General features: G+C 62.6%; 39 protein-coding genes, 1 tRNA gene and 1 pseudogene. 21 read left to right on the top strand and 20 right to left on the bottom strand.

Going from position 1 to position 43830, the window contains the following annotated elements; genetic code table 11:
• Positions 1-77 precede the first annotated feature (77 nt).
• The 4 genes and pseudogenes from QN358_RS11835 to QN358_RS11820 all read right to left on the bottom strand — a co-directional run.
• Positions 78-1039 (bottom strand): annotated as a pseudogene (locus tag QN358_RS11835) (IS3 family transposase); the annotation flags it as partial.
• Positions 1040-1440: 401 nt separating this feature from the next.
• Positions 1441-2409: a glycosyltransferase family 2 protein gene (locus tag QN358_RS11830; protein WP_323512474.1), complete on the bottom strand. Its 969-nt coding sequence runs from the start codon at positions 2407-2409 to the stop codon at positions 1441-1443.
• Entirely contained in the window at positions 2399-3511 is a 1113-nt protein-coding gene (locus tag QN358_RS11825; RefSeq protein WP_323512473.1) for a glycosyltransferase family 1 protein, read from the bottom strand. The genes QN358_RS11830 and QN358_RS11825 overlap by 11 nt, the downstream gene beginning before the upstream one ends.
• A complete protein-coding gene (locus QN358_RS11820) occupies positions 3508-4620 on the bottom strand; it encodes a glycosyltransferase (protein ID WP_323512472.1) in 1113 nt (370 codons plus the stop codon). The genes QN358_RS11825 and QN358_RS11820 overlap by 4 nt, the downstream gene beginning before the upstream one ends.
• A gap of 224 nt (positions 4621-4844) precedes the next feature.
• Here QN358_RS11820 and QN358_RS11815 point away from each other — a divergent pair, with 224 nt between their 5' ends.
• From QN358_RS11815 to QN358_RS11800, 4 genes are all read left to right on the top strand, one after another.
• Complete coding sequence (locus tag QN358_RS11815; RefSeq protein WP_323512471.1) at positions 4845-6236, top strand: right-handed parallel beta-helix repeat-containing protein; 1392 nt, start codon at positions 4845-4847, stop codon at positions 6234-6236.
• Positions 6237-6430: 194 nt separating this feature from the next.
• The gene (locus QN358_RS11810; protein ID WP_323512470.1) at positions 6431-7678 is read left to right on the top strand and encodes a glycosyltransferase; all 1248 of its coding nucleotides are present in this window, start codon (positions 6431-6433) and stop codon (positions 7676-7678) included.
• A 344-nt stretch (positions 7679-8022) separates the two neighbouring features.
• The gene (locus QN358_RS11805; protein WP_323512469.1) at positions 8023-9336 is read left to right on the top strand and encodes a UDP-glucose/GDP-mannose dehydrogenase family protein; all 1314 of its coding nucleotides are present in this window, start codon (positions 8023-8025) and stop codon (positions 9334-9336) included.
• Positions 9337-9383: 47 nt separating this feature from the next.
• Positions 9384-10865 carry a malate:quinone oxidoreductase gene (locus tag QN358_RS11800; RefSeq protein ID WP_323512468.1) on the top strand — a complete coding sequence of 494 codons (1482 nt, stop codon included), beginning with the start codon at positions 9384-9386 and terminating at the stop codon, positions 10863-10865.
• Between the two features lie 30 nt (positions 10866-10895).
• Here QN358_RS11800 and QN358_RS11795 read toward each other — a convergent pair whose 3' ends face one another.
• Together QN358_RS11795 and QN358_RS11790 are read right to left on the bottom strand one after the other, a co-directional pair.
• The gene (locus QN358_RS11795) at positions 10896-11309 is read right to left on the bottom strand and encodes a hypothetical protein (RefSeq protein WP_136642337.1); all 414 of its coding nucleotides are present in this window, start codon (positions 11307-11309) and stop codon (positions 10896-10898) included.
• A gap of 191 nt (positions 11310-11500) precedes the next feature.
• Positions 11501-11932 (bottom strand): hypothetical protein, encoded by a 432-nt coding sequence (locus QN358_RS11790; RefSeq protein WP_323512467.1) that lies wholly within the window; start codon positions 11930-11932, stop codon positions 11501-11503.
• Between the two features lie 197 nt (positions 11933-12129).
• On the opposite strand from QN358_RS11790, the gene rfbB reads away from it, so the two are divergent.
• Both rfbB and QN358_RS11780 read left to right on the top strand, forming a co-directional pair.
• Complete coding sequence (gene rfbB / locus QN358_RS11785; protein WP_323512466.1) at positions 12130-13128, top strand: dTDP-glucose 4,6-dehydratase; 999 nt, start codon at positions 12130-12132, stop codon at positions 13126-13128.
• Positions 13125-14519: a sugar nucleotide-binding protein gene (locus QN358_RS11780; protein WP_170225118.1), complete on the top strand. Its 1395-nt coding sequence runs from the start codon at positions 13125-13127 to the stop codon at positions 14517-14519. The genes rfbB and QN358_RS11780 overlap by 4 nt, the downstream gene beginning before the upstream one ends.
• Before the next feature lie 14 nt (positions 14520-14533).
• Here QN358_RS11780 and QN358_RS11775 read toward each other — a convergent pair whose 3' ends face one another.
• Both QN358_RS11775 and QN358_RS11770 read right to left on the bottom strand, forming a co-directional pair.
• Entirely contained in the window at positions 14534-14857 is a 324-nt protein-coding gene (locus QN358_RS11775) for a hypothetical protein (protein ID WP_323512465.1), read from the bottom strand.
• A 3-nt stretch (positions 14858-14860) separates the two neighbouring features.
• Positions 14861-15094, bottom strand: coding sequence for a hypothetical protein (locus tag QN358_RS11770; RefSeq protein WP_323512464.1), 234 nt, complete (start codon positions 15092-15094; stop codon positions 14861-14863).
• A gap of 145 nt (positions 15095-15239) precedes the next feature.
• On the opposite strand from QN358_RS11770, the gene rfbA reads away from it, so the two are divergent.
• A complete protein-coding gene (gene rfbA, locus QN358_RS11765; protein ID WP_136642333.1) occupies positions 15240-16109 on the top strand; it encodes a glucose-1-phosphate thymidylyltransferase RfbA in 870 nt (289 codons plus the stop codon).
• A gap of 9 nt (positions 16110-16118) precedes the next feature.
• On the top strand, positions 16119-17177 hold the full coding sequence (locus QN358_RS11760) for a MauE/DoxX family redox-associated membrane protein (RefSeq protein WP_323512463.1): 1059 nt from the start codon (positions 16119-16121) through the stop codon (positions 17175-17177).
• 85 nt (positions 17178-17262) lie between these two features.
• On the opposite strand, the gene QN358_RS11755 is transcribed toward QN358_RS11760, so the two are convergent.
• Entirely contained in the window at positions 17263-17880 is a 618-nt protein-coding gene (locus QN358_RS11755; protein ID WP_323512462.1) for a hypothetical protein, read from the bottom strand.
• Between the two features lie 236 nt (positions 17881-18116).
• Between QN358_RS11755 and QN358_RS11750 the strand changes: the two genes are divergently transcribed.
• From QN358_RS11750 to QN358_RS11735, 4 genes are all read left to right on the top strand, one after another.
• Positions 18117-18767, top strand: coding sequence for a helix-turn-helix transcriptional regulator (locus QN358_RS11750; protein WP_323512460.1), 651 nt, complete (start codon positions 18117-18119; stop codon positions 18765-18767).
• 124 nt (positions 18768-18891) lie between these two features.
• Positions 18892-19056, top strand: a complete 165-nt coding sequence (locus QN358_RS11745) for a hypothetical protein (RefSeq protein WP_323512459.1) — start codon at positions 18892-18894, stop codon at positions 19054-19056.
• A 40-nt stretch (positions 19057-19096) separates the two neighbouring features.
• Positions 19097-22213, top strand: a complete 3117-nt coding sequence (locus tag QN358_RS11740; protein WP_323512458.1) for a helix-turn-helix transcriptional regulator — start codon at positions 19097-19099, stop codon at positions 22211-22213.
• Positions 22214-22346: 133 nt separating this feature from the next.
• Positions 22347-22496: a hypothetical protein gene (locus tag QN358_RS11735; RefSeq protein ID WP_323512457.1), complete on the top strand. Its 150-nt coding sequence runs from the start codon at positions 22347-22349 to the stop codon at positions 22494-22496.
• 39 nt (positions 22497-22535) lie between these two features.
• Here the strand turns inward: QN358_RS11735 and QN358_RS11730 are convergent, their stop codons facing one another.
• Positions 22536-23768, bottom strand: coding sequence for a hypothetical protein (locus tag QN358_RS11730; protein WP_323512456.1), 1233 nt, complete (start codon positions 23766-23768; stop codon positions 22536-22538).
• A 46-nt stretch (positions 23769-23814) separates the two neighbouring features.
• Complete coding sequence (locus QN358_RS11725) at positions 23815-25125, bottom strand: alpha/beta hydrolase (RefSeq protein ID WP_323512455.1); 1311 nt, start codon at positions 25123-25125, stop codon at positions 23815-23817.
• A 152-nt stretch (positions 25126-25277) separates the two neighbouring features.
• Between QN358_RS11725 and QN358_RS11720 the strand changes: the two genes are divergently transcribed.
• The 6 genes from QN358_RS11720 (at position 25278) to QN358_RS11695 (ending at position 32467) form a co-directional block, all read left to right on the top strand.
• Entirely contained in the window at positions 25278-25934 is a 657-nt protein-coding gene (locus tag QN358_RS11720) for a hypothetical protein (RefSeq protein ID WP_323512454.1), read from the top strand.
• Positions 25935-25988: 54 nt separating this feature from the next.
• Positions 25989-26774 (top strand): YcnI family protein, encoded by a 786-nt coding sequence (locus QN358_RS11715; RefSeq protein WP_323512453.1) that lies wholly within the window; start codon positions 25989-25991, stop codon positions 26772-26774.
• Entirely contained in the window at positions 26767-27396 is a 630-nt protein-coding gene (locus QN358_RS11710) for a copper resistance CopC family protein (protein WP_201799291.1), read from the top strand. The genes QN358_RS11715 and QN358_RS11710 overlap by 8 nt, the downstream gene beginning before the upstream one ends.
• Before the next feature lie 220 nt (positions 27397-27616).
• Positions 27617-28747, top strand: a complete 1131-nt coding sequence (locus tag QN358_RS11705; RefSeq protein WP_323512452.1) for an Rv2578c family radical SAM protein — start codon at positions 27617-27619, stop codon at positions 28745-28747.
• Between the two features lie 18 nt (positions 28748-28765).
• Positions 28766-29380 carry a thymidine kinase gene (locus QN358_RS11700; RefSeq protein ID WP_323512451.1) on the top strand — a complete coding sequence of 205 codons (615 nt, stop codon included), beginning with the start codon at positions 28766-28768 and terminating at the stop codon, positions 29378-29380.
• A 120-nt stretch (positions 29381-29500) separates the two neighbouring features.
• Positions 29501-32467 carry a hypothetical protein gene (locus QN358_RS11695; RefSeq protein ID WP_323512450.1) on the top strand — a complete coding sequence of 989 codons (2967 nt, stop codon included), beginning with the start codon at positions 29501-29503 and terminating at the stop codon, positions 32465-32467.
• A gap of 108 nt (positions 32468-32575) precedes the next feature.
• Here QN358_RS11695 and QN358_RS11690 read toward each other — a convergent pair whose 3' ends face one another.
• The 5 genes from QN358_RS11690 to QN358_RS11670 all read right to left on the bottom strand — a co-directional run bounded on the left by QN358_RS11690 (position 32576) and on the right by QN358_RS11670 (position 37951).
• Positions 32576-33886: an ADP-dependent glucokinase/phosphofructokinase gene (locus QN358_RS11690; RefSeq protein WP_323512449.1), complete on the bottom strand. Its 1311-nt coding sequence runs from the start codon at positions 33884-33886 to the stop codon at positions 32576-32578.
• Between the two features lie 5 nt (positions 33887-33891).
• Entirely contained in the window at positions 33892-34749 is an 858-nt protein-coding gene (locus tag QN358_RS11685; protein ID WP_136642319.1) for a ketose-bisphosphate aldolase, read from the bottom strand.
• A 49-nt stretch (positions 34750-34798) separates the two neighbouring features.
• Entirely contained in the window at positions 34799-35653 is an 855-nt protein-coding gene (locus tag QN358_RS11680; RefSeq protein ID WP_323512448.1) for a carbohydrate ABC transporter permease, read from the bottom strand.
• Position 35654: 1 nt separating this feature from the next.
• The gene (locus QN358_RS11675) at positions 35655-36575 is read right to left on the bottom strand and encodes a sugar ABC transporter permease (RefSeq protein ID WP_323512447.1); all 921 of its coding nucleotides are present in this window, start codon (positions 36573-36575) and stop codon (positions 35655-35657) included.
• 89 nt (positions 36576-36664) lie between these two features.
• Positions 36665-37951, bottom strand: a complete 1287-nt coding sequence (locus QN358_RS11670) for a sugar ABC transporter substrate-binding protein (protein ID WP_323512446.1) — start codon at positions 37949-37951, stop codon at positions 36665-36667.
• 231 nt (positions 37952-38182) lie between these two features.
• Between QN358_RS11670 and QN358_RS11665 the strand changes: the two genes are divergently transcribed.
• Entirely contained in the window at positions 38183-39013 is an 831-nt protein-coding gene (locus QN358_RS11665; RefSeq protein ID WP_136642315.1) for a DeoR/GlpR family DNA-binding transcription regulator, read from the top strand.
• A gap of 5 nt (positions 39014-39018) precedes the next feature.
• Here the strand turns inward: QN358_RS11665 and QN358_RS11660 are convergent, their stop codons facing one another.
• The 4 genes from QN358_RS11660 to QN358_RS11645 form a co-directional block, all read right to left on the bottom strand.
• Complete coding sequence (locus QN358_RS11660; protein ID WP_323512445.1) at positions 39019-39222, bottom strand: hypothetical protein; 204 nt, start codon at positions 39220-39222, stop codon at positions 39019-39021.
• A 118-nt stretch (positions 39223-39340) separates the two neighbouring features.
• Positions 39341-39414, bottom strand: a tRNA-Pro gene (locus QN358_RS11655).
• Positions 39415-39478: 64 nt separating this feature from the next.
• Positions 39479-40393, bottom strand: a complete 915-nt coding sequence (locus tag QN358_RS11650; RefSeq protein ID WP_323512475.1) for a metallophosphoesterase — start codon at positions 40391-40393, stop codon at positions 39479-39481.
• 64 nt (positions 40394-40457) lie between these two features.
• Positions 40458-42890, bottom strand: coding sequence for a transglycosylase domain-containing protein (locus tag QN358_RS11645; protein ID WP_323512444.1), 2433 nt, complete (start codon positions 42888-42890; stop codon positions 40458-40460).
• Positions 42891-43032: 142 nt separating this feature from the next.
• Between QN358_RS11645 and QN358_RS11640 the strand changes: the two genes are divergently transcribed.
• Together QN358_RS11640 and QN358_RS11635 are read left to right on the top strand one after the other, a co-directional pair.
• Positions 43033-43260, top strand: a complete 228-nt coding sequence (locus QN358_RS11640; RefSeq protein WP_136642312.1) for a DUF4177 domain-containing protein — start codon at positions 43033-43035, stop codon at positions 43258-43260.
• Entirely contained in the window at positions 43257-43778 is a 522-nt protein-coding gene (locus tag QN358_RS11635) for a RidA family protein (protein WP_323512443.1), read from the top strand. Before QN358_RS11640 ends, QN358_RS11635 begins: the two co-directional genes overlap by 4 nt.
• Positions 43779-43830: the final 52 nt, after the last annotated feature.

Below are 43830 nucleotides of genomic sequence, written 5' to 3'. Positions count from 1 at the left end.
TTAGGCACAACAACATCCTTCCAGCCCGCCCTCCGGGCAAGCCAACTCAGATGTCACCTATCCGTGCAGCAGACCCCCATCATCGAATTGTCGTAGCAATCACCGATCGTTCCGAACGATGGCATCAGCCCTGAGGTGCGAATCTTGTTCGTGAAAGCCCAGGATGTGAACTGCACACCATGATCAGCGTGAACGATGCCTCCCGCGTCCGGCTGCCGGTTCTTGATCGCCATATCCAGAGCGTTGACGACGAGATTGGTGTCCTGTGCGTTGTCAATCGACCAGCCAACGATCTTCCTCGAGAAGGTATCCATCACCGCGCAGCAGTAGATTTTGCCTTCTCTCGTTGGATGCTTTGTGATGTCCGTGACCCACAGCTCGTTCGGCGACAGCCGATGAAACTTCCGGTGCACGAGATCGTCGGCAGTCGCAACACCGTGGAGCCGTTTTACCTTCGCAGGGCCCGGTAATCCGGCGATCTGAGCGTTGGACATCAATACAGCGACCAGGCGTTCGCTGACCTGGATGTGCATGCCCAGCGTTAGCTCGGCGTGCACCCTTCGGGAGCCATATGTTTGCCGTGAGGCCGTGTGGACCTCGCGGATCAGACCGGTAAGCCACTGCCGTCGCATCTGAGTCGGCGACAGTGATCGGTGGCGATATCGGTAGTAGCCGGGGCTACTGACCCCGAGAAGTCGACAACAGACCTTGGCCCGGTAGCCGGCCGCGACAAGCGCGTCGATTACCGGGTGAATCCTTTTGGGTGCGGCCGATCCTCCCCGAGAAACTTCGATGCTGCTTTGAGAATTTCGATCTCGGTTTCGAGCTGACGGATCCGTTTTTTCGCTTTCGTCAGCTCGATACTTTCCGGGGTCGTGACGCCGGGCCGTTCGCCTCGATCGATCTGGTCCTGACGAACCCATTTATGGATCGCAGCAGCGCTGACGCCGAGCTCGTTCGCTGCGGTGGTGACGGGTTTGCCGGCCCGAACGAGCGCAACAGCACGCATTCTGAACTCGACAGGGAATGGTCGTGGCATGGACGAAGCCTCTCAGAGAAGGCCCGATCCTCACACCATTTCAGGTAACCAAACCATGGGGCAGGTCAAGGTGACAACCAAACCCTGGGCAGACCCGATCGCGGCAAGAAACAAGTGTTGCGACGACCGCTTGAATTCACCGAATTCATTTAAGAAATGCGGCCGACACGTCTAACCGCGACAGCCGGCTCGTGAGCGATGAGCATCGCCGGCGCGACGAACCGCGGCATGCCCCTGCCAAGCTTGAGCAACTGTGACGCTATATAGAACTGGTTTTGAGATATTTGTAGCCGTCCGCGAAGGGCTAAAAACGTGTACGGTTTTGGAAATCTCATTATCGCGTCGCGGGTACGACATAGATACTGGGCCACGGCTCAGTTTTGGGAAATCCGACTTTGAGGTTAAGTTCGAGGCGTTTTCTGAAGAGCTGCGGAAAATATCCGGTACCGCTCGATCTGGGCTTGGTGTTTTGTGCCGTCGGATGGGCGAAGGATTCGAAGCAGGTTATAGGCAGCGGCGCGACCTCTGAATCCGGCAATGACGGTCCAACGCCAAGCAGATTTAGACACTTCGTTTCGCGCGAGGTCCCTGCAGTACAGGTCAAACAGATTGACCACCCAAGTCGGATTTGCCCGGCCTTGAACTTCGTGTGAGCTGCTTCCGATCTCATGGATCGCTTGCGCTGAAGGATCGAGAACGACTTTATAGCCGGCCCGCCGCACTCTTAGGCACAGTTCTATGTCTTCGGCGTACATGAACCAGCGCTCGCTGAGCCCGTCAAGGCTGTTCCAAATGTGTCGTCTTACTAACAAGCAACCACCTGAAACCCAATCTAAATCTCGAGAACGAGAGAGACGCGAACTGCGAAACAAGTAGTGACCCTCGAGCGCCGGGCACCATTTTCCCAAACGCGAGATCCCCGAGGCATGAAGACCCATCTTGATAATGGTCGGGAAAAAACCTGCCGCGATAGTTGAAAATTCCCCAGTAGAGTCGGTTACGAGGGGGGCGATTATGCCGATCGCACTATTGCTTGACATACTCTCGACGAGTGACTTCAGAGCCGACGCGTTGATCACAGCATCGGGATTTAGTAAGAGAAGATATTCGCCTGTCGCTCGTGCCGCCCCGAGATTGACCGCCTTTGCGAATCCGGCATTCTCCTCATTACGGATGACGACGGCGTCGGGCCGAGCCGAGAGCACCGTTTCTACACTCAAATCACTGGATTTATTATCAACAACTATCACTTCTACCAGGGGCGCTGGCGGTAGGTCTACCAAGGACTGTTTGACAATATGGGCACTGTTGTAAGTGACCATGATGACGCTCACTCGCCCGACCACCGCGGGTTGAAATTCAGCCGTCATGCTTCACGCCCCTCGATTTGGGCAATTGGTTGGTGCCGATGTGCTCTCTCATACGAGTTACCGTCGCATTCCAGTTGTAGTGCGTTCTGGCGTAGGACATGCGGGAACTACGCTGGTCCTCGTCCTCATGCGGTTCGAGGTTCTTGAGGGCTTCAGCCAGAGCATCCGGGGCCGTTGGATCGACAAATCTGGCATGGCTCCCTAGTATCTCTCGCATCACTGGAATATCGCTTGCAACCACCGGACTCCCAAAGGCCATGGCCTCGAGTGGCGGTAGACCAAACCCTTCGTCAAGGCTCATGAATAGAAAGGAGGAAGCGTTTGAATAAAGCCAGACGAGCTCTCCCGCAGAAACGTAGCCGAGAAGTCTGATCCACCCGTCCGCAATTGCGGTCTTCATCTCAGCGGAGATTTGAGTTTTTTTGCCTTGGAACGATCCGGCAATTACGAGTGGGTGTTCGGGGCTGATGCGCCCGGAACGGATCGCGGCCAGACAAGTAGTTTCTAAATTTTTTCGGGCGTTTAGGCGCCCGACGGTGAGAAAAAACGAGTTTGACTTCAAATTTGAACCCGGCAGATTTTCGGGTTCGGTGTGTAGTAGGGCGCCCCCGATCGCGAGCCCGATTGCAACTGGAGTTCTGGCTCGTCCATTCATTTCGGCGATTCTTCTTGCCTCATTGCGAGACGAAGTGAAAATATGCGCCGCGCGAGGCGCCGTGAGCGGCATCAGACTGAAGTATGCTCGTTCTTTTCGTGTGAACCATTCCGGATTTGTCTGAAAAAGCACGTCATGCAGGAAGATGGCCGAGTGTCCCCACAAGGGCGAAAAGTTGTGAGTGATGCTGATATCGGCCTTTACTCTCCGAGCGAGAATCGGGATCTCGAAGATGGCGCTCAAACCCTGAGGACGGAGCCGCGCCGGTAACACAGTGACCGCCGAGCCAAGGGCTGAGCGCGCGGAGTCGGCTTGGTCTCGCGGAATTGAGAGGAAAAGCTTGTCCTCTGGAAATAGGTCAATCCATCCCCGAACGATTTCGTGGAGCACGAGCTGGTTCGAGACCGGCCCGGTGACCCACCAAAATCCATCAAATAGTATCTTCATGACCGCCCCCTCATTATGGAGAGCAAAGAAGAAGCATAGGCACTACACACCTTTTGCCAAGAGTAAACCGACGCCGCCCGTTCGAAAGAGATAGCCCTGATCCGCTCTTGTAGTGCGCGGTCCCGCATGACAGATCCGAGTCCCCTTACAATGTCAGCAGCATTTGGCTGGACAAACTCCGCGCCGTCTTTTAATACCTCTCGGTTGTACACGGTGTCCCTGGCGACCACGGGGGCCCCGCACGCCATCGCTTGCACCAACGCTGGATTTGTACCTCCGACGCTATGTCCGTGAAAGTACGCACCGGCATGTTGCCACAACGAGTAGAGCCGGGCATCATTGCTCACATGACCGAGCCAGCGAACCGACGGGTGTCTGCTGGCAAGGCTCGCAGCGGATTCGTCAATGGGTCCGCCGTACCCGGAGGATCCGACAATAACGATGTCAAAATTGCTTGCCAGTGTCTCTGCAGCCGCGAGGAATTCTAAGACCGTATTCTCTGGTACGAAACGAGCGACCAGCAAGATGTATTGGCCTTCGGTCAGCCCTTCCTCAATAGGCAAGCGGGGCGGAATGTCACCGCCGTAGGGAATGAAATCTCCCTCGGTTCCGAACTCCGACTTCCATCGGCGGGCGATTTCATGAGCGTCGTAGACCATTCGAACGCCAAACCGAGCCGTCAGTTTTGCACCCAATTTGAACATGAATTTTGCAATTCGACCCCACTTAGCGCGATCCCATTCGATACCGTCAACATTTACTAGCGTAGGGATTCCTCTCAGGCGCAGTAGGGGCAACCAAAATCCGTTTGCCACGTTCATCACGAGCGCGACGTCGGGCTTTCTCCACATGGCGTGTAGGCAGGCTGTCAGCCCGTATGAAAGAGTGCTCATCGACTTGGTTTCGAGACCCCGAGTGAGAACCGTTGTTACACGAGTATCAAGGTCAGCGTCATCGTCCCTGGTTGCGCCGTCCCGACCATAAACTGTGACGTCCCACCCTTCATCGGCAAGGTAGGGAGCTAGTTTTCTCACCGCAGTCTCAAAGCCACCGTAGTAGCTCGGATATCCGCGCGTGCCTATTATGGCTACTGACTTAGAACCTGTCACAGACGTGCCCCCCGATTATCAATGCCTCGCACATCACGGAGCATAGCAATTTGACGTAGCGAGATTGTTTCGGATTCAAGCTGGACACGTCGCTGTCACTATTTTCGTTCAAGCTCACCCCACGAAGATGCGCATTCAGCGGCTTTCGCGCGACCAAATTTGTTACACGGAGCTGCCGTGAGAAACTGCAGCAGCCGATATCCACTTTTTCGAATTGGGTCTAGATGGTCAAGCAGAGCAGCACTCAAGATGAACCCGCGTTTCGAAGGCGCGCCTTTCTTGCGTTTGCGGCCAGCGCATCGGGTGCTATGGCTGCGATAGGTGCAGCATCCGCGACCGTATTCAGCCGCGGGATAGAGGACCCCCGAGTTGTTCTCGACGGCCCCCGCACAAATGCACGCTATTTTGACGGGATATACGCCGCTCGTGAGTCGGGGCTGTATCTCGACGGCGTCAACGACGATCTCGCCCGCCTGAACCAGCTGATAGTGTCCGTTCACCAATCCGGCGGTGGCAGTATCGTCTTTCCCTCCGCAAAGGTGCGGCTTTCCGGCCGAGTAGAAATGCTGAGCAACGTCTCGCTCGTCGGTGCTGGCTCAGAATTCACAAAGTTCATGTACGACGACGGTGGCTCGTTTCAACTCCTTTACGCGCCTTTGTGCAGTCAAATCAAAATACGTGGAATTCAATTCGACGGGGGCAAAAACAACTCGCTTCCGACAGTGTCGATTGCGCTCGACGGGTGTCGAGATGTGGTGATCGAGGGGTGCCGGTTCGTCAACACAAAGCAGAGCATATTCTTTGTCGACTCTACGCAGGGCAGCAATCACATTTTAATCAAGGACAATGTTTGGGAGGACGTGGTGGACCAAGCTGTAAGGCTAGATGCCCGCGGAGACGCCGACAGCGTCACTGTCTCGGGCAATCTTGTGAAGTCCGTGTCTCCAGGTGTTGGAGGCACTGCGATCGCGGCATTCAGGCTACGTGGCACTAATCACTCAGTCATTCGGAACACTGTGCTCGGCTCATTCGACACCGGGGTGATGGTTGCTGGCTCGGGGACGTCCAGTGTTCTCATAGCTGAAAATAATCTTCACACTACGAAGGTCGGGATTTTTGTTGGTTCGAGCGTACGTAATGTACGAATAGTGGGAAATGATGTTGCGTCAGACGAAGATTTTGGCATACATCTTTTTGACGGCCAAGGTCAGCCTGAGGCTGCCCACAGCGTGTATGGCAACGTAATACACGATTGCGGCAAGAGCGGCATATCCGTCGAGGGAATACGCGGGTTTTCAATCACCGGGAATACCGTGACCAACTGCGCATCTACAGCTCAGCCGAGTTCGACCTTCGATAATTGGCGCGCTGGACTTGCTGTAGTGAGTACTTCGAACGGTCCGTGCGAAAACTATGCCATAACGGGGAACGTGATCCGAGACAACAGAGCTGTGCCGTTGATGCTCGATGCAATTCGTATTCAATCGGCGGGAAAAGGAGCAACAGTTGTGGGCAACTCGGTGAGTGGCGCGATTGCGAATAGCTATAACGTGTCCACCGGGCTCTCTGCGCCCTACTATATTCAAACAGACAAGGGCATCCTGTCGTCCAACTGATTAAACTGAATCCAGCTTCTTTTCAGTCGGGCGTTCGGGTTCACGAGAGCGAAGCCATTTGTTATCTTTCGACACAGAAGAATTCGATGCGACGATGACGTTCAAATCTTGAGCACGCGCGGATGGATGCCGCAGAATGCGGTGAGGGGCTTCTCTTGATCGCATCACCCCAGAACTAGAAGGTGGGCGCGAAATTGATCGACAGACTCTCCGCAGGTGAGTCCGGCATGCAGCGTTTGATCACCTCGATTTCGATCTGTGTCCCATACCAGGGTATTGACCACGCCGGAGGCGAATACTATCGGCAGCATCTCACTGCGCTGGCGACAATGTATGACTTGGTTTCTGTATCTCCCGGGACTCGCCAGAACATTGAGAGTAGTGAGCTCGTCGACCCGTCTAATGTCCAAGTGCGTTTATTGAACCGAAGCGGCTTGCTGGCGCATCGCCGCTTCAAAATCCTACGGGGAATCTACCTGTACCTCGCTGGGCCGAGTGCGGGACTCGTGAATATGCACGCCTTTAGACGAGATAAAGACATCGCACGGTCTCTGAAAAATAGCAGCGTCATCGAGTTTCAATGGACCGAGATGGCGTCCGTTGTGAAATACGTTAAAAAGGTCGCGCCGGATGTGCCTCGAATCTTGGTCGCACACGACGTTGTATCTCAGAAGTACGAGCGACGCTTGGCGGCTGAATCTGGAAGAAATAGGCGCCTTATCAAAGCAATCCGACTGTCCCGAATTCGCAGGGGTGAAGTTAAGCTAATCCGACAAATGGATCGAATAATTTCATTTAGCGAAAAGGACGCAGCGTTGCTCGAAACGCTCGCACCTGCTGTTCAGATCGTAGTCGTGCGGCCCCCTCTTGGATCAGTGAATCTGGGCCGCGATAGGCGAGACCGTGGTGCAGACACGAGGCGGGTGCTATTCACGGGGGCTATGGGACGCGAAGAGAATCACGATGGCGTCATGTGGTTCTTAGACGAGGTCTGGCCAATTGTCAGATCTGCTGTTCCGGCGGCGGAGTTTGTGATTGCCGGCGGAAGCCCCCGAGCCCAGTTGATCGAATATGCGAGCAGGCTTGAGCATGTCTTGGTGACCGGCTTTGTTGAGAGTTTGGCGCCGTACTACGACTCGGCCGACGTGTTCGTCTCGCCGCTGCGTTCAGGGGCAGGGGTGAAATTTAAGACGGGAACGGCCATGCTTCATGGGCTTCCTGTGGTCGCTACGGCTATAGGGGCTGAAGGCATCGGGGAAGAGAGCTGGTATGTGGCGGTAGCGGACGATCCGAGGTCATTTGCTGAGGCGTTGATTCTTGCACTATCTGACGAAACCTCGCGTCGAACGGCAAGTCGCGTTGGGGGTGCAGGAGCAAGTGCCCTTTTCAGCACCGAATCTTTCGCGAGCCGGCTGATTGATTCATTTCGATTCGAAGATTAGATGTCCCTAAACGTCGAATGACACCGCTATAAGGGTTTGGAATCGAAGGCGACTCAGGAACTGGCTCGAGCCGCGGTGGTTCATTTTCAGAGAGCGGCGAAAGCGTCGGCGCAACGCCCCTCGGAGCGGCATCTGTGCTTAGGTGATTATCGACTTACAGGCTGTTCATCTGATGAAGCTGTCTGGTCGCATTCCGCCCGTTGACTATCACCCGGAATCAGTGTCGCGCTAGATACCGATTAGGGAATATCCCATATATTGCGTTTCGCTGTAAGAAAATACCTATTTATTGGGTTTGTAAAAGCGTGACCGCAGCAATTAATAAAGATAGGCAAACAACTTAGATGAAGATTTCTGTGATCGGGTGCGGCTATTTGGGCGCAGTGCACGCAGCCGCGATGGCCGAGCTGGGGCATGACGTGGTGGGCGTCGACGTCGACAAGAACAAGGTCGAACAGCTCGCTGCCGGTACGGCACCATTTTTCGAGCCCGGGCTTCCCGAGATTCTGAGCCGGGGCATTGCGTCGGGCAAGCTGCGTTTCACCACCGACATGGCAGAGGTGAAGGGCGCGAAGATTCATTTCGTCGCCGTGGGCACCCCGCAACGCAAGGGTTCGAACGCTGCCGACCTGACGTACGTCGACGCCGCCATCGAGTCGTTGATTCCGTACCTCAGCGAGGGTGATCTGGTTGCCGGCAAGTCGACGGTTCCGGTTGGTACTGCAGGCAGGTTGGCTGCCCGGGTTTCGACGGCAGTGCCAGGAGCGATGCTGGCGTGGAACCCCGAGTTTCTGCGTGAAGGTTTCGCCGTTCAAGACACGATCAGCCCCGACCGCCTTGTATACGGGCTGCCGCAGGGCGAGCGCACCGCGGCGGCAAAGGCTGCCCTTGATGAGGTGTACGCGGTCGCACTCGCGCGTGAGACGCCGTTGGTGGTCACCGACTATGCAACGGCCGAGCTGGTGAAGGTCTCGGCGAATGCGTTTCTCGCGACAAAGATCTCGTTCATCAACGCCATGGCAGAGATTGCCGAGACCACCGGCGCTGATGTTACGCAGCTCGCCGATGCCATTGGGCTCGACGCCCGCATCGGTCGACGGTTTCTGAACGCTGGAGTCGGTTTCGGCGGGGGCTGCCTGCCGAAAGACATTCGCGCATTCACAGCTCGGGCCGAAGAGTTGGGGCGCGGCGAGTCGGTTGCATTTCTGAAAGAGGTCGACGCCATCAACCTGCGTCGCCGGCAGAAGGCCGTCGACCTGGTCGTGAGCCATTTCGATGGCAACGTCTTCAACAAGCGCGTGGCGGTGCTCGGGCTTGCGTTCAAGCCCGACTCCGACGACATTCGTGATTCTCCGGCACTGGATGTCGCAGCCCAGCTCAAAGGGCTTGGAGCGCAGGTCATCGCGACCGACCCTGAGGCCATCGCGAATGCCCGCCGCGCGCATCCACAGCTCGAATTCACCGACGACATCGAAGCCGCGCTCACCGGAGCGGACGCCGTGATCGTCGTCACCGAGTGGAAGGCCTTCAGGGAGCTCGACCCCGTGCGGGTCGCAGAGCTCGTGAACAGAAGCTACATCGTGGACGGACGCAACTGTCTCGATCCGGCTGCCTGGCGAGCGGCCGGTTGGGTCTATCAGGGAATGGGCAGGCCGTAATCGGCGGGAATGTCGGTAGAGCTGGTTGAGAGTCATAAACTTGTTGTGTGACTAATACCGCGAAACCTGTTGACGTTGTGCTCATCGGTGGAGGCATCATGAGTGCCACGTTGGGCGCACTCATCAAGCTTCTACAACCCGACTGGTCGATCGAGGTGTACGAGCAGCTCGGTGCCGTCGCCCTCGAGAGCTCCAACCCGTGGAACAACGCGGGTACCGGGCACGCCGCCCTGTGCGAGCTCAACTACATGCCTGAGGCGGCCGATGGCTCGGTGGAGCCGAGCAAGGCCATCGCCATCAACGAGCAGTTTCAGGTGAGCCGGCAGTTGTGGTCTTTTCTCATCAAGCAGGGTCTGCTTCAGGAACCCGAATCGTTCATCAACTCGACACCTCACATGACGTTTGTGAAGGGTGAGAAGAACGTCGAATACCTGCGCCGTCGCTACGAAGCGCTGGTCAACGAACCGCTGTTCGCGGGCATCGAGTTCAGTGACGATCCCCGCACGATCTACGGGTGGGCGCCGCTGCTGATGCGAGAGCGTGAAAAAGGCGAGAAGGTCGCCGCCACGCGTGTGCCCGCGGGAACAGACGTCGACTTCGGTTCGCTCACGAAGCAGCTCTTCTCGTACATCACAGGCAACGGCGGTCACCTGTTCACCGGCCGCTCGGTGACCAACCTCACGAAGAAGCGCGACGGCTCGTGGGATGTGAGCTTCAAACACCTGGTTGGCGGTACCCCCGCACAGGTGAACGCCAAGTTCGTCTTTGTCGGCGCCGGTGGCGGGGCCCTTCACCTTCTACAGAAGTCGGGCATTCCCGAGATCAGAGGGTTCGGCGGGTTTCCTATCAGCGGCGAGTTTCTGCGCACCGACAACCCGGCTGTTGTGCGCGAGCACCAGGCCAAGGTGTACGGCAAGGCCGCGGTCGGCGCGCCGCCCATGTCTGTGCCGCACCTCGACAAGCGCGTGGTCGACGGCGAAGGCTCACTGTTGTTCGGGCCGTACGCGGGCTTCAGCCCGAAATTCTTGAAGTCGGGTTCGTGGCTCGACCTGCCGCGCTCCATTCGCCCGCACAACCTCGGGCCGATGCTCGCAGTGGCGCGCGACAACCTCGACCTGATGAAATACCTCATCGGTGAGGTGTTCGCGAGCCGGGCGAAGAAGATGAAGGCTCTGCAGGAGTTCATGCCCACGGCTGACCCCAAAGACTGGTACCTCATCACCGCCGGCCAGCGCGTGCAGGTGATGAAGAAAGACAAGAAGAAGGGCGGGGTACTGCAGTTCGGCACCGAGGTCATCACCTCAGCTGATGGCTCCATCGCCGGGCTGCTGGGTGCATCACCCGGCGCGTCGACAGCGGTGCCGATCATGCTCGACCTCATTTGGAAGTGCTTTCCGGAGCAGTACACGGGGTGGCAGCCGCAGCTGAAGAAGATGATCCCCTCTCTCGGCACCAAACTGAACGAGACGCCTGTGAGCGCGAAGAAAGAGATCGCTGCAACAGCGAGCGTGCTGCAGATCAACGAGTGATCGTGCAGTGATGGGGTTGGTCGCCTGCGCTCAGAGCCCAGCCCTGGCCATGTGTTCCCGCTGCTGATGTTCGTCGCGGGGCGGGTTCAGCCAGACCGTCAGGTAATCGGGTGCGGTTGGGTCGCCGACAAGCTGTGCTTCACAGACAGCGACACGGTTGACGGCGTTCAGCCAGCAGATCTTCGAGCGAAACCGTCGGGAGAGCTGATCGTCGAGCACCCCGGCTGTCACCCGGAATGACGTGTAGCGAAGAACGACGGTGACGTGTCTGCGCCCGTCGACGCGGTCGTTCACCAGGCGGGCCCTGATGGTGCCGCCGAAGAGTTTCTGTGCGGCGGCGAGCTCAGCCAGACGCTCGCGATTGAAAATACTGGGCACGATGATGGTGCCCAACTCCTCGAACTCGGGGAGCGCGACAGGTCGTTTGCGGCGGCGACGGGCCATGAGAGCCTCCAGCGTTGGAAATAATCGCGATCGCAGGAGGGATTGTGGTCATGGTGCCCACCAAACGCTGCGACCGTGTTGGTGTGCCTCAAGCGTAAATGCGCAATGTGTCGTGCAAATGACCATCACGTAACGCATCGGAAACTAGAGAGCGAGTCTGCGAGCACGCTCACGTTCTGTTCAGCGAATGTTCAGCGAACAATCGGCGGGCGGCCGAGGGGGGCAGCCCTCTCTTGTAGGCGAGCCTCACTGTGCGTCGGGTTCAACAGCACTGTGTAGAGGGCAGGATTCTTGGGATCGGCGACGATCTGTGCCTCGCAGACAACGACCCGGTTGAGAAGGTTCAGCCATCTGATTCGTCGGCGCACGAGGCGCACGATGGCAGGATCGAGTTCGCCAACCCTGACCTTGAAAGAGGTGTAGCGCAACACCACGGTGACCGTTTTGCGGCCATTGACCGTGTCGACAACGAGGCGGGCCCTGACATCGCCGCCGAATGTCGCCTGCGTGTCGAAGACCTTGTGAATGCCTTCGAAGTTCACAAGGTTGTGTACGGGGATCGTGCCGAGTTCGTCGATTTCGGGGATGTTGACCGAGATTCGATGGTTGCGTCGACCTGCCATGGTTGTCTCCTGCGTTGGATGAATATCGTTCGCAAGAGCAAGGCTCAAGAGGCACACCATCCGCTGCGATCGGCGATGTCAGTTGATACTAGTGGGCTGCTATTACGGCGGTGTGACCTGCACGAGTGCCAATAAGCTGAACCAATCGGGCTACGGCGCCTACGTGATCGAAGCACTAGAGCGGAGAAAGTAAACGTATGAGTAGAGTTCTCGTTACAGGCGGAGCAGGGTTCATTGGGTCGAACTTCGTGCACTACGCACTGGCCAACACAGATCACACGGTGACCGTGCTCGACGCGCTCACGTACGCCGGCAATCGGGCGTCACTCGACGGGCTGCCCGCAGACCGTTTCGAATTCGTTCACGGTGACATTCGCAATGCTGAACTCGTCGACGAACTGTTCGCGCGCCATGACCTCGTGGTTCACTACGCAGCCGAGTCGCACAACGACAACTCCCTGCACGACCCGCGGCCGTTTCTCGAAACGAACATCATCGGCACGTACACGCTTCTTGAAGCGGCCCGGCGGCACGGCACTCGATTTCACCACATTTCGACCGATGAGGTGTACGGCGACCTCGAGCTTGACGACCCCGCCCGATTCACCGAAGACACTCCCTACAACCCGTCGTCGCCATATTCGTCGACCAAAGCCGGCTCTGACCTGCTCGTGCGCGCCTGGGTGCGTTCGTTCGGCGTTCAGGCCACGATCAGCAATTGTTCCAACAACTACGGGCCGTTCCAGCACGTGGAGAAGTTCATTCCGCGCCAGATAACGAACGTGCTGACCGGCGAACGCCCCAAGCTGTACGGGGCAGGCGAGAACGTACGCGACTGGATCCACGCGAACGATCACTCGTCGGCCGTGCTCACCATTCTGGAGAAAGGCGTCATCGGGGAGACCTATCTCATCGGCGCCGACGGCGAGAAGAACAACAAAGACGTCGTGGAGCTGATTCTGCAGCTGCTCGGCCAGGAGCCCGACGCCTATGACCACGTCGTCGACCGGCCAGGGCACGACATGCGGTACGCGATCGACTCGACCAAGCTGCGCACCGAACTCGGCTGGATGCCCCAGTTCTCTGATTTCGAATCGGGGCTCGCAGACACGATCGAGTGGTACCGAGCGCATACCGGCTGGTGGGGTCCCGAGAAGGCCGCTGCCGAGGCGCGTTACAAGGAGCAGGGCCAGTGACCGCTCTGTTGTCGAAGGCAGAGACCACGATTCCCGGTCTGCTGCTGTTCGAACTGCCGGTTCACGGCGACAATCGCGGTTGGTTCAAAGAGAACTGGCAACGCGAGAAGATGGTCGCCGCAGGGCTTCCCGACTTCCTTCCGGTGCAAAACAACGTCTCGTTCAATGGTTCGCGTGGCACCACGCGTGGCATTCATGCCGAACCATGGGACAAATTTGTTTCGGTTGCCACCGGCAGCATTTTCGGGGCGTGGGTCGACCTGCGCGCCGGTGAGTCGTTCGGCTCGGTGTTCACGGCCGAGATCGGGCCAGGGCAGGCCATCTTCGTTCCTCGCGGAGTGGGCAACTCGTACCAGACCCTCGAAGACAACACTGCGTACTCGTACCTGGTGAACGATCACTGGAGCCCGAATGCCTCGTACACCTTTCTGAACCTGGCCGACGAGACGGTGGCCATCGACTGGCCCATCGCACTGTCGAGCGACGCTGTCGAGCTGAGTGCGAAAGACATTGCGCACCCACGCCTCGCCGACGTGGTGCCCATGCAGGGGGCGAAGACCTTGGTTCTCGGCGCGTCTGGCCAGCTGGGGCTCGCTCTTCGAGAAGCGCTGCCGGCGGCCGAGTTCGTGACGCGCACCGAATTCGATGTGGCGGCGCCCTCGAGCTACGAAGGCCGTCACTGGGGCGACTACTCGGTGATCGTGAATGCCTCGGCCTACACGAAAGTCGACGAGGCAGAGACGGCCGAGGGTCGGGTGGCTGCGTGGTCGGCAAATGTTTCGGCCGTTGCGCTGCTGGCCGCGCTTGCCACCACCCACGGCATCACGCTGGTGCATGTGTCGAGCGATTACGTGTTCGACGGCACCGCAGACGTTCACGGTGAAGATGAGCCGTTCAGCCCGCTCGGGGTGTACGGCCAGACGAAGGCGGCGGCCGACGCGATCGTGGCGACCGTGCCACGGCACTACGTGGTGCGCACGAGCTGGGTCATCGGTGAGGGCAACAACTTCGTGCGAACGATGGCGTCACTCGCTGCGCGGGGAATTGCGCCAAAAGTGGTGAACGACCAGGTGGGGCGACTCAGTTTTACGAGCGACATTGCCGCGGGCATCCGGCACCTGCTCGAGACACACGCTGCCTTCGGCGTGTACAACCTGAGCAACGACGGCGAGCCGCAGTCGTGGGCGGCGCTCGCGGCGAGGGTCTATGAGCTGACCGGGCACGACCCGGCCAGCGTGACGGGCGTCTCGACCGAGGAGTATTTTGCGGGCAAGGCGGCGGCTCCGCGGCCGTTGAACAGCGCTCTCGACCTCGCGAAGATCAAGGCCACCGGCTTCGTGCCACCGGATGCCGATCAGGCCCTGATCGCGTACCTCTCGGCAGCGGGCTGAGCTGACCGGCCCGTTCAGCAGTTCTGGTCGAGGAGAACTTTGACGAACCCGGCCGTCTGGTAGAAGAACGCGTAGCCCCACTCGGCGTAGCTCAGTGGCTTGCGGTCTTCGACCATGCTCAGCTTCCCGCTGAAGCAGCGGCTCACGATGATGCGCGCGCGATCGATGTGCGGCGTATAGGTGATGACAGTGGCGCTCTTCCAGCCGTGTTCTGCCGCCATCGCCTGCAGCTCGTGTGCTTCGCCGCGCGTGGTGAACGGGGCGGGGGTGAAGCACGTCACCGTGTAGGTGTGCTTCACCTGGGTGCTGCAGATGGGCAACTCGTCTTTGCTCTGCACTCCTCAGGCCGGAACGGATACCAGCAGATTCTGGCTGAGGCCGGCGTCAAGCATTTTCTGGGCAATGGCGATGCGCGTCGCCTCCGGAGGGCCGAGCACGACGATGACATCGCTCTTCGTGGGCTGGTCTGAGGCGGGGTAGACGTATTCGTGAATGCTGAATGCGGCGAACGAACCGGTCACCACGAGCATCAGAGAGACGGCCACGATGAGGGCATTGCGAATGTGACGTGGCACGAAGAACCTCGGTCAGATCGGCGGGTGGGGTGAACACGGCGCCGTGTGGGCAATACCGTACTGCATCGGCCTCAGAAACGACCGAACCGGTCGCCTCGCCGATTCGATTTGTCGCGCGAGGCGCGAACCCACCATGATGGGGTTCATGCGGGGAATCATTCTGGCCGGCGGTTCGGGAACGCGACTTCACCCGATCACGCTCGGCATATCAAAGCAGCTCGTGCCCATCTACGACAAGCCGATGATCTACTATCCGCTGTCGACTCTCATCAACGCGGGCATCCGCGAGATTCTCATCATCACGACCCCGCATGACGCTGACCAGTTCAAACGTCTACTGGGTGACGGCTCGCAGTTCGGCATCGAGCTGTCGTTCGCGGTGCAGTCGGAGCCGAACGGCCTGGCGCAGGCGTTCGTGATCGGCCGCGAATTCGTGGGCGACGAGACCGTGGCCCTCGTGCTCGGCGACAACATCTTCTACGGGCCCGGGCTCGGCTCGAAGCTCTCGCGTTTCACCGACATCGTGGGCGGTGCCGTGTTCGCCTACTGGGTGGCTGAGCCCTCGGCGTACGGCGTGGTGGAGTTCGACGCCGACGGCGTGGCGCTGTCGCTCGAAGAGAAGCCGGTCAAACCGAAGAGCAACTACGCGGTGCCCGGGCTCTACTTCTACGACAACAACGTTCTCGACATCGCGGCGGGTCTCGAACCGTCGGCTCGCGGCGAGTATGAGATCACCGACATCAACAAGGCATACCTCGCGGCGGGGCTGCTGAAGGTCGAGGTCTTGCCGCGCGGAACCGCTTGGCTTGACACCGGCACCTTCGATTCGATGACCGATGCCAGCGAGTACGTTCGCACTATCGAACGGCGGCAGGGTCTGAAGATCGGCGCTCCTGAAGAGGTGGCATGGCGCCAGGGATTCTTGTCTGACGACGAGCTGCGTGTCAGAGCGAACACGCTGCTGAAGTCGGGTTACGGCACGTACCTCATCGAAGCCATCGAGCGAGGCAAGTAGCCCGTTCTCATGAACCCCGGAGCTCTGACCGTGCTGCCCGTGGTGTTGGCGGCGGTATGGCTGGCGAGCGGGGTGACGAAGCTCGGCCGTTCGAGGCAGACCTCTGCGGCCATGGTCGCGCTGGGGGTTCCGCGGCTGTTGCGCGGGCCGTTGGTTGCCGCCGTGGTGCCGTGGGACGAGATCGCGCTGGGGCTCGGTGCGCTGGTGCTGCCGGGGGCCGCGTTTGTGGCGGTTTCGTGGCTGAGTGTGCTGTTTCTGGTGGCGTTGACGGGGCTTTTACTGCGAGTGGTACTCCGCGGTGAGGCGGTCGACTGCAACTGTTTCGGGGTGTTGAGCAGTGCCTCGGTGGGCTGGCGCACGGTGGCGCGCAACGCAGTACTGCTGGGGGGATGGGTGCTGGTGGCCGCGGGTCTTGCGGGCAGCCGTGGAGTGGGGGCGAGCATCTCGGGGTTCACGGGCGACGACGTCACGTGGTTCGTGGTGCTGTTGGCGGCCATGGTGGCATTGGTGCTGACGTGGGTGCGGCAGGGTTCTGCGGGTGCGGGTGCGGGTGCGGGTGCGGGTACGAGTGCGGGTGCGGGTACGAGTGCGGGTACCGGTGCTGGTGCTGGTGCGAGTGCTGCCGGCCCGAGTTCTGAATCAGGCGCTCCCGTGGTGGCGGGGCCCGAGATTCCGGATGCTCAACTGCTCGATGCCGAAATGGTGGGTCACCCGCTTCGAAGCCTCTCGGTGCAGCGCGCAGTACTGGTGTTGTTCGTCAAACCCGACTGCACCCCGTGCCGCGTGGTGGCGGCGGAGGTACCCGAGTGGCGGCATCGGCTCGGCCCGTCGGTCGACATCGTGGTGGCCACCGCGGCCTCTGCCAGGGAGTTTGCGGAGGCGTACCCGGCGCTGGTGGAGGGCGCGCTGTTCGGTGCGAAGCCTGCAATGGCGGTTCTCGGCTTCGAAGGGACACCGGCCGCAGTGCTTCTCGGAACGAATGCGACGGTGGCGGCGGGCCCCGAGCTCGGCTCCGAGGCGATCAGCGCCCTGGTCGACGGTATCGCGGAGGCGATGGCGGCTGGGTGACGCGCCCGACCGCGAGTGACGAGCCCAAGCAGGGTGATGCGCCTGGGCGGGGTGATGCGCCCGGGCGCGACGAGAGCCCTGCGGGTCAGTTGGGGAAGGTGGCGGTGCGGTCGGGGTAGACCTGCCAGAACTCACCACTGGTGTAACTGGAGATGTCGCTGAGCGTGCAGGCGGTGCCGTACCGGCCCAGAACGTCGACGTGCGCGTCGTCGACGGCGACGAGTCGTTCGACCTGGCGAACGCGGATGTTGGTGGGTGAGACGGTTGTCCAGGTGGCGCCGCCGTCACTGGTGCGTTGCAGCACGGAATCAGTTGCCGTGCTGGTGCTTGTGCCGGCGCAGCTGCCGGGTGTGGCTCGGTAGCCCACGAGCGCGGAGCTGAAGTCGGTGATGTACCCCGCTGCTGCGCCGGGGGTGGGCGCGGGGGTGCTCGTGCTCGTTTTCAGCGAGGTACCCGCAGTCTGAGTCGGAGTGGGTGTCGGCGCGGTGCTGGCCGCCGGTGAAGCGCTCGGAGTCGCGGTGACCGCCGGTACCGGGGTCGCCGTCGTGGAGGGAAGCGAGGTCTCGAGGGCGCTGCCGGAATCGGCCGGGGCCTGCTGCTGGGGAGGGGAGAGCGCGAAGTAGACGAGCGCCGCATCGAGCACGACAAAGGCCACGATCGCGGTAATCACCCACGGAAAAGTACCCATTGCGCGTTTTGGCATCGCGTCAACAGTAGTAGATATGCGCTGAATGGTTCATGTCAAGGCCCATCGTGCGCCCATTTGCGACAGATCTTGCCGAATGGGCTGAGCACGCTGAGCGAGCCTGGGCTCCGTTGCTACAGTGATTTTCCGCGGCAACGCGTGTGCTGGGGTCGAAAGCAGGTGAGATATGCCGGCAGTTAACGTTCATGCTGTGGCTGGGCATCCGGAGCGTGGGTAGGGTCTCGGCGCCGACGGTGAAGCCCAAACGAATACGGGTGCACGTGGTGCACGAGAGCCGTATGGTCGCCGAGGCCATCAGCGTGCAGCTGAAGACGCTGCTGCCGGGGGCCTCTGTCGACGGCTGGACCAAGTCGTGGGAGACCTATGTGAGCCGCAGCGGTGGCGTGGCCGACGTGGTTGTGATCGACAACGAGCTCGGCAACGGGGGCCCGACGGCGTTCAAGGTCAGCTCGCTGGTGCGCGACGGCACCGGGGTGGTGGTGCTGGGGCGGTCACTGTATGTTCCGGCCATTCGTCGCATCTACGAGGCGGGCGCGCATGCGTACCTGCTGCCCGAAGAGCCGTCAGAGGCGGTGGCAGCGGCCATCTGGTCGGCGTACCGCAACACGGTGTTGCGGCCGGTTCGCATCACCGAACTCTTCGGCGACAGTGAGCCGGTCGCGGTTCCTGTTCTGACCGCGCGCGAGCTGCAGGTGGTGGGGGCATACGTGTCGGGTTCCGGTGCCTCTGTGCCCGAGACCGCCGCGCGGTTCGGACTCTCAAGCGAGACGGTTCGAACCCATATTTCGCACGCACGGCGTAAATACACTGGCGCCGACGGCGACTCGGTTTCGAAGATGGAGCTGCGCCGCCGCATGATCAAAGACGGCTGGATTCTGGGCTAGGGCTCGCCCGGGTGCGGGCAGAGTTCTGCAAGATAGGGCGACCTCCTCATGCGGAGTGGGGGTCTTAGAGGCAAATGTCATCTGTACCAGAGCGGTGGTTCTGGGTCACAGAAGGGCACCAATCATGCAGGTCACCGACACCTCTTTTCTCTGGCTGCAGCAGGCCAACGAAGAACGCTTCACGCGCGAACTCGAGTACCGCCGTGTCGCCGCCGAACGCCTCGACGAGCAGCGTGCCGCCCGCCGCAGCGCCTTACCGTGGTGGAGTCGGTTCGGGCCTCGTCGCTGAGGCCGCACGTCGTGTCGGCGGCAGATGACACGATGAGGGAGTGCAGATCATCAGCAGCGACATTCTCGTAGGGCGCGAGACCGACCTCGAGGCGCTCGGTGGTGCGCTCGACACTGCTCTCGGCGCGCCCACTGCTCTCAGCGCGCCCAGTGCTCTCAGCACACCCAGTGCTCTCAGCACACCCAGCGCTCTCGGCCCGCCCACGCCCCGCGCCACCGCACGGTCGACGGCAGCCGCGCTGCAGTCAGAGCAGGCGCCGCAGCCGAGTACCACCACCATTCTGTTCGGTGGCGAAGCAGGTATCGGCAAGACACGACTCGTCGACGAGTTCGTGAGCCAGCGAGTGGGTTCGCGAGCCAGGGTGCTTCGGGGCCAGTGCATCGATTTCGACTCGACGGCGCCGCCCTACGCCCCGATCATCGGAGTGCTGCGCGCGCTCGTCGGCCAGCTCGGCGCCGACCCCTTCGAAGCCGTCGCGGGGTCTTCGCGCGATGCGCTCACCGTTCTGTTGCCAGAGCTTGGCGGTCGGGTCGTGGCGCCCGAAACAGGGCAGCAGGCCGGCGCCGGGCTGCTGTTCGATGCTGTGGCGGCGACGCTCGAGAATGCTGCCGCCGAGCATCCACTGGTCGTCATCATCGAAGACCTGCACTGGGCCGACCAAGCCACGCTCGCGCTGTTGCGATTCTTGGTGCGCGTCATCGAGAATGGCCGCATTCTGTTCGTCTTCACTTTTCGAAGTGACGAATTGGCGCGCGGAGGCACGTTGAGAGCCTGGCTGCCCGAGCTCGACCGCAACCGGCGGGTGTCTCGACGCGAATTGGCCAGGCTCACTCGCCGTCAGTCGCGGCAACTCATCACCGCGCTGAACGGGGCGCCGCTTGACAGCTCCGACGTCGGCGTGATCTTCGAGCGTACCGACGGGGTTCCGTTCTTCATCGAAGAACTGGTCGGCTGCGAGGCGTACCTGAGGGCCGACAGCTTTCCTGAAACGCTGCGAGAGATTCTGCTGGCCCGCTATGAAACGATGAGTGAAGGGGCAGAGCGCCTCACCCGCTTGCTGGCCGCCGGGGGAGTGCGCGTCGAGCACGAGCTGCTCTCGCGCGTCAGCGAGCAGAGCGCCGACGAGATAGACGCCGCCGCCAGCGAGGCGGTGGCCGCGAATGTGCTGGTCGTCGACGACACGGCGTACCGGTTTCGGCACTCGCTGGTGCGGGAGGCGGTGCATGAACAGCTGCTGCCGGGCGAACGGGTGCGCTTTCACACGAGCTATGCCAACGCTCTGGGTCCCGATGACGCAACGGCGATTTCGTACCATTGGATGCTCGCTCACAATGCCCACCGGGCGTTCGAGTGGTCGATCACCGCGATGGTGCAGGCCAAGAACTCGTTCGCGTTTCTCGCAGCGGCGCGGCTCGGTGAGCGAGCCCTGGAGTTCTGGGATCAGGTGGCTGACGCCGAGGGACTTGCAGGGCGCAGCCGCGTCGAGTTACTTTCAGAGACCTCGTACCTTCTGCGAAATGCCGGCGAGAGCGAGCGCGCCATCGCTCTGATCAACGAGGCGCTCGCGCTGTGTGGGCCGTCGGGCAACGCCGAGCCCTACGCGCGAATGCTGCGAGACAAAGCCTCGTATCTCGCGAATGTGGGGCAGGTGGGGTCGATCGCGCTGCTTCGGGAGGCGCTCGACGTGCTGCACCTGCGGCCGCAGAGCGTTCTGCGCGCGAATATTCTCGGGGAGCTGGCTGCGCGACTGATGCTCGAGGCACGGTTCGACGAAGCGATCGAAACGGCCGACCGCGCGCTTGCCGAAGCTGTCGCGGTCGATGCTGAACCGCGAAAATCGGTGGCGGCCAACATTCGGGGAATCTCCCGCTTCGGTCGCGGTGACGTCGAGGCGGGGCTGGCCGACCTCGCGTTGGCGGGCCAGCTTGCCGGGGGCAACGATTCGGCACGACTGCGCTACTTCGTGAACCAGTCGGGCGCGCTCAACCTTCTGGGCCGCTTCGACGACTCGATTCGCACCGCTGAAGAGGGGGCTGAGCACGCTCGGCAACGGGGAGTCGAACGCACCTCCGGCATCATTCTGCTGTCGAACATCATTGAGCCGCTTTTCGCCCTCGGTGAGTCGACGCGGGCGAACGAGTTGCTCGAGCGCGCTCTCGAACTCGATCCGCCTATCGGATACAGCGCCCACCTCCAGCGCCTCAAACTGCGGGCGGTGCTGTGGTCGGGCGATTCGGCGCAGGCCGAACGTCTGCTGCGGGGCTGGCGAAAGGGGCTGCGGTTGCAGTTGCGCATCGACATGCAGTCCCGGCTGGGGTTTGCGGCTGTCGCCGGTGAGATAGCTCTGGCTCGGGGCGAGATTCGTGAGGCGTGGAGCGAGGTGAGCGTGCTGCTCGACAGTGAACACCGCTCGTTCGCTCCCTACGACCTCGGGGTGCTGCCGGTCGCGGCGCGTGTTCTGGCGGCCGCCCGCGGTCGCGGTATCGAGCTGGTCTCGCCGCGCTCCGCTGGTGCCGCTTCGTATTCTGGTTCTGGTTCGACTCTCGAGGCCGAACTCCGTGAGGTGCTCGCCGCCGCTGCCGCCTGGCCGACAGCGGCCGCAACGGTCGCGGTGTTCGATGCCGAGCTCGGGGGCCCGCGCGGTTCTGGAACAGACCCTGAACTGTGGATGCTCGCGGTCGCTGCCTCGGCAGCCTCCACCGCCCCGGCTCAACTCGGGCCGTACACGAAAGCTCGATTGGCCGAAGCGTACGCGAATGCGGGTGATCGGGCATCCGCTCGCCGCTGGGCCGACGAGGCGCACTCCACTGCCGACCGCATCGGCCTCACCTCGGTGGCGCAGCGGGTGATCGATCTGAAACACAGGGTCGGAGCAGAGTCGACCGGGTCGACCGGGTCGGCCGGATCAACAGGGTCAACCGGGTCGGCCGGGCGTGGGGCCGGCTCCATCGTTGACCATACGTCGCTCGACGCACTGCTCACCGAACGCGAGAGGCAGGTGCTCGTGCTCCTCGCCCAGGGTTTGAGCAACCGGCAGATCGCTGAACAGTTGTTCATCAGCACCAAGACGGCGAGTGTGCACGTGTCGAACATTCTGCGAAAGACGGGTGCCGCGACGCGCACCGAGGCCGCGTACCTTGCCCGCAGCGGGGTGTAGCCGGGCGATGCGTAGACGAGAGGCAGCACCCGGCGCGCGAACAGCCGCAGAATAGGGCGATCGCTGCATGACGCGAACCCCGCTTAGAGACGACTGTCGGTCATACCGATTCGCACTCAGGTAGGAGAAGACCATGCTGTTCATCATCGTTCTTGTCGTGTTGGCCGTTGCGGCCATCGTTGCGACGTTCATCGAGGTACTGACCGACGGGTACCGCCCCGTCGCCATGCGGCCCGGCACTCTGCGTGCAGCGGATGCGCGGCGGGCGAGGGTTCGCCGCTGAGGGTTTGACCCGGCCACCGGTGGCCGGTGGTGGCCGGGCTCAGGGCCGGTCAGGATCAGGCTCGCCGGGCATCCATTCGAGCAGTTCTGAGGTGACGAGTTCGGCGACGGCAGCAGCGAGAAGCTCGGCCGTGCGGTCGCCGGGGGCCTCGCCGTGGGCCTCGACGACCGCGGTTTCTAGCTGAGTGAGGGTTCGCGGCAGCCGGGCGTGCTCGAGAATCGTGGGGGCGATGCCCGAGATCACGCGCACAGTTGTGCCCGAGAGTGCAATGACCGAGTCGCCGTCGCGAATGATGTCGGTGGCGATGCTGCGAACGCTGGGCGTGGTTCCGCGGGCGCGCTCGGCGTCTGCGAAGAGCGAACGCACGAGGGGTACGAGGGTTTCGGCTTCGCTGTAGGTCACCTGTTGGAGGCCGCCGCACGCGGCGAAGACGGCCTGCAGGCGCTCGAGCGGGCGGTCGCGGTGCGAGAGGTAGCTGATCTGTTCGACCACTTCGCCGATCGACTCAGTGAGGCTCACGCTCCGGATGCCCGGCTCCACGTCGCTCCCCGACGCGGGTCTCCGGTCGAGAAGCAGCACGGCGACCAGCCTCAGTGCCGGCGGCGGCACCCTCAGGCCGAGGGTGGCCGGGCTCACTTGGTCTTTCCATCGCTCGGGCGGGGGCTGCTTCACCGAGAGCGGCTTGCCGTAGGGCAGCACGCTGAGGTCGTCACGCACGGCGAGGGTTTCGTCTGTGACGTAGCCGAAGGCGCGGCCGAGGGCGATGGAGGCGGTGGTCTTTCCGCGGCCCGATGGGCCGAGGAAGGCGACCACGTTGCCGGTCGCCGGGTCGGCGACCGCACCGGCGTGCAGCATGAGAAGCGAGTTGCGCTGGGCATCGATGGCCGTGCGGGTGATGAGGCCGGAGAGCTGGTCGGCGAGGGCGCGGAACGACACGGCGGTGATGACGTCTGGAGCTGGGGCTGGAGCTGGAGCTGGGGCTGGGGCTGGGGCTGGAGCGAGGCCTGGGGCTGGCTCGGCTGAGGGTGGGGGCACGGCTGCGCCGGAAGTTGCGGAGACGGGGCTCTCGAGCGGGGCATCCGGAGCGGCCGCCGAAGGGGGAGCGGTCACGATGGCACGCAACACTGTGGCGCCTTCGGGGGCCTCGCTGACGAGCTCACCAGAGCACCGGGCCCACGACTCGACGAACTGCGACACCTCGGTGGGGGTGACGCCGTCAAGCTCCACGACGAACGGCGTGCCGAGCGCGACTACCGATACGAGCGACACCATAGGTTCACGCTACCGTGCCCGCGCGTATCGCAAGATCACCGCGTGATCAGCCCGTCGGCGGCGCCGACAACCCACCGCGTTGGTAGATCAGGGTGTAGCCGGCCGAGAGCCCGCCGTCGAGGGCGGTGTTGTCGTGCCCGCTGCCGGGTATGGCTGTGTATGTTGCGTGGATTCCGGCCGCCACAGCGGCGTCGTAGTTCGTCTTCACACCCGGGATGGCCTCGGCGTCGTCAGCTCCCACAGCGAACACCGCCCACGAATCGGGGTACGTCGACTTCGACATGATGGTGGTGGGCCACACCGCCTCGTAGGCCGCCTGGTTGCCGCCGAACATCTTCTTCAGGGTCGACTTGTCGTCGACGCCCTGGTATTCATCTCCCGAGATGTCGACGAAGTTGCCGAATGTGCTGGGGTATTTCGCGCCGAAGTATGACGCGCACATGCCGCCGTTCGAGAACCCCATGATGGTCCAGTCTTTGGGATCTGAGAGCACGTTGAAGTGCGCCTTCACCCACGGAACCACGTCTTTCATGAGGTAGGTCTCGACGTTGCCTTTCGAGGTGTCGAGGCAGAGCGGGTCTTTGGTGTCGTCGCCGAGCTGGTCGGGGTTCACCACGATGGGGGCGAGGCCTCTGTTCGCCGCGGCGAGCTTGTCGAGGATGACCTTGGGGTCGTCAAGGCCGGGGCTTCCCGGTTGTCCATTCAGCTGGATGATCACCGGCAGTGCCGGCGCATTCGCCACGAGCCCCGCCGGGGGTACGTACGCGAGCGCGGTTCGTGCGATGAAGCCCGAGACGTCGTGGGGAATGTTCACCGTGCCGAGCTGACCGGTGGCGGGGAGGTCGGCCGGGGGCATCCAGCTCTCGTAGAGGGGTGCGTTCGGGTCGACGACGGGTGCCGGGGTGGGGGTTCCCGATGCCGACGGAAGTACGAGCGGCTTCGCGTTGGTGACCCCGAAGAAGGCAGCGACGGTCTTGTTGAGGCCGTAGACGGCGTTGACGCCGAGGGTTCCGGTGGCGATGAAGACCGCGATGCCGAGCACGGCGATGAGTTTGCGCCACCACCTCGAGAGCCACAGGTTGACGATGGCGAGGCCCACGGCAGCGAAGGTGAGAACGATGACGGAATCGACCAAAGGCGACAGGCGGGTGCCGAACAGGTCGAGCAGGTACACGGTGATGACGAGGGTGACGATGCCGGCCAGGGCGCCGCCGACGAGGCCGGATGCTGCGGTGACGATCCAGCGCCGGCCGGGGCGGCGGATGAGCAGGTACAGACCGAAGACGGCGGCAGTGGCCGCGAAGCCGATGATGACGGGGCCCTGCACGATGTTGAGGTTGAGTAACGAGTCGAACATGGGGCTCCTGCGGTGCGGTGCATCGACGCACGCGCGTCGTCGGCAACACAATATCGGCTGGGCCGTGCGGGAGGCTGTACGACAGGGCTGGGCTCTGTGTTCTACGCTTTGTAGACTGGGGCGAAAAGCGGCAGCACGACGGCAGGAGCGGCATGACGAGCAGAGCGGCACGGGTGCTCCGTGGGCTCATCGCCGCGGGCGTCTCGGTGTTCGTGGCCGCCCTCTCGCACGTGGCCGCCGGCGGCATGGCGCCCGGAACTGTGGGCCTCGCCCTGGCCCTCGCCTTCTCCAGCCTGGTGTGCGTGGCGCTCGCCGGCAAGCGCCTGTCGCTGCCCCGGCTGGCCCTCTCGGTGGCCTTCAGCCAGGTTGCGCTTCATCTGCTCTTCACCGTGGGCGCCGGCAGCGCTGCCCTGTCGCCCAGCGAACCGATGACCGGCGAGATGGCCGGCATGAGCCACGGCTCGGCCCTCGTCAGCATGCTCTTCGACCAGAGCGCGGCCGGAGCGGCGAGCATCGGGGCCGGCTCGGCGATGCAGCCCTGTTCATGGATGTGGCTCGCGCACGCCGTCGCCGCCCTCGTCACGATCGTGGCGCTTCGCCGTGGTGAGCTGGCGTTCTGGGGGCTGTACAACTCCGCTGCCCTTCGGGTGCGGCGGTTCAGGCAGCTGGTTTTCGTCGAACCGGCGACACCGGATGCCCGGGCGGTGCCGCACGGTACGCGGGCCCCCGATCATCCGCTCGACCTCGGCGTGTTTCTGGGTTCACTTCGGCATCGTGGCCCCCCGGTGTGGCAGCACGTCTCTGCGTAGACCCTGTTCACACTTGCCGGTCGCCCGAAGTGGCGGCTGAGAAACGGATTCACCATGAAGAAGATTTCGATCGCGCGCGCGATCTGCACCACGTCTGTTGCTTTCGCCCTCGCTGTGGGGGCTCCGCTTGCGGCCAGCGCCCACGTGCACGTCGACCCCGACCAGGCGGCGGCGGGCAGCTACAGCACTCTCACGTTCAAGGTTCCTACTGAGTCGGCCACGGCCAGCACGGTCAAACTCGAGGTCGATCTGCCCACCGACACTCCGTTCGGCAGCGTTTCGTACGAGCCGGTTGCCGGATGGACGACCGAAGTGACCTCGTCGACACTGGCCACGCCGGTGAAGACCGATGACGGCACGGTGACGGAGGCCCCCACGAAGATCACCTGGACGGCTACTGGTGCTCCCGCGGCAATCGCGCCGGGGCAGTTTCTGACGTTCGCCATCTCGGCGGGGCCCATACCCAGCACGGGAAGCATCGTGCTGCCGACGCACCAGACGTATTCTGATGGCAGCGTGGTCGACTGGGCCGAGCCGACGCCCGCTTCGGGGGTGGAACCGGAGAACCCGGCACCGACGGTGTACGTGAACGATGCGCCGCCGGTTGCGGCTGCTTCTTCGGGTGCCGGTGCTGGTGCGTCGGTGACGGCGACGGCGTCGCCGGGGGCTGCGGGAGCCGTCATGACGCAGGGGGCTGGCACGACTGCTGCTGCGGCGACGGGCGACGGTACGTCGGCGCTCGCGATCGGGCTCGGAATCGCGGGGCTGGCGCTCGGCGCCATCGCGCTCGTCGTCGCGGTGCTCGCGGTGACGAAGAAGCGCGGGGCGAACGTTGCGTAGTCGACGTACGGTTGCTGGGGTTCTGCTCGGTGCTGCGCTTGCGGGCGCGCTCGCTTTGGTTCCCGTGACCAGCGCCAGCGCCCACGACTACCTGGTGAGCAGCACGCCCACGGCCGACTCCACGGTCACGACGCCCCTCACCTCGGTCTCGCTGACGTTCAACGACCTGGTGCTCGACCTTTCGGGTGACAGCTCGTCGGCGATTCTCGAGGTGACGGGGCCGGATGCCCAGACCACGCACTACGAGACGGGGTGCGCGAGCATCCTGAGCCACGACGTGAGCGTGCCCGTGGCGCTGGGGGCAGCTGGCCGGTACACGATGACGTGGCAGATCGTGTCGTCAGACGGGCATCCGGTGTCGAATTCGATCGGGTTCACGTACAGCCCGCCCGCCGGAACCGCCGCGGCGATGGGCAGTGCCACCGCGCCCTCGTGCGGCGGGGCAGTCGACAATTCGCGCATCACGGCGCTGCCGAACGCGGCAGCGGGCGGGTCTGAGGCGGGGGTGAATGCGGTGCTGATCGTGTCGATTGCGGGTGTGATCGTGCTGCTCGCCATTGCGGGGGTCGCCGTTGTTCTCGTTCGTGCGCGGCGACGGGAACGGGCCTCGAAAAAACTCTGAAATCTTTTCAGAGTCGACCAATCCGATGGGGGGAGGGTTTCGAATCCCTTCCTGTGCAGAGAGTGAAGGCTCTAACTGCGATGGGGCCCGCACCTCTGCACACTTCTAGAAGTCAAGCGTTCTGTGCTGCTGACACCCCTCAGCCGCATGGAGCGCTTGATTTTGTTAACCCCGGTACGCGTAGCTTGCGCGACATTCGAAAGTATGTTCGAATGAGGGCATGCGGTGGAGTGGGCAGCAACTGGGTGTCGAGAACGACTCCGCCCTGCCCGGGCTCGCGCGGCTGAACAACCTGGTGCGTTCGGTTCAGACGCCCGAGTTCGCCGGGATGACCTTTCACGAGGTGGTGGCGAAGTCGGCGCTGAACAAGGTTCCGGGCCAGAGCGCCATGCCGTTCGGGTACACGATCAACCCCTACCGGGGCTGCAGTCATGCCTGCACGTACTGCTTCGCGAGACCCACGCACACATACCTCGACCTCGATGCCGGCACCGACTTCGACAGCCAGATCATCGTGAAGATCAACGTGGCCGAGGTGCTGCGGCGCGAGCTTGCGAAGCCCAGCTGGGGGCGGCATCCGGTGGCGCTCGGAACAAACACCGACCCGTACCAGCGGGCAGAGGGCCGCTACAAGCTGATGCCCGGCATCATCGAGGCGCTCGCGGCATCGGGCACGCCGTTCTCCATCTTGACCAAAGGTACGCTGCTGCGACGCGACCTCGGGTTGCTGGTCGAAGCGTCGCGGGCGGTTCCGGTCGACATCGCCATGTCGATCGCGGTGTACGACGACGAGCTGCAGCAGTCGATCGAGCCGGGCACGCCGTCGGCCAAGGCGCGGCTGGCCACGGTGCGGGCGGTTCGGGATGCCGGGCTTTCGTGTTCGGTTTTTCTGATGCCGATCATCCCGCACCTCACCGACACCACCACACACCTCGACCGTGCGCTGGCGATGGTGAAAGAGGCCGGGGCGACCGGCGTCATGTACTCGGCGCTGCACTTGCGGCCCGGGGTGAAGCCCTGGTTCATGCAGTGGCTGGGGCGGGAGCATCCGGAGCTCGTGGCGGAGTACCGCTCGATGTACTTCGGGGCGTCGTCGTATGCGCCGAAGGAGTACCGCGCGTGGCTGGGACGGCGCATTCGGCCGCTCATGGCGCGGCATCGGCTCGACGGCGTGGAGGAGGGGTCGGGGGTGGCGCTGGCGGGCGCTCCGGGGCTGAAGTGGGCCGATGTGGCGAGCAGTACGGGCCGGTTCGACTCGTCGCGGTCGGCACATCGTCGTGATGCTTCTGTGCCTAACGGCGATGGTGCAGACGGCACGGCTGGGGCTGGACATCCGCCCACCCTGTTCTGAGGGCTTTAAGGTTGACAGGTGGCAAAACTCTATTTTCGGTACGGGGCTATGAACAGCGGCAAGAGCACGGCGCTGCTTCAGGCCGCCTACAACTATGAAGAGCGTGGGCACCGCGTGCTCATCACGAAGCCGGCGACCGACACGAAAGGCGACCACGGTATCGTGTCGCGGCTCGGAGTGAACCGCGCGGTCGACTTTCTCATCGAGCCGGGTCAGTCGCTGCGTGAGGCGTTCTGGAGTCGGGCCGAAGCCGCTCCCGGCCCCGAACCCGTCAGCTGCCTGCTCATCGATGAGGCGCAGTTTCTGTCGCGTTCGCAGGTCGACGATGCCTTGCGCATCGCGTTGGTCGACGGCATCCCGGTTCTCGCGTACGGCATTCGCACCGACTTTCTGACCGCTGCGTTCCCGGGCAGCCGGCGCCTGCTCGAAGTCGCGCACAGCCTCGAAGAACTCAAGACCATCTGCCGCTGCGGCCGCAAAGCCATCTTCAACGCCCGCCTCGTGAACGGCTTCTTCGTCTTCGACGGTGACCAGGTCGCCATCGACGGTGACCACGTGACCTACGAGTCGCTCTGCGGCGCCTGCTACCTCGAGGAGAGCGACGGTCGCCTCGGCGACTCCGTGAGCGTCTGACGTCGCGCCGCGTGACCGTTGACGTCGGATGAAGTTGAGAATAAGTTGGTATTGGGCATAAGGTGAGGGGTCATCACTTCGGGGCACTCTGCCCGGGGGCCGCACCACGCTGGGAGTCTCGTGTCTGCTTCGTCTACGCATCGCATGCCGTCGTTCGGGCATGTGATCGCCGTCGCCGCTATCGGATCGATCGCGCTGGTCGGATCGCTTGCAGCAGTGGCGATGAACGCCGCGGCATCCGTTCCCACGATCGGCACGACAGCGTTGGTGAGTGCTCACCTGCCGGCGGGCGGCAACGCCGACTCAGCCGTCTCCGCAATTTCTTCGAACGGGCGCTTTGTTGCGTTCGGTTCAACCGCGACGACCCTGACCTCGTCTGACTCCCACGGCCACCGACAGATCTTTCGCCGCGACACACTCACGGGCGAAATAGTGCTCGTGAGTGTGAATCTCACCGACGGTACGGGTGTGAACAACGACACCCAGTCGCCGAGTATCTCAGCCGACGGGCGATTCGTCTCGTATCTCACAGCGGCCACCGATGCCGTCACCGAAGATACCGGGGGTCACATCCAAGCGTTTGTCAGAGACCTGACGACCTCCACCACCATCTTGGCCAGCGTGAGCCAGACGGCCACGCCGGTAGGTGCCTCAGATGACGTGCTGCAGGCCGTGATCTCGGCAGACGCACACGACATCGCGTTCACGACAGCCGCGAGCAATCTGACGAGCGTCAGTACACATGGCTATTCGCAGGTCTTCGAGCGCGACGTGACAGCACATGCCACCTCGATGATCAGCCTGAGTGACGCTGGAATTCCGTCGGGCGGCGCTGGCGACTGCGTGGCCGGACTGGCGATCTCGAATGACGGGAGTCGTATTGCCTTCGCCTCGGCCGCGACAGACCTGACGCCTTTCGCCACCCACAAATTTCGGCAGATCTATGTTCGAGACACAACTGCCTCTGCCACAACTCTCGTCAGCCTCGACAGAACCGGGTCGTCGGGAGCCGATGGCGACTCGGTGGGCGTGGCGATCTCGGAGAACGGAATCGTGTCGTTCTCTTCGTCAGCCACCGATCTCACCACCATTGCCACGGGCGGGCATCAGCAGGTGTATCGCCGTGACGTGGGCGCCGGATCCACCACGCTGCTGAGCCGCTCGACGGCAACCACACCGAGCGGGGGCGACTCTGACGCGGGCGGAATCGACATCAGCATCTCTAACGACGGAGGTCTCGTCACGTTCAGCTCGACTGCGACTGACCTCACTGATCCGCCTCAGGCAGGCCACGCTCAAGTTTATTCTGCCGGCCTGTCAGGAGCGCCCGTCGTGCTCAGCCGGCGGGTGGGCTCGACGGCAGCAGGTGGTGACGACAATTCGTTCGGGGCTGTGGTGTCAGCGGACGGGTCGACGGTGACGTTCACTTCTGCGGCGAACGACGTCAGCTCCACTTCGTCGAATGGGTACCTTCAGGTTTACGCCGAAAAGGTCACGACCGGCACCACTGTCATGATGAGCACCGACCAGGCGGCGAATGCGATGGGTGGCGGAAACGCAGACTCGGTGCAGAGCTTCGTATCTCAGAACGGTCGCTTCGTCGCGTTCAACTCGAATGCGACCGACCTGGTGGTGGTGGCGACCGCCAGCCACCGGCAGGGTTACCTCCGTGACCAGTCAACCGGTGTGACGATTCTCGTGACGGCGGCCGCCGGCTCGGTCGACGGCGCAAACAGCGATTCAGAGGTCACGTCGATCTCGGCCGATGGTCGGTACGTGGTCTTCGAATCGGGTGCGACCGATCTGACCGCGGTGCCGAGCGGTGGCCACAGCCAGATCTATGTGCGCGACACCGTGTTGAATATGACGAGCCTTGCCAGCGTGGCGGGAGTAGGCGTCGTGACTCCCACCGGAGCCAATGGTGATTCGCAATTCGGTGAGATCTCGGCCGATGGAAGCCATCTGGTCTTCGACTCGAAAGCTACAGACCTCACCTCAGACGCGACGGGCGGCTATGCGCAAGTGTTTGTGCGTGACCTCGTATCGGGCTCGACTCGACTAGTGTCAACGAGCATTGCGGCGGCTGCGACCGGCATGAATGCCGATGCGGGTGGGGCACCATCGATTTCGGGTGACGGGGGCCTTGTGGTCTTCGCCACGCTCGCGAGCGATGTGACGAACATCGCGCCGGGAGCGTCGTCGCAGGTTTACGTGGCGGATGCGGCAGGCGGCCGGGCCAGACTGCTGAGCACGGCGCCCGGCAGCTCGTCGACTGCCGGTGATGGTGATTCGGTTCTGCCCGTGATCTCAGCCGACGGAACAACGGTCGCTTTTACGTCGAGGGCGCACCTTACAAGCACGGCAAACGGCGGGCACGCGGAGGTCTATCTCGAACGGCTGGCGAGCAGCGAACCGCAGATGATCAGCCTGGATCCGGCGGGTACGAGGGCGGCCGATGCCGATGCGGTTGCGACATCGGTCTCGGTGAATGGCGATTACGTACTGGTTCTCAGTGGTGCGGGCAACCTGTCGACGAAGCCCCCTTCGGGAAAGTCACAGGCGTACCGGTGGTCGGCGATTGCGCACGCGCTGGAGCTGGTCAGCGTCGACGCTGCTGGCGCTGCGGGTGCTCTCGACACGGTGATCGGCACGCTGTCTGCTGACGGCCTGCACGCAACGATGACAAGCTTCGCTCCACTCACGGGTGAACCGTCGACGCACCTGCAGGTGTTCGAACGTTCGCTGGCCGTCGCGGTGCCGCCTTCTACGCCCACTCCTACTGAGACGCCCACTCCCACGACGACGTCTCAGCCTCCGGTGCCGGGTGGCGGTACGGGCGGGGGCTCCGGCGCAACAGGCGGTAGCGGGTCTGGTGGTAGTGGGCTTGGCGGTAGCGGATCGGATGGCAGCGGTGCGGGCGGCTCGGGGGGAGCCCTCGCTCAAACGGGGCTCGACGTCGCGCCCGTGGCGGCAGGCGGGCTCGTCGCGGTCGTCGCAGGCCTCACCATTGCTACTTTCGGCATTCTTCGGCGCCGCACGCTCTCTCCTCGTGCCACCCCGCGATCGGGCGGCTCTGCGCGACGTTGAGTTGCGCCCACGTGTCGATTTGGGCGGTGGAAGCAGCCGCAGGGCGCAACTCAACCACCGTTGAGTCGCATTTCGAAAAGCCTCGAGGGCATGGGTGCGCGAGGAGGGCTATAGCGCGCGGCCGCGACGAAGGGCCGCGATGAAGCCACCCACGAAGGAGTCGCCGAGGCCGATGGTGGTGGGGGTGGGGTCGTCGAGCTGAAAGGCGGGGATGCAGACAATGGTTCGTGCAGCACCCAAGGGCGCGGATGCGTCGGGCAGGGCGGGCTCGGGCGTGGCCGCCTCGGGCGGGGCGCCGGGTGCCGAAACCGCCGGTGTGGCGGCCCCGGCCATAGCCGGAGGCGCCGCAGGCGAGAGCGCCGCCGCGACGATAGCCCCGGCGGGGCTGACGCGCTCGGCGGCCATGCCGTCGTAGTCGGCGCGGGTGAAGCCGTCGCCGAAGCGGTAGCGGGTGCTCGCCATGAGGATGCCCCCACGCAGTGCCTCGCGGTAGAGCTCGGGGCGTTCGCCGATGGCGGCGCTGAAGTATTTGGTGTGCACAATCAGGTGACGTGCGGGGATAAGGCGGGCAACGTCGTCGAGCGCAGAGCGCACGGCGTGCGGGTCGAGCAGGTCGACCGGGTGGCCGAGGTGGGTCTCGAGTTCGTCTTCGTTCAGCGAGTACACGTCGATGGCGTCGAGCAGCGCGGCGCGCACGCGCGGGCTGAATTCGGGGCGGTGAAAGCCTGAGTCTTCGTAGAACACGGTCGAGCCGGGGGCCAGGCGAGACAGGGCTGAGCGCAGCTGGTCGAGGCGCTCGTCGAGGGCCTGGGCATCCTGCATCGAATTGAAGCCGGAGATGAGAAAGAGGGTCGCGGTGCTGAGTGCCGACGGCAGTTCGTCGCTGAGGTAGAGGGTCTGGTTGGGCGGGTCGTTCGAGTAGATGAGTCGGTTGGCATGGGTCGCGGTGAGCAGGGTGCCGCCGAGGCAGACGGTGGCTCCGACGGGAAACTGGATGATCAGGTGCGGGTCTGTGGTGTCGGTGACGGCGCTGCTGATGAAGTCGATTCCCGGCGGCAGCAGGCGCCGCACGTGGTCGTCGATGCTGACCAGGTGCAGCGTGCTGGTGACGCCGAGCACCCTCATGGCCAGCGCCGCCCGCACACCGGTGCCACCGAGGGTGACTCGGCTGGTGAAGCGGGCGGCGAAGGTTTCGACGATGCCGGAGGAGGCGACGAAGCGCTCTCCTCCGGAACCGGTCTTGAGCATCGCGAGAACCGACACCAGAAGGTCGCGTTCCGTGATGATCGGATGATCGGTGGTGAGCTCCGACACCGTGACGCCGTACTCGGCGGCGAGGCCTTCGAGAACAGCGGAGTTCCAGTCGATTTCGTAGTCGACCGTGCCGCCCAGGCCCAGTACGGTTTCGGAGCTCACCATGGCGGCTAGTACAGCTCAGCCTTGCCGGCGGCGTTGAAGAGGTCGATCTTGTGTGCGGCGACCTTCTTCATGGCAGCGATGGCCGGCGGCTGAATGGTATTCGGCTCGCGGAGGCTCTTGTTAGCGAGTTCAAGACGCATGGCGTCGTGGTATGCCGCCTTGATGTCGCTCGAGATGTTGATCTTGTTGATGCCGTATTTCACGGCCTCGGCGATCTCGGAGTCGGGGTTGTTCGACCCGCCGTGCAGCACCAGGGGGATGGGCAGCAGAGCCTTGATCTGCTGCAACAGGTCGATGCGGAGCTTCGGCTCGAGGTCTTGCGGGTACAGGCCGTGGCTCGTTCCGATGGCGATGGCCAGGCTGTCGACGCCGGTCAGCTTGACGAAGTCGACGGCTTCTGCGGGAACGGTGTAGATGATCTCCCCGCCCTCTTCGGCCTCTTCGTCGAGCTTACCGATCGTACCCAGTTCGCCCTCGACCGAGAGGCCGACGTCGTGCGCCGTGTCGACGACGCGCTTGGTCACGGCCACGTTCTCGTCGAACGGGAGCATCGACTTGTCGATCATCACCGACGTGAAGCCGGCCTGAATCGCCGTGAGCATCTGCTCGTACGAGCCGCCGTGATCCCAGTGGATGGCCACGGGAACGCTCGACTTGTGGGCACGCTCGCGAATGGCGAGAATCGCCTCGACGCCAAGGTGGCTGACCTCATCCGGGTGAATGGCGATGATCATCGGGGCGTTCTTTTCTTCGCTGATCTCGAAGAGGCCGTTCATCATGGCGTAATCGCTGACATTGAACGCCGGCACGGCGAAGTTGTTGGCATTCGCGACAGCGAGTAGGTCTTTACCGTTCATCAACATTGCGGGTATTGCTCCTTAGTGGGGGATGGTGCGACGGATGCCGCGAAGCTCAGGTTTTGACTGAGCCAGAGGTGAGGCCACCGATGAAGTAGCGCTGAAAAACGAGGAAGAGAATGAGAACCGGGATGCTGCCGAGAATGGAGATGGCCATCATCTGGTTCCAGTGGTAAGTGTTCTGGCCGATCAGCAGCTGGATTCCGACGGGCACCGTACGCAGGTCGTTGGTGCGCGTCAGGGTCAGTGCGAACAGGTACTCGTTCCACGAGATCATGAACGTGTACACCGCGACAGAGACGATGCCGGGCACTGAGATGGGTACGAGGATGCGCCACAGCGCTGTCCACGCACCGGCCCCGTCGACCTTGACAGCTTCGTCGAGCTCTTTCGGCAGGGTGTTGAAGTACGCCGTCATCATGATGATCGCGTAGGGCAGCGTGAACACGATGTAGGTGAGAATCAGGCCGGCATAGGTGTTGTACAGACCGAGCGAGACCATCAACCCGAAGAACGGGATGATGAGCGCGATCGGCGGCACAGCCTGGGTGCCGATGATGATGACGTTCAGCACCTTCTTGCCACGAAACTCGTACCGACTGAACGCATATGCCGCCAGGATGGCGAACACCACTGTGAGCGCGGTCACCGAGAGTGCGACGACGTAGCTGTTGATGAAGAAACGAATCTCTTCGGGGTCGCCCAGCACGGCGAGGTAGGCATCGAAGCTGAACCCCTCGGTGATGAGTTTCGGCGGGTACGCGAAGATCTCGGTGTTCGTCTTGAACGAGCTGATGAGCATCCAGAACACCGGGAAGCCAGCAAAGACACCGCCGGCCAGCAGACCGATGGCGAGCGCGATGCGCAGCCCGATCTTGCGCGGGCGGCGGTGAGGTGTGACGGTAGCCATGTCAGCTCTCCGATCGTTGTGAGCGCACGTAGAAGATGGCGACGATGAGCGAGAAGATCAGCACGATCACGGCGCTCGTTGCGGCCATCGAGAAGTCGAAGCCCGTGAAGGCGAGCTTGTAGGTGAAGGTGCTCAGCATCTCGGTGACGCTGATGGGCCCGCCGCCGGTGGTGAGCCAGATGAGGGCGAACTGCTGGGTGGTCCAGAGCACATCGAGCATGGCCATCGAGATGATGATGGGCCGCAGTTGCGGCAGCGTGACACTCAGAAACTGTTGGAATCCGGATGCACCGTCGACCCGTGCCGCCTCATACAGATCAGCGGGCACGCCCTGGAGGCCTGCGAGAAGGCTGATCATGAAGAACGGATACCCCGCCCAGATGTTCATGACCGTCACGGCGAACAACGCTGCTCCCGGGTCGCCGAACCAGGCGATGGGGCTGCCGGCGAGGTGAACGGCCTGCAACAGGTAGTTGACGACGCCCTGCGGGTCGAGCAGCAACCGCCACAAGACGGCGATGATCGCCGCTGTGAACAGCCACGGCAGAATATAGATGACCCTGAAGATGGCTCGTGGCACCGAACCCAGTAGCCGCGAGTTGAGCATCAGTGAGAAGCCCAACCCGATGAGCAGATGGGCGACAACGCTCGAGACGGTGAAGACGAGAGTGTTGAGGGCCGCGTTCCAGAAGTCTGGGTTCGTGAGGAGCGTGACGTAGTTGGTGATGCCGGTGAACGGTGCATCTTTGCTGGTGATCGAGCCGGTCGAGACCGAGTAGCTGATCACCAAGACGATGGGCACCACCATCAGTGCGATGAGGAGAATCGCGGTGGGGGCGACGAATCCGTAGGGAGTGGCTTTTCTCGCCAGCCGCGACGATCCGAACCGCGACGATACTCGCCCTGTTCGTAGAGCTGTCATGACCGTTCTTTCTTCAAGAGGGGGCGGTCGCGCCACAGAATCTGTGAGACCTGTGGCGCGACCGAACTGCACCGGTGTGGCTCGGCGGGCTAGAAGGCTTTCTTCCAGCTCGCCTGGGTTGCCGAGAGCATGTCGCTCACACTGCCGTCACCGTTCAGGGTCTTCTGAAAAGCGGTGTCGAAGTCGCGCATGAGCTGGTCGGAGGTGGGCAGGCCTACGAACTCATTGGCGGGGTAGCCGGCCTGGTAGATCTTGAAGGCCTGTTCGTACAGCGGGTCAGACCCGGTGAAGTCGGGCGTCGCCGTGCTGTTGCCGGGGAAGCCGTGGGCCAGGCTCGACACGTTGGCGTTCACCTCTTTGCTCATCAGGTACTGCACGAACTTCCACGCTTCAGCCTTGTGAGCCGACTTGTCTGAGACACCGATGCCCCAGGATGCGTACGGAATGCCGCGTTTGCCCGTGTAACCATCTGTCGCCGGAATGGCGGAGATGCTGAACTTCAGGTTCGGGTTCGCCTTCTGAATGGTCGTGATGTGCGCCAGCGAGTCGACCATCATGCCGACCTGGCCGTTCGTGAACTGGGTGACCTTGTCGGGCTCCTGCAGCGTGAACGTGCCGTCAGCGACAACCTTCGCGTCGTAGAGCGACTTCACGTAGTTGACGGCACTCGAGACGCCGTCGTTGGTGAGGTCGGGCTGACCGTCTTTCATCATGCTGCCGCCCGATGCCCAGAGCCACGACATGACATCGTTCTGTACACCGTTGGGGTTCGTTGTTCCCAGCGGCAGGATCCAGCCCTTCGCTGAGGTCTTGGCCGTAATCGCCTTGGCGGCGGCCAGAAACTCGTCTCGCGTCGCCGGCGGAGTCGTGACCCCGGCCTGTGCGAGCAGAGCGTCGTTCGTGAATAAGGGGTACACGAAGTTGACCACAGGGATCATGTACGTGGAGCCTTTGATCTGCACCTGGCTTGAAAGCTGGCTGGCATCGTAGTTGGTCGACGTCATCTCGGTGCTGAGGTTGTCGAGGGCGCCCTGTTTGACGAGGTTGTTCACCCAGGCACCGTCGAGGCCGACAACGTCGGCCAGGGTGCCAGAGACGCCGGCAGTTGTGGTCTGGTCTTGCAGCGTGGAGTACGGCTGGGTGAGGAGGTTGACCGTGATGTTGGGGTTCGCGGCCTCAAAACTGGTGACGATCTTCTGCAGATCGCCGTCGGGGAGCTCAGAGCCCCACCACTGGGAGAAATCGATGGATACTTTGCCATCTGCACTTGTTGACCCCCCGCCGCCGCTACTGCATGCGGTGGCGAGTAGTACCGTCATCGTCGCGAGGGCTACCCCTGCGATTTTGACCCGACGGCCTCGAGCGACGTTGCTCATGTTCATCCAATCTTCGGTGATTGCGGTTGCGGTAAGAACTATTGCTGTTTTATGCGGATTAGCGCAGAATCTGATGTTATTCGCTGATTGATGCGGCGTCAATAAGGAAATAGCAGCAAAATACAGCAAATGTCGGCTCGATCGGATGCCGAATGCTGAGTGTGCGCCCTTTGGGTGTCAAGAAACGCATAAATACGCGCACGAGCGCAACAAGCTGCTAGACATACCTGTATGAGCGAGAGTCTTGCATTCGAGAAGAGTGCGCAAACCGTCCGTCTGCCTGCGGGCCGCAAGGCCGAGATCGCCGCGTTCGTGACGGAGGTCGACCAGGTCACCGTTGCCATGCTCTCGGCACGCTTCGGTGTGTCGTCAGACACGATTCGCCGTGACCTTGACCACCTGGATGCTGATGGCATTCTGGTGCGAACCCACGGCGGGGCGGTGAGCCGGTCTGCCATGCTCGTCACCGAGAAGAAGCTCGATGTGCGCATGCAGCTGCACACCTCGGCAAAAGAGAAGATCGGTGAGCTTGCTGCGAACCTCGTCGACAATGCATCGGTGATCATGATCAACGCGGGCACGACGTGCCTGGCCGTGGCCCGGCACCTTGGCAACCATCGCGAACTCACCATCGCAACCAACAACCTGCGGGTTCCGGCGGAGGTGTCGCCCAAAGCGGTGAATGACCTCTACCTGTTCGGCGGCGCCGTTCGGCTGGCCGGCCAGTCGACCGTCGGGCCCGTTAGCTTTCGGGTCGCTGGCCGTGACAGCGACCTCGAGCTGCGCTGCGACCTCGCGCTGATCTCGGTCGGTGCGGTCTCGGCCGACGGGGGATACTCGACCAGCAATGTGGGCGAGGCCGTGATGATGGGCGAAATGATCTCACGGGCATCCCGCGTAGCCATCCTCGCCGACTCGTCGAAGTTCGGTGCGCCCCTGTTCGCGCGCATTGCCGATCTCGGCAGTGCAGACTACCTCGTGACCGACAAGGAGCCGCCAGCCGACATCGCGGCTGCGCTGCAGCGACACGGAGTGACGGTCATCCTGCCCGACGGTGTGTGACGGCGCTAGCGGGTGACGGCTGCCACCACCAGTGCAGCGGTACCACCGGCCACCAGAACGACGGCGGCGACCCTAACGGCCAGATTGTGCGTGAAGCGTTGCCACGGAGTGCTGAGCTCCGGGCGGTAGAACTGGCCGCGCCGGTGAGCCTTCTTCTCGCGGTTCGCGCTCGAACCGCGAGTTTTGGCTTCTGGTGTGTGATTGCTCATCGAAAACGCTTTCATTACGGTGGTTCTGTAAGGCCACGATAAGAAATTCGGAGTAGGCGTGGGAACGGATTGGTTGCAAAAGAAAAAGGGCCGGGAATGATCCCGGCCCTTACATTTGTCGGGGTAACAGGATTTGAACCTGCGACCTCGTCGTCCCGAACGACGCGCGCTACCAAGCTGCGCCATACCCCGATCGATACCCGGGCTGTTTTACCGGCCCGAACAACCTATTTAGAATAGCTGATTTTTCTGACGTTCATTGCACGGGGGTCAAGGTCAGCAGGGTTGCCTCAGGAAGGCAGGCAAACCGTACGGGGGCATAGATGGATGTTCCGAGCCCGGCTGAGACGTTCAGGTAGGCCGAACGGCGGCCGTTTCGCCACGTGCTGAGCCCCTTCACCTGTCTGCGCGGAATATCGCAGTTGGTGACCAGGGCACCGAAACCCGGCACGCAGACCTGGCCGCCGTGTGTGTGGCCCGCGAACATGAGCTCGGCGCCGTTGTTGACGAACGAGTTCAGTACGCGCTGGTAGGGCGCATGAGCCACGCCGATGGTGAGGGTCTGGCCTGTTCCCTGGCGGGGGGAGTTCTCGTTGCGGTTCGAGTCGTCATCGTTCTCTTCGCGCATCTCGTCGAGGGCGCGGGGAATGAGGGCGAGCTTGTCGTACTGCCGGTGGGGGTCGTCGACGCCGAAGAACTCGATGTGGGTGCCGTTGATGTCGAGGGTTGCCGCTTGATTGTTGAGATCTTTCCAACCAAGGGCGGCAAAAATGGCCTGCTCGCGTTCGAGGTCGAGCTTCACCGGCTCCGTCGACGAGTTGGATGGGCCCATGAAGTACCGGAACGGGTTGCGAAAGCCGGGTGCCCAGTAGTCGTTGCTGCCGTTCACGAAGACACCGGGGATGCCGTGCAAAGGTGCGAGGGTATGGGTGAGGGCGTCGTAACTTTCGGTGTGCCCAAGGTTGTCGCCGGTGTTGACGATGAGGTCGGGTTCCAGGGCCGCGAGAGCGCGCACCCAGCGCTGCTTCTCGTGCTGCCAGGGGGCGAGATGCAGGTCGCTGAGGTGCAGCACGGTGAGCGGTGTCGCGCCGCGCGGGAGTACGGGGGCATCCACTCTTCGTAGCGTGAAGAGGTTACGTTCGACAAGCGTGCCCCATGCGAGCGCACCCATCCCGGCGGCCGCTGACCACCCAAGGGTGGTCAGCGCCGCACGGGCGACAGGCGTCACCGCAGTCTTACTTCTTCGGGCAGACCACAACAGCGACGGGGGTCGTCGACTTGTTGTAGGAGCCCGCGCCGGGGTTCTGGCTGACGATGGTGTCACTCGTGCACTTCGGGTCTGGGCTCACTGTGGTGGTGACGTTCCAGCCGGCCAGGGCTGCGGCGGCGGCTGCCGTGGATTGGCCGGTGGTGTCACCGAGCGGGGTGAGCTTGCCGTTGCTGGTGTAGGCGGTGACGCTGGAGCCCTTAGCCACGCTGGAACCGGCCGACGGGTTGGTGTTTGCGACCTGACCCGCGGGTTTGTCGGAGTCGACCTGGCCGCCGTCACTGAAGCCGAAGCCCGCTGATGTGAGTTTGGACTGGGCCTGGTCGATGGTGCCGCCGGAGACGTCGGGAACGGTGGCCGTTGCCGTCTTGGTGAGGCTCGAGTCGGGCTGTGGGAAGCTGTCGCCGCCGTAGGCGTCTGCTGTGCCCTTGTAGAACTGCTTCCAGACGTAAAGGCGAGAATAACCGCTGCCAACGGCCTGCCCGTTGTTACCCGTGACGGTGGTGTGCCTGATCGAGACGTTGCCGTTCACGTTTCCGACCCATGAAGCTGAGACCAGCTTCGAGGTGCCACCGACAATCCAGACGTCTTTCTCAGCGTCAGTAGTACCAGTCTTGCCGAAGTGCGGGGTGCCGTCGTTCGGATTTCCTGTCGTGGCCGTACCGTTCTGCACGACGCTCTGCATCGCGTACATCGCTGCAGCGGCGATCTTGGGGTCAATGGCCTGCGTGCAGGTCGTCTGTGGCACTGCGACGGCGGTGCCGGTCGCATCGGTGATGCTCGAGATGGCGACGGGGGTGCAGAAGGCGCCTTTATTGGCAACGCCTGCGTAGGCGGCGGCCATAGTGAGAGGCGCGACTTCGTTGCCGCCGAGGACGGTGGCGTAGAGCCCTGTATCCATTGGGGTGCCATTAGCTCGATGCATCCCAAACGAAGTTGCGATGGCGTTGATGTCACAGAGGTCGAGTTGGGTAGCCATGTTCAGGAAGGCATTGTTGACGGAGTCGTCGAACTGGGTGAGAACGGATGCTCGCCCCCCAGCTTCTCCCGCGTCGTTACCTGCGACGTATCCCTCGACTGGTGCGCCGGCCCCGCAACTGTTGTGGATGTTGCTGGTCGTGAACTTCTGGTTGTTCGCGCCGTTGACGATGTCGCCCAGTGAATGGCCCGTTTTCAACCAGTCGAGTATGACGAAGATTTTGCTCGTCGACCCGTTCTGAAAGCCCGTTGAGCCACCGAAAGCAGAGTCGGTGCTGTAGTTCACCGCTGTGTTTGTCGCAGGATCGGCCGATGGGTCTTGGCTGTAGGTCTTGTTCTGAGCCATGGCCAGAATCTTGCCGGTACCGGGTTCAACCGTCACGAACGCGCCACCGATGTCGACGCTGCTCATCGACTGGGGCACGTAATCACTGACAGCTGTGTTGGCGGCAGCCTGAAGGTTCGTGTCGAGGGTCGTATAGATCTTGTAACCACCGGTGTTCAGATTGTGGTCACGCTCATCTTGGGTGGCACCGAAGGTGGGGTCTTGCTCGATGATGCGCTTCACGTAGTCGCAGAAGAAACCGGCGCCGTTCGAGGCGGTTTGGCAGCCGGTGGAAGGCGGTGTGATGTGCGGCTCGACAGGAGTGGCGACGGCAGCGTCGAACTCGGTCTGCGAGATGGCGTGCTCTTTGAGCATCGACGCGAGAACGTCTTTGTCTCGCCGGTCTTTGTTGGCCTGGATCTTGGTGGGATCGTCGATGCGAAGACCCTCAGGTTCGTTGACCATGGCGGCGAGGCTCGCGGCCTGCGCGATGGAGAGCGAGTCGGCGTTGACGTTGAAGAAGTACCGTGAAGCCGCCTGGATGCCGTAGATCTGGCCTCCGAAGAGTGCGATGTTCATGTAGCCGAGCAGGATGTCGTCTTTCGAATACTCCTTCTCGAGACCGATGGCAAGCTTCATCTCTTTGAGCTTGCGGTCTGTCGTGGTGGCCGTGGCGTCGTCGTAGGCGGCCTTCTGGGCGACCGGGTCGGAGATGGCCTCGGCGCGTTGCACCAGGATGTTCTTCACATACTGCTGCGAGATGGTCGAGGCGCCCGAGGTGATACCGCCCGACACGGTGTTCGCGACGAGTGCGCGAACGGTGCTCTGAACATCCATGCCCCCGTGCACATAGAAACGCGGGTCTTCTGTTGACACGATGGCGTCTTTGAAGTTCTGCGAGATGTCGGTCCAGCCGACCGTCTGGCGGTTCTGGTCGAAGAACGAGGCGAGCAGCACGTCAGAGCCGTCGGCGTTCTTCGCATAGATGCTGGAGGTCTGTGAGAGAGCGTCGGGCTTGATGTAGCTCGGGAGGTTCTCGAAGACGCCGATGGTGTTGTTCGCGGCGAGACCGGTGACGGCGAGAGCGGGCGTGACCATAGCTGTGACCAAGACACCAGCGATGGCGCTAATGCCTACTAGGCCCAGTAAGGCTCCGACCGCGCCGCTAACCTTACGTTTGGGGGCAGACATATGATCGACCCTAGGTGACAAACCTGAAAAAGTGCCAGAAGGAGACCCCGTGACTACGTGGGAATACGTGACCACACCGCTGATGATTCACAATACGGCGGCCATTCTGAACAACTGGGGCTCTGACGGGTGGGAGCTCGTTCAGATCGTCACCAATGAGCAGGGCGGCATTGTGGCCTATCTGAAGCGGCCGTTGCAGGGTGCTGAGCCAGCCGCTGCCGCTGCGTCGGCTGCCGCTGCGGCCGGCTCGTGGAAGACCGAAGGCGACGCGTCATGAGCACTGTGAGCGAGAGGCTCGCCGAGCTGGGAATTGAGATTCCGGCTGTGTCGCCGCCGGCCGGGGCGTACACGCCCGCTGTCATTGCGGGGTCGATGGTCTACACGGCCGGGCAGCTGCCGTTTGTGAACGGGGTGCTCAGCCAGACCGGCAAGGTCGGGGTTCTGGGCGGCTCGAGTGGAGCATCCGGTGCCGGCGCCATGTCGTCGGGCGGCGCGCTGCGTCTCGTCGACCCGTCAGATGCGAAGGCGTTCGCCCAGACGGCCGCGATCAACGCTCTGGCCGCGGTGCAGAGCGTGATCGGCTCGCTCGATCGGGTGACGCAGGTGGTCAAGGTCACCGGTTTCGTGGCGTCAGACCCGTCGTTCACCGGTCAGCCGGGCGTGATCAATGGCGCCTCGGAGTTCTTGGTCGACGTGTTCGGGGCGGCGGGCATCCACGCTCGTTCGGCTGTGGGTGTCGCCGTTCTGCCGCTCGACTCGCCCGTCGAGGTGGAGCTCATCGTCGCGTTCGAGTGACCGGATGCCCGGGGCCGGGTTGCCCGTGCCCCCGGCTCCCGGCCTCCCGCCC

Origin of the sequence: Subtercola sp. RTI3 (assembly GCF_035018625.1) — a bacterium.
Taxonomy (GTDB): Bacteria; Actinomycetota; Actinomycetes; order Actinomycetales; family Microbacteriaceae; genus Subtercola; species Subtercola vilae.
Note: the sequence above shows the minus strand (reverse complement) of the source record. Positions and strands in the feature narration are given on the sequence as shown.

Excerpts from the sequence above, each read along its gene's own strand:
- QN358_RS11665 (WP_136642315.1), top strand. The coding sequence starts at position 38,183 with ATGAGCGAGAGTCTTGCATTCGAGAAGAGTGCGCAAACCGTCCGTCTG.
- QN358_RS11670 (WP_323512446.1), bottom strand. The coding sequence starts at position 37,951 with ATGAGCAACGTCGCTCGAGGCCGTCGGGTCAAAATCGCAGGGGTAGCC.
- QN358_RS11725 (WP_323512455.1), bottom strand. The coding sequence starts at position 25,125 with ATGTTCGACTCGTTACTCAACCTCAACATCGTGCAGGGCCCCGTCATC.
- QN358_RS11755 (WP_323512462.1), bottom strand. The coding sequence starts at position 17,880 with ATGCCAAAACGCGCAATGGGTACTTTTCCGTGGGTGATTACCGCGATC.
- QN358_RS11790 (WP_323512467.1), bottom strand. The coding sequence starts at position 11,932 with ATGGCAGGTCGACGCAACCATCGAATCTCGGTCAACATCCCCGAAATC.
- QN358_RS11660 (WP_323512445.1), bottom strand. The coding sequence starts at position 39,222 with ATGAGCAATCACACACCAGAAGCCAAAACTCGCGGTTCGAGCGCGAAC.
- rfbB (WP_323512466.1), top strand. The coding sequence starts at position 12,130 with ATGAGTAGAGTTCTCGTTACAGGCGGAGCAGGGTTCATTGGGTCGAAC.
- QN358_RS11680 (WP_323512448.1), bottom strand. The coding sequence starts at position 35,653 with ATGGCTACCGTCACACCTCACCGCCGCCCGCGCAAGATCGGGCTGCGC.
- QN358_RS11825 (WP_323512473.1), bottom strand. The coding sequence starts at position 3,511 with ATGAAGATACTATTTGATGGATTTTGGTGGGTCACCGGGCCGGTCTCG.
- QN358_RS11690 (WP_323512449.1), bottom strand. The coding sequence starts at position 33,886 with ATGGTGAGCTCCGAAACCGTACTGGGCCTGGGCGGCACGGTCGACTAC.
- QN358_RS11830 (WP_323512474.1), bottom strand. The coding sequence starts at position 2,409 with ATGACGGCTGAATTTCAACCCGCGGTGGTCGGGCGAGTGAGCGTCATC.
- QN358_RS11720 (WP_323512454.1), top strand. The coding sequence starts at position 25,278 with ATGACGAGCAGAGCGGCACGGGTGCTCCGTGGGCTCATCGCCGCGGGC.
- QN358_RS11805 (WP_323512469.1), top strand. The coding sequence starts at position 8,023 with ATGAAGATTTCTGTGATCGGGTGCGGCTATTTGGGCGCAGTGCACGCA.
- QN358_RS11815 (WP_323512471.1), top strand. The coding sequence starts at position 4,845 with ATGGTCAAGCAGAGCAGCACTCAAGATGAACCCGCGTTTCGAAGGCGC.
- QN358_RS11650 (WP_323512475.1), bottom strand. The coding sequence starts at position 40,393 with ATGGGTGCGCTCGCATGGGGCACGCTTGTCGAACGTAACCTCTTCACG.
- QN358_RS11685 (WP_136642319.1), bottom strand. The coding sequence starts at position 34,749 with ATGTTGATGAACGGTAAAGACCTACTCGCTGTCGCGAATGCCAACAAC.
- rfbA (WP_136642333.1), top strand. The coding sequence starts at position 15,240 with ATGCGGGGAATCATTCTGGCCGGCGGTTCGGGAACGCGACTTCACCCG.
- QN358_RS11705 (WP_323512452.1), top strand. The coding sequence starts at position 27,617 with ATGCGGTGGAGTGGGCAGCAACTGGGTGTCGAGAACGACTCCGCCCTG.
- QN358_RS11730 (WP_323512456.1), bottom strand. The coding sequence starts at position 23,768 with ATGGTGTCGCTCGTATCGGTAGTCGCGCTCGGCACGCCGTTCGTCGTG.
- QN358_RS11760 (WP_323512463.1), top strand. The coding sequence starts at position 16,119 with ATGAACCCCGGAGCTCTGACCGTGCTGCCCGTGGTGTTGGCGGCGGTA.
- QN358_RS11675 (WP_323512447.1), bottom strand. The coding sequence starts at position 36,575 with ATGACAGCTCTACGAACAGGGCGAGTATCGTCGCGGTTCGGATCGTCG.
- QN358_RS11645 (WP_323512444.1), bottom strand. The coding sequence starts at position 42,890 with ATGGTCACGCCCGCTCTCGCCGTCACCGGTCTCGCCGCGAACAACACC.
- QN358_RS11635 (WP_323512443.1), top strand. The coding sequence starts at position 43,257 with ATGAGCACTGTGAGCGAGAGGCTCGCCGAGCTGGGAATTGAGATTCCG.
- QN358_RS11795 (WP_136642337.1), bottom strand. The coding sequence starts at position 11,309 with ATGGCCCGTCGCCGCCGCAAACGACCTGTCGCGCTCCCCGAGTTCGAG.
- QN358_RS11745 (WP_323512459.1), top strand. The coding sequence starts at position 18,892 with ATGCAGGTCACCGACACCTCTTTTCTCTGGCTGCAGCAGGCCAACGAA.
- QN358_RS11735 (WP_323512457.1), top strand. The coding sequence starts at position 22,347 with ATGCTGTTCATCATCGTTCTTGTCGTGTTGGCCGTTGCGGCCATCGTT.
- QN358_RS11715 (WP_323512453.1), top strand. The coding sequence starts at position 25,989 with ATGAAGAAGATTTCGATCGCGCGCGCGATCTGCACCACGTCTGTTGCT.